We start from the raw sequence: 49,434 nt of genomic DNA on the forward strand, positions 1-49,434 counted from the left end.
CTTAATATACTTATTAGTATATAGTTGACGGTTCTTATGCTTGCAAGTTTGAATAACCACCAAATCAAACCCGATACATTTCAGATAATATGGCAGTAAATAGTATGTGTAATGGAATGGAACTAATACCAATACAATAAAAAACGCTTGCGTGAAATTGACCGTCGCGTCCGCTTTCTACGTAAACGCTTAGATGTATTAAAGGTGATTGATTACTCCCCGCAACAAGATGGCAAAGTCTTCTTTGGTGCTTGGGTGGAAATTGAAAATGAAGCGGGAGAAACAAAGACCTTTCGCATCGTTGGTCCTGACGAAATTTATGGCAGAAACGACTATATCTCAATTGATTCTCCCATGGCACGGGCGCTACTCAGCAAAGAAGTCGATGATGATATTGTCGTTACCACTCCGCTTGGCAAGAAAGAATGGTTTATCAATGAAATCCGCTACGACACCGACATTGAGTAATTAAATCATCATTACTGCATACGATAGAAGCCGTTCGTTATGTACACGGCTTCTTTTCCGATCTTTTTTCTGCTCACTGACACACTCTTAACATCGGTAAACTTGCCACTCTCATCGGGAGACGTAGAATGTAAGCTTAACGATAAACAAGAGATACCTACGGATGAGCAACTCTATCAATCAGCTGATTGCCAGCGAACTGAATGTTCGAAATGAACAAATCAATGCAGCAGTCACACTGCTCGATGATGGTAACACCGTGCCTTTTATTGCCCGTTACCGTAAAGAAGTCACTGGCGGCTTGGATGATACCCAACTTCGTAATTTAGAATCACGTTTAGGCTACTTACGTGAGCTCGATGATCGTCGTCAGGTCATTTTAAAATCGATTACTGAGCAAGGTAAATTGACCCCTGCGCTAGAGGCTGAAATCAAGACAGCAGACAGTAAGACCCGTCTTGAAGATCTTTACTTGCCTTACAAGCCTAAGCGCCGCACTAAAGGTCAAATTGCCATTGAAGCCGGTATTGAGCCTTTAGCTGATCTGCTTTGGAGCCAACCAGACAACACTCCTGAGCAAGCAGCTGAACAATTTTTGAATCCAGAGCAAGGCTTTGCTGATACCAAAACAGTACTGGATGGCGCTCGCGCAATCTTAATGGAGCGCTTTGCTGAAGATGCAACCTTGCTTGATAAGATCCGTCGCCAGTTAAACGGTCAAGCAGAACTGACTTCTCGTCTTGTCGATGGCAAAGAGCACGATGGTGCGAAATTTAAAGATTACTTTGAATATAACGAGCCATTAAAAACCATTCCATCTCACCGCGCACTCGCGCTATTTCGTGGGCGTAATGAAGGCTTCCTACAATTAGCATTGAATGCTGATCCCAACCAAGATGAAGGCGTGCGAGGCTCTTACTGTGAAGTGATTATTGCCGATCACTACGGCGTAAAACTGGGCTCGGCACCAGCTGATGCATGGCGTAAGCAAGTGATAAGTTGGGCATGGCGCATTAAGATTTTAATGCACATGGAAACCGAACTGATGAGCGCACTGCGTGAAAAAGCCGAAGATGGCGCGATGCAAGTGTTCGCTGATAACCTGAAAGATTTGCTAATGGCTGCCCCTGCCGGTCCTCGCGTCACACTAGCACTCGATCCTGGTTTACGAACAGGGAGTAAGATTGCAGTGGTTGATGAAACCGGCAAGTTACTCGATACTGCCACCATCTACCCGCACCAACCCCACAACAAAATTGCAGAATCAAGCAAAGTTGTTTTAGCCTTAATCAACAAGCATAACGTTAACTTAATTGCGATTGGTAATGGTACTGCTTCACGTGAAACAGATGCGTTTGTTGCCAAACTACTTAAAGATAATAATCTAAAAGTACAGAGCGTAATGGTGAGTGAAGCCGGTGCATCGGTATACTCTGCATCAGAGCTTGCTGCAAATGAATTCCCAAACCTAGATGTTTCTATCCGTGGCGCGGTGTCTATTGGTCGTCGCCTGCAAGACCCATTAGCAGAGTTAGTAAAAATTGATCCGAAATCTATCGGTGTAGGTCAATACCAACACGATGTTAGCCAAAGCATGTTAGCGAAACGCCTCGATGCTGTCGTAGAAGACTGTGTAAACGCCGTGGGTGTGGATGTCAATACTGCATCTGCTGCACTACTGACACGCGTGGCAGGTTTGAACGCCACCATCGCACAAAACATCGTGAACTACCGTGATGAAAATGGTCGCTTTGATGCGCGTACAGCCCTGAAAAAAGTCGGCCGTTTAGGGCCAAAAGCCTTTGAGCAGTGCGCTGGATTCTTACGGATAATGAACGGTAAAAACCCACTTGATAGCTCTGCAGTTCACCCAGAATCTTATGCGGTAGTTAAAGCTATTTCGGCTGCTAATAATAAACCGGTTGATGCGATCATAGGTAACACCGATTTCCTACGTAGCTTAAAAGCCGCTGACTACACCGATGCTGATTTCGGCTTACCAACGGTAACCGACATCATTAGCGAGCTGGATAAACCTGGTCGAGATCCTCGTCCTGAGTTTAAAACAGCCACCTTTGCCGAAGGCGTTAATGAAGTAAAAGATCTGATCCCTGGCATGGTATTAGAAGGCGTGATCACTAACGTGACTAACTTCGGTGCTTTTGTTGATGTCGGCGTACACCAAGATGGTTTAGTCCATATCTCCGCCCTGTCTGATAAGTTCGTTTCAGATCCGCGCGAAGTGGTAAAAGCCGGTGATATCGTCAAAGTGAAAGTGATGGAAGTGGATTTACAGCGTAAGCGTATTGGTATGTCGATGCGTCTGTCTGATGAGCCAGGACAAGAGAAGCCGACTCGTCAACCTCGCGATAATTCAGCACGTCCTGCACGAAGTCAACCACAAAGCCAACCTCGTCAACGTGATAACGGTAATGCCGCAATGGGTGGTGCGTTTGCAGCAGCCTTTGCTAATGCCAAGAAAAAATAAGCTAACGTCTTATTAAGTTAAACAAAAAGCCAGACGAGATGTCTGGCTTTCTTTTATCTACTAGAAATCAAATCACTTGTAGATATTCTGTTGGCGGGTTGGGCACACTGGCTTGTGCATACTTAAATGCCACCACCCCTTTAGTCCGCTCGTTTTGATTAATTTTATCTAATTGCTCAAGTAATTCTCGCGGTAATTTAATGTGCATGCTGTAACCCAGTGCACTGTCTTTCTCAAGATAATTACTGGCAGATAGCAGATCAATAAGACGGGCAATATCCTCTTGATAACCTTTTAAAATTTCATCATCTTGCTTATCATAATCCGGATGTTCACTCGGATCCCAACTTGGTTTTTTTAGCTGTTTCTCTTCACTGGTTATTGGCTTTTCATCTGCCGCCGCACTACTTGCAGTTAACGGGACAATTATTTCTCGCACTCGGTTATCTCGCGCAACTTGATCGGTTGGCGGATTGACCGTTGTGGCTAATGGCACACCACCAGCTTGTAGAGGAGAAATATTCATACCGAAAACAAATTCACCATGTGCAAAGTAAACAAACCCAAGTGGTTACTATTTAATCATAACGGTAATTTTTAAGATACAACAGCATCTTCAGCAATAAACTGCCGCACTGCAGCGATAAATTCATCAGGATGTGAAATAAACGGTGCATGAGATGCAGACTGAAAAACATAACTCAATGACTGTGGGCAGAGCTTGGTAATCGCGGCTTCTGTTTTAACGGGTACCAAGCCATCTAAGCGACCATACATTCGCAGCCAAGGTTGAGTGAGTAATGACAGTTCTGCCCGCTGATCAACGGTTTCAAGTAACGTTAAACCCAGTGCCAAGGCTGAAGGTTGTGGCGTCGGTCGTTCAAGAACGGCTTGCTTTAAATTCTTAATATCCTGTCGTGCTGTCGGGCTGCCCATCGCTTGTAACGCTAAGAATCGCTCTACCGTTAAGTTAAAATCAGAGGCGAGCTGTGATTGAAAATTCCTGAGTACATCTGGTTTGATCCCTCGCCATTCTTCTCGCGCCATAAAACTTGGCGAACTGGCTAAAGTCATTAATTGTGTTACACGCTCAGGTGCAAGTAATGCCGCTTGCGTTGCCACTAGACCACCCAGTGACCAGCCTAACCACGCTGCTTTCTGAGGGGCGCGCGCTAATACCGCTTGCGTGATCTCGACCAAGGACTCCGCAGTAACATCACCGCTATAACCGTAACCCGGTAAATCACACCAATGCACAGTAAAATGCTCAGCGAGGGCTGGGATCACATCTTGCCATACCGCACCATTCATTCCCCAGCCATGAATGAGAACCAGATCCGAGCCTTGACCTTTACTGTGCCAATCAAGCATTACCGCCATTACACTTCCTTATTCGGTTTTTTGAGGTTTTGTTTATGATGCCAAAAAACACAACGGCTTGGCTATCTCACACCTGCCGTAAACTATTATTTCGCCACTGTAGCTTATGTCAGTTACCACTCGAACCCAATGATGATTATTGGTGTCATTATTGTCTTTCTCAATTTCCATCCCCGCCTTACTGTCAACGATGTGGTACAACGACTTTAAACGCTGAACAATATTGTGGGCAGTGTTTGACGACTCCGCCACCTTGGCAACGATTGTATCGTTTAGGTGAGTACCAACCGCCTCTACAGCAATTAGTTAGCCAATTTAAATTTGGGAAAAAGTTCTGGCTTGCAAAACCATTAGCCAAACAATTAGCAAAACAAATTACCGACCCCGCCCCTTTATTGCTTCCTGTTCCGTTGCACCGCTGGCGTTATTGGCAACGAGGATTTAACCAAAGTCATTACTTAGCGTTAGCCTTAGCTCGTGAACTTAGTACCCAAGTTGATCACAATGTATTGGTGAGGACTCGCCATACTCAAGCACAAAAATCCCTGACAAAAAAACAACGTAAAACTAATTTAGCCAATGCCTTTGCTATTAAAGACTGTGCGCTTCCGCAGCATGTGGCCTTGGTTGATGATGTCGTTACAACTGGAACAACCGTGGCATTATTAACCAAAAGACTCCACCAGCAAGGCGTAAAGCGCGTTGATATAATTACGATTTGTCATACCGAAAAACCCGTATAGTCATCACTTATAACAAAAAAGTCGCGCATTATGATGTAAAACGTGGTGAAATTAAAAATGCTAATATTAGGGATGATAGAACGTCTCTCTAAGAGTAGAATAGAGAAAACTCACTAAATAGGTCAGGTATTACGTCGTGTCAATGATCACTATTACTGAAAGCGCTCAGCAGCACTTCGGCAAGCTTCTTGCCCAGCAGCCTGAGGGTACTAATATCCGTGTTTTTGTTGTTAACCCAGGCACTCAAAGTGCTGAGTGTGGTGTATCCTACTGCCCACCTGAAGCGGTTGAAGCAAGCGACACCGAAATCAAACTAGAGCTATTTTCTGCTTTTCTTGATGAGCTAAGCCTGCCATTTTTAGAAGATGCTGAAATTGATTTTGTTACTGACAAAATGGGCTCACAACTTACACTTAAAGCACCGAATGCAAAAGTGCGTAAAGTGTCTGATGATGCACCATTGATGGAGCGTGTTGATTACGTTATCCAAACCCAAGTTAACCCACAACTTGCCGGTCATGGTGGTCACGTTTCTTTATCAGAAATCACTGAAGATGGCGTTGCTATCTTACAATTCGGTGGTGGCTGTAATGGTTGTTCAATGGTTGATGTCACACTGAAAGAAGGCATCGAAAAAGAGCTACTCGCACAGTTTGAAGGTGAGCTAACTGGCGTTCGTGATATTACCGATCACGCACGTGGTGAGCATTCATACTACTAATTTTTAGTATGAACGGAAAATCAAAAAGCCGCATATAAGATGCGGCTTTTTCGTTTTGAAACCAAGATGCTCGTTATAATACGGTGAGAGTGACTCTCTTTCGTCCCCAGCGTTTTGCGGCACGAATGTCTTTCCCCATGTAAATATCAATCTTATTACGCCAACGGGGATTCATTTTATCCAGCACAACATATTCACCGGGCAAACCTGATATTTTAACCTTTACACCTCGTTTTAATCCTTTTTTCAACAAATCCCGTGAAACGGCAATTACTTTCATCCCTGGTTTTAACCTATCTCCCCATGCAGCAATGTTAGGGTGTGAGCTTGTCTGCGCCCTAACAGAATTATACGCTGTCGCTGTCACATGCATTTTTTTATGGGTAGTAGCAAAGCTATTTACGCTAAACACCAATGCAATAGTCAGTAAGAAATAAGCAAGAATATTCTTTTTCATATCCAACACCCGGCTAAAAAGTGCTCGCATTTTAACCAAAAGACCATCAGGTTTGATAGCTTTTTTTGCTCAAAATTAATACAAAATGTATATTTTAAATCTAACTTACTGTTTTAATGCAGGAGATAAGAAAATATTTTTTTTCCACTGGTAACCGAAAATAACCGCTAATGTCACACCACGTAATGCCATAAAACCTAACATCGCCGCCCATAATGCATGGTTGCCATAGCTATCCATTAACCACCAAATGGCAAAAAAACCACTGGTTGCAACAAACATACTGTTGCGCATAACTCGCCCTTGCGTCGCGCCAACAAAGACGCCATCCAGTAAAAAACACCACATAGCGACTAATGGTACTGCAGCAAGCCAAGGCAAATAAATATCAGCTTCAGCTTGAACCGCGGGAAGATCGGAGATCAAACTGACTATGCGCTCACCACCTAAAGAAAATGCCAATGTAAGCGCAACAGATATTATAAAGCTCCAAAATGTAGTGTTAATTAAATAACGTCCTAACTGATCACGATTGTTCGCACCAACGGCTTTTCCTACTAATGCTTCCATCGCATAAGCAAAACCGTCCATGGCATAAGACACCAACATTAAAAAGCTCATTAACACAGCGTTTGCCGCGACTACATTATCGCCTAGTGTTGCACCTTGGAAAGTCATAAAGGTAAACGTCGCTTGTAAGCACAAGCTCCGTAAAAAGATATCTCGGTTTAATTTAAGTAGTCGCCCCATACCATGTCGCGCAGCCATAATTTTTTCTTTTAACGGCGGCAAACCTAACGCTAACCATTGACGAGAAACAAACCATAACCCTAATAACATACCACTATAATCAGCTAGTACCGACGCAGAAGCAGCACCTTGAACTTTCCAGCCAAAGCCTAATACAAACAGAACATCCAAAAGAATATTAACAAGGTTAGTGATGATCAAAAGCCACATTGGCAACTTGGCATTTTGCGCCCCAAGTAACCAGCCCATGATGACAAAGTTTGCTAAAGCGGCAGGCGCTCCCCAAATACGGATTGAAAAGTATTGCTCTGCGTAAACTTTCACTTCATTACTAGCATCACTGAAATGGAAAATAGCACTGCTGACAGGTTGGTGTAAGGCAATAAGAATAAACGCGAGTAACCATGCCAACGCGATACCTTGAACAAAAATAGCCGCTTGCCCATGTTTATCTTCTCGGCCAAAAGCTTGCGCCGTAATCCCTGTGGTTGCCATGCGTAAGAAACCCAACAACCAGAATGTAACGTTGATCATGGTACCGCCAACCGCGACGCCACCGAGATACCACGACTTATCAAGGTGTCCGATCACAGCAGCATCCACCAGCCCGAGTAACGGTACTGTAATGTTTGAAAGTACCATTGGCAGGGCTAATGCAAACACCTGATAATGTAATGATTTGTCTTTTAATGCTGCTAGCACGTACTACCTCTGCCGCGATAATTATTGTTATATAGCAGAGCAGTTTAACCAGTTGATTATGGCGACAAAAGTCTTATTGATTAAAGCGTATAAGATCTGTTGTTCATCGGAGAGACTAACCATACCAAGGTAGTCACCAATGATAGGTAAGAAGTACTACAAATAAAGCCAATAAATGCCCACTAATGCGGTCAGTAATAACATGGCGACGACTTTTGGTTTCGTCATCGTAAGGTAATCACGCCAAACCGCTATCGCTGGCGAACGAACTCGACTGGAATGAAGCCGTTGTGATTTATCCATGCGTAGCGCTTTCCGATGCAAAAGACTCTACCTCTAATGGGGAGCGGCAATTGCATATCAGGCGATAACAGGTGGTGACAACGGTAAGTAGTAAGATTAATCCAACTACATTGTGCGCAACGGCAATCAGTAACGGCAAGTTAGCAAGCACATTGGTAATGCCTAATATTATTTGTATCGCTAATCCCCCTATCATCGCAATGCTATAGCGACGTAAGGGCGGTTTAAGCCACAGCAACCCAGCCAACACCAACACCAAAACCGCTGTGATAATTGCACCAATACGATGAGTAACATGAATAGAGACCCTTTGGGCATAATCTAAAACGCCATATTCATAGCTACTGTGTTGAGGTTGAATCAATTCAAACGCGCGAGGATCAAATATTCCCTGCCAATCCCCTTCGCATATCGGTAATTGTGTGCATACAACGGCGGCATAATTAGCCGCTGTCCAGCCTCCTAATGCAATTTGGCTTATCACAACAACTAAAACTGCAATTGCTGCGCTTTTGAGTACCGTTAAATATCGATGTGATAATGATAAATGGGGTTTAAAACCCTCTTGATAGAAAAGGGGGTTAGGTTGAATCCGTAAACGTAGTAGCCACAATAACGATACAATAGTAAAACCGCCTAACAAATGCGCCATCACCACAACAGGCATAAGTTGCATGGTAACCGTCCACATTCCAAGTAACGCTTGAAAAGAAACCACACCCAATAACACACTGGGTAACAATTTAGGCCGTCCACTTCGGCTCCATGCCATCACAGCAATCATTACCACCAAAAGACCTAGCGAGCCTGCAATATAGCGATGTACCATTTCATTCCATGCTTTTACCGGTTCAACAGGCGAATCAGGGTAAATCGCTTGTGCTGCTTGTAATTGTGATTCCGTTTGCGGTACTGACATGAACCCATAACAGCCAGGCCAATCGGGACACCCTAAACCCGCATCCGTTAACCGCGTATAAGCCCCCATCCCAACCACAATCAAAGAGAGAAAAAAGGCAGCGGTGACTAAAAAGTAGAACGGTTTATCTTTTTGCGTTTTATGCATAATCAATCCCACTATTTATGACATTTAGCCAATTTTTGATACTTTTAGCAGCCTTTTTAAATCACGTAAGATGTCTTTACCTTGTGCTAAAATGGCCTGTGGTTCAGCCTCTAGCGGATAGGCCATCATCACATTGCCATGAGGATCGGCTAGGTATACTGCATTGAGTCCATATTGAGATGGCGCAAATTGCTCATATTCTGCTGTGTTGCTGCGATAGCGTTGCAGATTTTCAACATCAACGGGAACGACGGTTGTTGGTTCAACGGGGGCGAGCAGCAAAACACTTCTCACCCGATCTTGATAAGCCCCAACAGCAAGAGGCATTTGCTTTAAGTGAAATAATGCACCTTCACAACGGCTATCACATTGTTGAGGCAACCAATAAATAAGTTGCCACTTTCCAGACGCAAGCCAATTTGCCGTCAACGGTGGAGTTAATAATTGACCTTTATTGGTGACACCACCGCTATACCACTGTTGGGTTAAGATTAATTTCGCTAGGATGATAGGCAGTAAAAACATCACACCTAATAACATTAAAACCTGATATTTTTTCATTCCTTATTCCCTCTTATATAGCCACCACCCAGCCATCCCTAATACCGCAAAGGCTAAAACAAACCACTGCGTGGCGTAGCCATAATGCTTATCTGCTTTCATCACGATAGGGGTCCAATTTTGTTTAAGCGCGAGAGGATTCGTAGCTGCAATTTGAACCACCCATTGCGGTAGAGCGCGATTTAATTGTTGTGACAGCCATGCCGGTTCAATATTTTGTACCCGTAACGGCCAACTCACGGCAGATGATTCTGGTTTGAGTTGTAATAATGAGGTGGTTGGTGCAATTAGACCGGTAATGACTTTTTCGCCACTAAATTGTGGTAACACGGGATATAACTCACGATAAGGAGGCGCGGCAATCCAGCCCAGATTGACCAATATCCATTGACCTTGGCTAAGGAAAGGGAGATAAAAATGGTAGCCTGCTTGACCATTATTTAGTTGGTTATCAAGTAAGATCGGATGCTGATTATCAAACACGCCAGTAAGCGCCACATTATGCCAAACGGGCGTACTGGGTAATTGCGTAATATCAGAGATAGGTTCGGTCTGAATCGTTTCTTCGACTCGCTGCTGTAATTGAAGCTTTTCAGCTGCTCGGCTTAATTGCCAAAAGCCTAATCGCCCTAACATACACACCACGATGAAAGTAAAAATAACAAAAGCAACTTTTCGCATCGATGTTTCCTCCATCCCTATTGGTTGAAAACAGCTATCCTTAAATAAGCGCTTAATGTGTTATCACTCCTATTCAATCAGAGGCTTTCGATGTTGATAAAAATACTGCTTATCGGCTTATTACTGGTGATCATCGTCAATCTTTTTAAAGCCCTCCCAATCATGTTAAAAGGTCAATCATCACGCCCAATGTCGCATTACTTAGGCTGGCGTATTGGCTTATCTGTCGTTGTTTTTAGCCTGATTGTGATTGCTTTATTAACTGGGGTTATCACCCCCAACCCTCGCCCGTATTAATCTTGTATCTTCAAAATAAACACTAAAGAATATAAACAAACAGAAATAAACCTAACCACACCACATCAACAAAGTGCCAATACCAAGCGCCTGCTTGAAATGCAAAATGATGTTCAGGCGTAAAGTGCCCTTTTAAAATTCGACACCACACAATAAACAAGATAATCGCACCAAGCGTGACATGAACGCCATGAAACCCAGTTAACATAAAGAAGGTATTACCATAAATCCCTGCATCTAATCGTAGGTTCATGTCTTCATAAGCATGGACATATTCAACACCTTGTAAGTACACAAACACCGCGCCTAGTAATACTGTAAGCAACAGTAGCAACTTCAATCGAGGACGATTATTTTGCTCTAATGCAGTATGAGCAAAATGTAATGTCACCGATGATGTCAGTAATAAAATGGTGTTATAAAGCGGCAAACCTATTGGCCCCATCGCTTGGGTTTCGGTGCCATCTGGCGTTTTTTCCAATGGCCACATGGCGACAAAGTCCGGCCACAACACCGCATTGGTCATGACATTATTACTTGCACCACCCAGCCATGGCACAGCAATCATTCGGGCATAAAATAGCGCGCCAAAGAAAGCAGCGAAGAACATCACTTCTGAGAAAATAAACCAGCTCATTCCCTGACGAAACGAGCGATCCATCTGCGCACTATAAAGCCCCGCCATAGATTCTCGGATCACATCACGGAACCAACCCACTAGCATTAATAAAATTAGCCCCACACCTACCAATAAGATCCAAGGACCTTGACCGCCAAACAGATCTCCGACAGTCGCGCCAGCACCTAACGCTATAAGAAATAAAGCAATTGCCCCCACTATGGGCCATGCACTTTCATCGGGGACATAATATTTCGTTGTTGGCGGTAAGTTATCGGTTTCACTATAGGGCTTTGACATTATCCACCTCACTGTGTTGCTCAATCACAGGGTTATCCTTGTCCGTTGCAACGTTGAATAGGGTGTAAGCTAAAGTCAGTGTTTCTATCTCTTTCGGCAAGTCAGGGTCGATATAGAACACCAACGGCAATTCTGCATTTTCACCACCCTCTAAAGGCTGATGATTAAAACAAAAACATTCGATTTTATTGAAATACTTCGCCGCTACGCCCGGTGTTACCGAGGGCACAGCTTGTCCGATAGTGGCGACTTTATTTAAGTTTTTCGCATCGTATTTAATGATTTTTGTTTCACCAGGATGCACCGTGATTTGCTTTACCTGAGGCGTAAATTGCCACCTCACTCCTGGATTAATGTAGGCAACAAATTCAACCGTCACTTCTCGGCTGGTATCCACTCGATCACTGGTTTCTGTGGGTGTTGTGGCTGTTTTTCCATTGATCCCCGTGATATCGCAAAACACGTCATAAAGGGGAACCAACGCAAAAGCAAAGCCAAACATCCCAACTGCTGCGGCAATTAACCCCCACAATGATCGCTGTTTTTTCGGCTCATCCATCACGCCTCCTAAGGATCAATCTTGGGCGGTGTTGAAAAGGTGTGATATGGCGCAGGTGATGCGACTGTCCACTCCAACCCTTCAGCACCTTCCCATGGTTTGGCAGGTGCTTTTTCTCCCCCTCGAATACATTTCACCAAGACCGCGATAAATATCAATTGAGAGACCCCAAACAAGAAACCACCAATACTGACCACGGCATTAATATCTGCAAATTGCAGGGCATAGTCAGGAATACGACGTGGCATACCCGCCAATCCTAAAAAATGCATTGGGAAAAATAAGATGTTGACCGAGATCAGCGAACACCAGAAGTGCCATTGCGCCAAACGCTCATCAAACATGTGTCCCGTCCACTTTGGTAACCAATAATAGGCAGCAGCCATGATCGAAAAGATAGCGCCAGTGACTAACACATAATGGAAATGGGCAACTACAAAATAGGTATCATGATATTGAAAATCAGCAGGCGTAATAGCGAGCATCAATCCAGAAAAACCGCCAATGGTAAAGAGCACAATAAACGCAATAGCAAACAACATTGGCACTTCAAAAGTTAATGATCCTCGCCACATCGTTGCCACCCAGTTAAAGACTTTCACCCCCGTAGGGACTGAAATCAACATGGTGCAATACATGAAAAATAGCTCTGCTGCGACAGGCATCCCCGTGGTGAACATGTGGTGTGCCCAGACGATAAAGCTTAACCCAGCAATGGATGCCGTGGCGTACACCATAGAGCTATAACCAAAGAGTTTCTTGCGCGAAAAAGCAGGGATAATGGCAGAAATAATACCGAAACTCGGCAAAATCATAATATAAACTTCAGGGTGACCAAAGAACCAGAAAATATGCTGGAACATCACCGGATCGCCACCACCCGCCGCATCAAAAAAGCTCGTACCAAAATATTTATCGGTTAATACCATGGTCACTGCGCCTGCTAAAACAGGCATAACCGCGATAAGTAAAAATGCGGTGATCAACCATGTCCAAACAAAGAGTGGCATTTTCATATACGTCATGCCTGGTGCGCGCATATTCACGATGGTCACGACAACGTTAATCGCTCCCATGATTGAGCTAATTCCCATGATATGAATGGCAAACACAAACAATCCCGTACTCGGTGGGCTATATGTTGTTGAAAGTGGCGCATAGAATGTCCAACCAAAATTAGGCCCGCCCCCTTCCATAAAAAGAGAGGCTAACAACAAGCTAAATGCAAAAGGCAGGATCCAAAAGCTCCAGTTATTCATCCTTGGCAAAGCCATATCTGGTGCCCCAATCATCATTGGGATCATCCAGTTCGCTAATCCCGTAAAAGCGGGCATCACGGCGCCAAACACCATAATCAAACCATGAACTGTGGTCATCTGATTAAAAAAGTTGGGCTCCACTAACTGTAAGCCCGGTTGAAATAATTCAGCCCGAATAACCATCGCCATTGCGCCGCCAACAAAAAACATGGTTAAACTAAACAGCAAATATAGGGTGCCGATATCTTTATGATTGGTGGTAAATAACCAACGCTTTAGCCCTTTCGCAGGATGCGAATGATGGTCGTGTTCTGTGTCAGTACAGCCAGCAGTATCAATTTCAGCTTCTTGGCGCATCATATCCGTCATGCTTACTCTCCTTTATAGTTGCTGACCGTTTTTAATCGCTTGTACTTCCGCTGCTTGCACAGACTCTCCAGTATTATTCCCCCACGCATTACGCTCATAGGTAATAACAGCGGCTAATTCTTTCAAACTCAGTTGTGGACCAAACGCTTGCATCGCGGTACCGGCCTTACCGTGAACAACAACGCTGATGTGCTCTAACTTACGTTTAGGATCAACTGAAACCCCTTCACCAGCCAGTGCTGGAAATGCTCCTGGAATACCTTGCCCATTAGCTTGATGACACATGGCACAACGCGCGGTATAGGTCTTTTCACCCAGCGTCATAAGCTCATCTAATGACATTTGCATGTCCAACAAACGCTGCTCTTCTTCACGCGCTTTACGTTGCGTGATCTTGGTTTTCTGTAGCCAATCATCGTATTCTGCTTGTGGTTTGGCTATCACCACAATCGGCATAAAGCCATGATCTTTACCGCATAATTCGGCACATTGACCTCGGTAAATACCGGGCTTATCAATTTGTGTCCACGCTTCATTAATAAAGCCAGGATTAGCATCTTTTTTCACCGCAAAAGCGGGCACCCACCATGAGTGGATCACATCTTGTGAGGTGATCAAAAAGCGTACTTTTTGCCCGACAGGAAGAACTAAGGGGTAATCAACTTCTAATAAATAGTTGTCACGCTTTTGCCGTTGATTACTGATTTGTTCAGCACTTGTAGCAAGGTGGGAGTAATATTCAACATCTTGGTTGAAATAGTTGTAATGCCACTTCCATTGCGAGCCTGTCACAAGGATAGTTACATCCGATTTTGAGGTGTCTTCCATTGCAATCAATGTTTTAGTTGCAGGAATAGCCATGCCTATTAAGATAATGAACGGGATCAGCGTCCAAATAATTTCTACTTTAGTACTTTCATGGAATGAAGCAGGCTTTGCGCCTTTTGACTTGCGGTGGTGAAAGATAGCCCAAAACATAACTCCGAATACCGCCACACCAATCGCGATACAAATGTAGAGAATGGTCATATGAAGACTGTATACATTCTGACTTACCGCCGTTACACCCGGTGTCATATTAAGCTGTATGGTGTCAGCCATCAGCGGCATTGAGAAAAGTACACTCGCTATTCCTGCGATCAATGAACGAACCATCGCTCTGACCTCCCCTGTCATTCAAATATGCAATTGAACGAATTTTATGTGGCAGAATGCTTCTATGACTAACGATGCAGCTGAGCTATCAAATCGGCATTATTTATTTTTTATTATTTAAAGCATTTATTGAGCAGCACATACCAACACATAAAAATGTCTCGATATATTTAACGTAGGCAGGAATCGCAGAATACGCAAAGAATCATGGATATAAAATAACTAACAAAAAAGTAGATAACACTTTGATATATAGATACAAATAAACTACTCGCTATCATGTATCACAATATCAATAAGTTACAACAAGTACGAGAATCGTTATTTATATTAACGATAGTAATATTCATACCTCGCTATAATTTCAAATGAACAACAACAGGCGTTAAGCGATATTTCATACTGGGCATTTTAGCAATCCAACGTTGCCATGTTCGCCATCTCGGACAGGGATTATCAAATGGGCTAAAACAATCAATCAACTCAGCCCACGGTAACCAATTAATCATTTGTTGCGCAGGATCACGATAGCCATGATGATACTCACCGCAGCCCATTTTTTTCGCAATAGGGACATGGCATAGATCGCCCGCAACCACGATACACATTTCCATGCGGCTAAAACTACACCCCATACGCTGGATAAATGTCGCTAATTGCGCTGAATTACAGGCTAATAGTGCTTGATCGCAAATTAAAAGTATCGGTGTTTGAGCACTTTTCGGTAGACGCTTTAACCAACTGAGATCAGTAACTGAACCCGTTTTCAGCATATAACGATCACTGCGATGAAATAGTTTCTCTCGCCAAAGTAAATTTTCATCAGTATCTAACTCAAACCAACGACAACGTCCGTTATCTACGCGGTAAAAGCGGGTATCAAGCCCTGCACCAAGATTAACAACCTGCCCATAAGGATAGCGAGTTAAGAAGTCTTTCACTTGTTTATCGCACTGCAAAGTTAAAGTGGCATGTAAAAGTTGACGCTGAGGAACTTGTTGCCCGACACAATCAGGTTCGAGATAACATTGACGACACGCTACGGCAGCCACCGGATCATAAATAAGACCATCATCGGCTAAGCTTTCTCGGCTGCGATACCAAAGCGGTTGAAGTAAGTCAGAGGGAATGGTGTAGCGCTTTATTTTCGTCATCATTATCTCCTTATGAATTAAGGATGATAATAATTATCAGTTAGATTTGCAAAGCTTACTCGTCATTTTCTTAAGACAATAAAAAAGCGCAGCTTTAACTGCGCTTTTTTGGCTTCACTCAATCCGTCGTTCAGTAACCATCACATCCAATCAGCGTTTCGGATCACGCCAACAGCAATGCCTTCAATGGTTAAACTTTGATGCTCAAGATCAACTTCAATGGGTGAAAACTCTTCGTTTTCAGCATGGAGTAATACTTTGGCTCCCTGCTTATCAAGACGCTTAACCGTTACATCGTCATCAACACGTGCAACCACAACTTGACCGTTATGAACATCTTGGGTTTTATGTACAGCTAACAAGTCGCCATCCATAATCCCGATATTTTTCATACTCATCCCATTTACACGTAGTAAAAAATCGGCACGAGGTTTAAATAACATAGGATCGACTTCATAATGCGCTTCAACATGTTCTTGCGCTAAAATCGGTTCGCCAGCAGCGACACGACCAATCAGTGGTAGTCCCTGCTCTTCTGGCTCTTCTTGATTGACAAGTAAGCGAATACCACGCGATGCGCCTGGAATAATTTCCAACACTTCTTTACGTGCTAATGCTTTTAAATGTTCTTCTGCCGCATTCGCAGAGCGAAAACCTAATTCACGTGCAATTTCAGCACGTGTCGGTGGCATACCTGTTTCGTCTATTTTTGCTTTGATTAAATCAAAGACTTCTTGTTGGCGTAATGTCAACGGCTTCATGAGTCACCTGTCTTTTTATACAGTTCACTGTGAGTATATCCAGTGTTAAGCCACATTAAAAGGCAATTGTTTACGAAAACACCAATTTGATCAGTTAATCAAACCTATCAGAGCTTAGGTACTAAAATAATGACAGCCGTCTCGCAAAGATAATAATTTCAGTAGAATCAATTAGATTTAACTCACTGGTCATGCCAGATTGTTTTTTAAACCACTCATCGGTCAAAAAGAAACAATAAAAGACCATAAAAAATGATAATTTAACCGCTATCAACTGTATTTTAGCTGCATGAAATCAATCATTTTCTGCTATCCTTGCGGCGCATTAAGATTCTGAGGCTCGTTATAAATATGTCACGTTGGCAAAAATTTTATCAACAATTATTAAAGTTGCCGCTTTCTTTATTAGTTAAACCAGCAACCATTCCATCTGATCCTGTTGCTGATTTAGAGTTAGATTTAGAGCGGCCAATCGCCTACATTTTACCGTATTGCTCTAATACTGATTTATTAACACTGCGTAGCAGCGCTAAAGCATTAGGGCTACCTGATCCATTAACTAAGTTAGAAATTAATGGCCGTAGCTTTCCACGTTTTGTCTTTGTTGCTGAAGGCCCGAGTGTATTCGGCACTAATAATGCTCTACCTCAAGATTCGATTGAACTCTTTACCGAGTTACTTGAGCAACACAAACAAGATCCAGCATTAAACATTCAGTTAGTGCCCTCTTCTATTTTATGGGGACGAGCACCGGGTAAAGAATCCCAACGCAAAGCAACCTTACGTCCGTTAAATGGTCCAGCAAAATTCTGGGCAATTTTAACGCATGGCCGTGACTGTTTAGTGCGTTTAAGTACGCCAGTATCGCTGCGTTATATGGCCGATCATCATGGTACCGATGATGCGATTGCACAAAAATTAGCTCGCGTGGCAAAAATCCATTTTTCACGCCAGCAAATTGCGACATCTGGCCCACGCCTGCCTGATCGTCAGCTGTTGTTTAAGCGTCTACTTGCCTCTAAAGCCATCGATAAAGTGGTACAAGAAGAAGCGATCAGCCGCCAAGTACCGGTTGAAAAAGTACGTAAAGAAGCCATCGGTATGATGGAAGAAATTGCGGCAGATTTCTCTTACCCACTGATCAAGAACGGTGAGCGTTTCCTACGCTGGCTATGGACCAAACTTTACCAAGGTTTGAATATCAAAAATGCCCAACGTGTGCGCCGTTTAGCACAAGATGGTCATGAAATAGTCTATGTGCCCTGTCACCGAAGTCACATGGATTACTTATTGCTTTCTTACGTGCTTTATAACGAAGGCTTAGTACCGCCACACATTGCCGCTGGTATTAACTTAAACTTCTTCCCTGCCGGTCCTATTTTCCGTCGTGGTGGTGCATTCTTTATTCGCCGAAGTTTCCGTGGTGATCGTCTGTACTCAACAGTATTCCGTGAATACTTATCTGAGTTATTTACTAAAGGGTATTCAGTTGAATACTTCAGTGAAGGTGGTCGTTCGCGTACCGGTCGCTTATTACCGGCAAAAACCGGTATGCTTTCAATGACAATCCAAGCTATGCTGCGTGGTTTAAATCGCCCCGTTACATTAGTACCAGTGTACATCGGCTATGAGCATGTAATGGAAGTGGGCACTTACGCAAAAGAGCTACAAGGTAAGCGTAAAGAGAAAGAAAATGTCGGCCAAGTTATCCGAACATTACGTAAGTTGCGTAATTTAGGCGAAGGTTATGTCAACTTTGGTGAGCCTATTCCGCTTAACCAATATTTAAATGACAATGTACCTGAGTGGCACAAAGACATTAACCCAATCGAGCCGCAGAAACCAAGCTGGTTAACGCCTGTCGTGAACGATTTAGCCGTTAAGATGATGACACATATTAACGACGCTGCAGCAACCAATGCAATGACGTTATGCGCCCTTGCATTACTGGCATCACGACAACGCGCATTAAGCCGTGAAGTACTAGAGCAGCAAATTGAATGCTACCTTGAACTATTGCGTAATACGCCATATTCAAGCCAGTGTACAACGCCAAAAGAAAATGCTGAGCAAATGATTGAGCATGCGGTTGCAATGGATAAGTTCGTGGTTGAGCATGACACCTTAGGCGATATTATTTCGCTTGATCGTCAACAATCGATCTTGATGACTTACTACCGTAATAACATCATTCACTTATTCGCATTACCGTCGTTGATTGCGCATATTGTGGTACAGCAGCAAAGCTTAACCAATGATGAAATTCATGAACAAGTTGAATTACTGTATCCATTCTTAAAAGCGGAATTGTTCTTACGTTTTGATAATGAACAGCTAAATACTGAAATTGATAAGATCATTGATGAGCTTGTACGCCAACGTCTATTACTTAACGATGGGATTAACATTTCTATCAATAATGCCCGTATTGGCCCTCTTCAGCTACTGGCTCGCACGATATCTGAAACATTACAACGTTATGCGATTGCACTAACTTTACTCCGTGCAGAGCCTGAAATGGCGAAAAATGATTTAGAGCATCACAGCCAAGTGCTTGCTCAACGTCTAAGTCGTTTACACGGGATCAATGCACCAGAGTTTTTCGATAAGGGTGTATTTAGTATTTTGGTGAAAACATTGCGTAGCGAAGGTTATCTCAATGACGAGTGCCACGCGGTAGCACGTCCAGTAGAAAACTTAGCGAATCTACTCACCTCGTTAGTCTCACCGGAAGTGAACCTCACCATCCAAGCGGTGATGCACTTAGATGACGCTAAAGACAAACAAGAATAAAAATACGTAACGAAAAAAAGCGCCATAACGGCGCTTTTTTTATATCTTTAACACTCAACAATTAAACTCACGAAATACAGCGTTAAGTCATGTTTCTAGAAGCAGACACTTAATACAATACCGACACAGACAATCATGCCGAAGTAGTTATTATTTAAAAACGCACGAAAGCAGCTTTCACGTAGGCGCTCTTTAAGCAACATCTGTTGATAAACAAATAAGCCTGACGCTAGTAACAATGACCAGTAATACACTTGGTCTAATTGCAGCACCATACCGACAGCAATCAATAAGCTCAACGTGGCAAGCTGAAGTAAGCCAATAATTAACTTATCAAAACGTCCAAATAGGATGGCAGTCGACTTAATCCCAACCTTTAAATCATCATCCCGATCTACCATCGCATATTGGGTGTCATACGCAATCGTCCACAAAATATTAGCAGTAAATAATAACCATGCACTCAGCGATAAATCACCTGCTTGTGCTGCATATGCCATTGGAATAGACCAGCCAAATGCAACGCCTAAAACCAACTGAGGTAAATGAGTATAACGCTTCATAAACGGATAACATGCCGCTAATAGTACTCCCACCACAGATAACATAATAGTTAAGCTATTCATGGTTAAAACCAGTAAAAACGACACCAGCACTAACAAGAAAAATAAGCCTAACGCTTCGCGCTCAGACACCTTACCCGACGGCATTGGACGATCTTTAGTACGTTTAACATGGCCATCAAAATTACGATCAGCAAAGTCATTAATCACGCATCCTGCTGCACGCATGAATATGACACCTAAGACAAAAACAATTAATACATTTATATTTGGCATGCCATCTGCGGCAAGAAAAAGTGCCCACAAGGTTGGCCATAATAATAATAAGCTACCAATGGGACGATCAAAACGCGCTAATTGCCAAAACGCTCTCGCCTTAGTCATTTCTAACATTTGTTATTCCTTGCATACACAGGTGAGCGAGGTAAAAACAACTCTGCCACCAGCATAGCTTTTTCATTAATCCATAATCTTGAACGACGAGCCCAAATCGATTGTTCTGGCATGCCTATTCTTGCCACTTCCAGAGCATCACGACGGGAATTGTTGCCATTAAAAATACGATACCCTAAAGGATTTGCGCCTAATTCGGCTAAATCACTTTCGTCCCCACATAATATAGTGGTCGGCATTAGTGTTCGAGCATAGACCCAAGGCTGTTGATCACCATTGAGCATAACAATGCGTTCAAGGCAATCGCTGTGTCCTAATAACGCACGTTCTGATAGTGATAACTCACTATTTTTTATTACGTTTTGTGCTAATACTGTGACTGAAAAAACACGACAATGCGCGGCTAAACGGCGCGATAAAGAGTCAGACTCGAGTAACCAAGAACCAACGGAACCTCCTTCTAATGCCCATTCAGAGGCTGGATACCATACAGCACCTTCAAGTAACGGACTATATAACTGCTTGAATTCCGACATTTTCTCACTACTTAATCAACAAACTCGTGATCGATAACACTTGGTTGTATTCAGTTAATTTATTACCATAATGATCTGCTATTGTAGCAAGCTGTAACCAGTACGAATATCGTTACCGTGCAAAGATTACACCTGTTTCTCACAAACTAAGTGGACAACATAAGTATAATGATAAAATTATCTGTTTTTGTGGCAGCGCTAACGCTTGTCAGCATGCTTCAAAGCCCAGTGGCGATAGCATCTAATGAAGATGTGGCAGCTCCCCCTCAAATCACTTACTACACGTTAGAGCCTGACATCACAACCAACTATGTTACCCAAGGTAAACGGCTGGGTTATATTCGTCTCCAAGTGGATTTGATGATAAACAATCAAACCAACCTCACCAATATTGAGCACCACACCCCGCTTATCCGTGATGCCATTATTGATATTGTGAGTAAACAACCAGAAGCAAAAATCAAATCGCTTGCTGGCCGTGAAGAGATCCGCCGAGCTTGCCAAGATCAAGTCAATCGACTCCTGCTAGCAGAAACGCGCCAACAGCCCGTTGCTGAACTGCTCTTTACTAAGTTTCTTTATCAATAAAAGAAAAAGCGGTGAAATATCGTTAAAGCAAACTGTCCCTTTAACGATATTTTCTCTTAATTATTTAGCTTGCTTTAGTGGATTCACTTTAGCGTCAAATAACGCAATCACACAGCCTGAAATTAAGCCAAATAAGTGCGCCATATTGGCAATCGACATTCCCATCGGCTCTGCAAATCCGATCACTAGCCATACCAACATAAACACAACGTAAGAGCGGGCAATCACTAAACCTCGTTGTGGTGCCAGCCATCCCATCCACCAGATGTAGCCCAATAGCGCATATACCACACCAGATAAGCCACCAAAATTAGGCCCATCAAGCCAGAACTGACCAAAACCTGAAACTAATGAGGACAGTAAAAAAATCTGCACTAATTTAGCAGAACCACTATGACGTTCAATTTGCCCGCCCAGTAACCACCACCATAGGCAGTTAAAAATTACATGAAGAGGAGAAAAATGCAGTAACGCATGAGAGAAATAACGCCATAACTCCCATTGATCGCCATTCATAAACGGGAAATGTAGCCATTCAAATAAGATCTGTTCAAACCCGAGTAACCATAAGCCATAAATCACTAATGATGCGACCATGACCAATAAGGTAAAAGGCCCAGCTTGAGCTTTAACCATGTTGATCAAACTTGGATTACTGTAGTTAAACTTTGCGGTTCGGCTTTCAGCGACTTGCCAAGATGCCGCTTGATATTTGTTATTATTTGGATCGAGTAAAAATGCATTAAGCTCAGCTTCTGCTTCAACGAGGTATTGCTCATCTGCCAACCATAATGCAAATTTACCTTCAGGCTCTGGCGCCATCGATATTTCGATACCTCGATAGGCCATATAATCGATAAAAGCTTGTGCCTGTCGTGGGTTATAAAATCCCGCTAAGCGATACATAATGATGACCTTTCTGTTCAAAAATAGAATCTGACTTAAGATCTATCATTATCGCGCGCTCGATACCACTGTAAAGCCTTTATGCTTCAATCACAGGTAATGCCGCACGACGCCAACCTTCAAAGCCACCATCTAAGCTATACACATTTTCATAACCTTGATTGATCAAATACTGTGCAGCGCCTTGACTACTGATACCGTGGTAGCACATCACAATCACCGGCTGCTCAAAGTCCACCTGATCCATCCAACTAACCATGGTGTCATTGGTTAAATGAAACGCTTGCTCTGGGTGCGCTAGGGCAAATGACTGAGGATCGCGAATATCGACTAAAACTGCCTGGCTATCCGTTTGTTGTAATAACTGATAAGCCTGCTCGACTGAGATATGTTGAAACTGTTCCATGATTTTCCTTTACCTGACTTGTTATTTTTATCATCGCATCGTGATCTACATATGCTAAATAATATGATCCGCCAAACCCAGACAAGATCCTTTTCACATGATCCTGACGTTTTACTGCGATATCTCATTATTAAGCACAGTATACCTCAGCTTTTAGGGATATATTCCATGCCAAAATCAGGGTTTATCCACACCTAAGTATCTTCTTGGCTAATGAAGTTTCAAATGAAGACAAGGGCTTGTCGATGATCATAACCACAACATGAACACAAAGTAATCGCCTGTGGAAAAAACTGTGAATTGCGTTGATAATGTGTTTTAAAAACAAAGGATCCACTACATATAGTTAGGATCCGATCATAAGCTGTGGATAACATGCTATTTAGTACACAATCACACCCACAATTGTGATGTATATCTCATTAAATTCAAGACGATACTCAGCTCCGTCAACTAAGTTAGATCACTCTGTTTCTCAGCGTCATTACGGATCCTCAGGCACAAAAAAGCCGACACTTAGGTCGGCTTCTCATCTTCACGAGGCAAAGGATCAATAAAAATCGCCCACTGCATCTTTTAACTTTTTCATCGCATTTTTTTCTAACTGGCGAATACGCTCGGCAGAAACACCGTAATTATCGGCTAAATCTTGCAATGTTGATTTTTCATCATCTAACCAACGTGAACGTACGATATGCTGACTACGTTCATCAAGGCTCGCTAACGCCTGAGATAATCGATTGTTAGCATGATTTTCCCAGTTGTTTTCTTCATAGGTTAATGCGACATCAGAGCTTTTATCTTCTAAATAGTAAGCTGGAGCAACCGGTGTGGTATCACGCTCATCATCGTCATTTTGCATTTCAAACGTAGGATCTTGCGCTGCGAGGCGTGATTCCATTTCACGTACATCGGAAGGCTCAACCCCAAGCTGCTCTGCGACCATATTGACTTCATCATTATTAAACCAACCCAAGCGCTTTTTCGACTTACGTAGGTTAAAGAATAATTTACGTTGTGCCTTGGTCGTTGCAACTTTCACAATTCGCCAATTACGCAGTACATATTCGTGGATCTCTGCTTTAATCCAATGCACAGCAAACGACACGAGTCGTACCCCAACTTCGGGATTAAATCGTTTCACCGCCTTCATTAAACCAATATTGCCCTCTTGAATAAGATCGGCAATTGGTAGGCCATAACCAGAGTAACCACGAGCAATATGAACAACGAAGCGCAGATGCGACATTACTAAAGCTTTCGCAGAATTAATATCATCATCGTAATGCAGACGTTCAGCTAACTCTTTCTCACGCTCAGGCGTAAGCATTGGATAACGATTAACAGTTTGGATATAACTATCTAAACTTTCCGTTGATACCAGAGCCATTGCAGACATCTCTTGTGACATTCAAAGACCTCGTATGTTTGTGCTATTTTTGTTCTATCGTAACGATAAATAAACGACAACGAACGTTACGTGAACATGCAATAATGCCTGTAAACATAGTTCAATTGCAAGCTCAAGTACAAATGAATATGAATTACAGGCATCAATAATAAATAAAATGATGTCAGGGCTGAGAAACAATACGTTACACAGGCTCGATCTCTTTTAGATGTCGACCAGCAGAAAGTCGTGCTGCCAACAAGCCTAAAAACGTAGCAAGCATAACCATAATTAAGCTTTCATCCCAGCTCAATCCTATCATTCTAAAATTGCTTCCATAGAGGTTAGCAAGTTTCGCCACAGCTTCATCAAGCAGTAATGTCACAATCGCCACTAAGATCCAAGCAATCACGGCCGCAATTAAACCATACCAAGCACCAACATAGAGATAAGGGCGCAAAATATAACTGTCGGTTGCCCCCACCATTTTCATCACTTGGATTTCATCTTTATGGCTCAACACTTGTAAACGTAATGTATTGCCAACAATTAAAAACACGGCAAAGAGCATTAAGCCTGACATCAATGCCGCTAACGTTATAGCAAGATCTTGAATAGCAGCTAAACGTTGTAACCAATCACTATCTAAACGCACTTCATTAACTTGTGGCTCTTTACCTAATTTATCGGCTAGCGCACGGGCTTGCACATCGCCCTGCCAATCAGGTGCAGGCTTAACAATCACCACCGCTGGCAATGGATTATCTTTACTATCAAACAAACTGAGTGCTTTTTCAAAGCCACCGTGTTGACGGAATTCTTCTAATCCTTTGGCCGCCGAAATATATTGAACACTTTCTGCTTCAGGCCAAGTTTTAACAGTATCAGCAAAAGCTTGACCGTCACTGTCACTGACATCGTTATTCAAATACAACGTAATTTGGCTAGGGTTTTGCCAAGAATCTGCCACTACCGTGATATTTTTAGCCATTAGGTAGAAGGTGCACGGTAGCGTTAACGCAAATGCGAGTACAGCTAAGGTTAAAAAGTTACCTAGTGGGCGACGAAACATATCCTTTAATGCGGCACTTCCTTGCTGACGATGGATCGCAAAAAAGCCCGTAGATTTACGCGCCATGAGTAAGCTCCCTTAGATTTCCTTTTTGTAAATCAAAGCGACGATAATTTCGACTCGCTAATAATGATGTATCGTGGGTTGCCATTAAAACGCTGACTCCAACACGATTAAATTCTTCAAACAAGCGTAGTACTTGTTGTGATAAATCCGCATCTAGGTTGCCGGTAGGCTCATCAGCTAGCAGTAACATAGGTTTGTTAACAACAGCGCGGGCAATACCCACACGCTGTTGTTCACCGCCAGATAATTGGATCGGCAAACATTTTGCTTTATCCAATAATCCAACTTTATCAAGTGCCGCACAAACACGACGCTTAATCTCATTTTCCGAGACTTGTTCCACTCGCAGTGGTAACGCGACGTTGTCGTACACACTGCGATCCATTAACAATTTATGATCTTGGAAAATAATACCGATATTTCGGCGCAGAAAAGGGATCTGCTTATTTGGCAATCGCGTGATGTCATGACCGTTAAACCAGATCTGGCCATCACTTGGTCGTTCTAAAGCACAAATTAATTTCAGCAGGGTACTTTTACCTGCACCAGAGTGACCAGTTAAAAAAGCCATGTCTGCTGGACGTAGATGAAAATCTACTTTCTGTAGGGCTTGCCTACCGCCACGATAAGCTTTACTTACCTGCTGAAATCGAATCACACTTTATTCCTCATCACTAAATAATGCTTCAATAAATTCTTCTGCAGCAAATGGACGGAGATCGTCAATACCTTCACCGACACCTATGTATCGAATCGGAATATTAAACTGATCTGCCACCGCAAAGATCACACCACCTTTCGCTGTACCATCTAACTTAGTGATCGTAATTCCTGATACAGGAGCAACATCACTGAACAATTTAGCTTGGCTAATGGCATTTTGACCGGTGCCCGCATCGACAGTTAGCATAATTTCATGAGGGGCATCAACGTCCACCTTTTTCATTACACGTACAATCTTACGCAGCTCTTCCATTAAGTTGCCTTTGTTTTGCAAACGGCCAGCAGTATCAGCAATAACCACATCAACATTTTTTGCTTTTGCCGATTCAATGGCATCAAAGATCACTGATGCGCTATCAGCCCCCGTATGCTGGGCAACAACAGGAACGTGGTTTCGTTCACCCCAAACTTGCAGCTGTTCAACGGCAGCAGCACGGAATGTATCACCTGCTGCTAACATCACAGATTTACCTTCCGCTTGGAATTGCTTCGCTAACTTGCCGATAGTGGTCGTTTTACCCACCCCATTTACGCCGACCATTAAGATGACATAAGGCTTTTTGCTAGTATCGATAACCAAAGGTTGTTCGACTTTAGCTAACATGCCAGCGAGTTCATCTTTTAGTAAACCATAGAGGGCTTCACCGTCTTTAAGTTCCTTTTTTGATGCTTTATCGGTCAGATTTTCGATAATTTTCAGCGTGGTATCCATGCCGACATCTGCAATGAGCAGCTGCTCTTCCAGCTCTTCAAACAGTTCATCATCGATTTTCTTACCGCTAAATAAGCCAAAGAAACCCGCACCAAAGTTGGTTTTAGTTTTCTTTAAACCACGCATTAAGCGGGCAAAGAAGCCTTCCGATTTTGGTTTTTCTTGTTCGACGGGTTTTGCTATCTCTTCTTCCGTCGCTGATTCAGTTTCACCTGTTTCAACGCTTGTTGAAGTGATAGATTCGACAATCTCAGCGTTATCTATTGCATTAGAAGGCTCAAGAACATTTGAAGCTTCAGGCTCTGTCGTTACAGTTTCTTCAATAACACTGCTTTTTTCAGTGTCATCTACTTGCAACGTCTTTGCCAATTCGACATCATCGGTCTTAGCAATCTTTTCTTGCTCTGCCGCAGCGCTTTCGTCAGTTTGAACATCATTATTATGCTCAACTTTCGTCTTCGCCTCGTCAGAGGAATGTGTTGATTCAGGGCTATCAATAGCCCCATCCACTACTGATTGTTCAGTAGTTTGTTCCTTTTGAGCATCGTTATCTTCAGAGCCAAATCCGAGCCATGAAAATAAACCGCGTTTCTTTTTTTCTGCCATTGGCGAATCCTAGCGCTTGATTGGTACAATTTGCAGCCTAAAAACAGGTGTATACTATCATTTTCTTAACGGTCAAAAAAATCTATGACGCAGCGTAGACAACAAACAACTCGCAAACCACAAAATAATCGTCCTGGCGGGTTCGTTCGCATCATTAGCGGACAATGGCGTGGACGCAAATTACCCGTTCATGATGTCGAAGGACTACGTCCGACCACTGACCGTGTAAAAGAAACACTTTTCAACTGGTTAGCGCAAGACATTTATCAATCTAAATGCCTTGATCTGTTCGCTGGTAGCGGCGGTTTAAGTTTTGAAGCTCTTTCTCGTGGTGCTGAAAGCGTAACGATGCTTGAACTCGACAAAAAAGCCGCGAATCAATTAGAGCAAAACTTAAAAACCGTTGGGGCAAAAAATGCCACTGTGGTTAATGGTGACAGCTTAACGTTTTTGTCACAACAAGGACGTGCACATGATTTAGTCTTTATTGATCCCCCATTTAGAAAAGATCTTATTCAAGACGTAATCGCCGCATTAGAAAACAACGGCTGGCTTGCTCCCCATGCAATGATTTATATTGAAGCAGAAAAGGAATTGGGCAACCTGATAACGCCAAGCCATTGGCACCTACACCGTGAAAAAACGGCAGGACAGGTTTGCTACCGCTTATTTGCAAGAGAGGAACCATGAAGGCGCTAATACTTATCGCAAAACTTGCCATTGCCTTTGTTTGGCTGGTACTACTGATTAATATCGTTCACCCATTCCCTGGCGTTGCTGCTATGGCGTTATATATCATGACAGCGTTCTTGTTTATGATGCATGGCTTACAAATGCTGATATTTATTGGTGCATTTGGCGACAAAATTAACATGTCCGGTTGGGAAAAATGGTCCATTTTAATTTTTGGTATCTTCGCCCTACTTGATATCCGCCGTAAGCATATGATGTAACCAAATTAAAGATAATAAAAAAGCGAACCCTAGGGTTCGCTTTTTTTGTTGCATCACCTCATTACCGATAATCAGGGTAATTACATGCGTGCTTTAAAGATCGCTACGATTTCTTCTAGGCTCGCTTTGCGTGGGTTCGTTAAAGAACATGCATCGTTTAGGGCGTTTTGCGCCATGAACGCTAGCTTGTCTTCAGTTACACCTAAATCAGCTAGGCGTTGCTTAGTACCCACTTTTTCAGAGAGTGCATCAATCGCTTCAAGGGCTGCATTTACTGCTTGCTCTTGGGACATTGCTGCTGTGTCGATACCCATTGCTTTAGCAATATCAACAAAACGCTCAGGTACTTGTTTGGCATTAAAGCGTGAAACTTCTGCCAATAGGATCGCGTTACATAGGCCGTGTGCCAGGTCGTAAACACCACCTAATTGGTGCGCCATTGAGTGAACGTAACCTAAAGATGCATTTGAAAATGCCATACCAGCAAGGTACTCGCCGTATTGCATTGCATCACGTGCTTCGCGGTTTTGGCCGTCGTTAACAGCAGTTTCTAGGTTGTTTACAATCAGCTCAATCGCTTTAATGGCAGATGCATCAGTAATGGGTGTTGCAGCTGTTGAAACATAGGCTTCAACGGCGTGTGTTAATGCATCCATACCAGTTGCAGCAGTTAGGAACTTAGGCATTGCGACCATTAGCTCTGAATCGTTTACTGCAATAATCGGCGTGAAGTGCTTATCAACCACTGGGTATTTGGTTTCATCTTCTTGGTTAGTGATGATTGCAAATACGGTCATTTCTGAAGCAGTACCTGCTGTTGTGTTCACGGTTACCAATGGAAGCTGTGGCTTTTTAGAAAGGTGTACACCTTTCGAGTAATCACGAATATGACCACCGTTCGCTGCCACAAGTGCGATACCTTTAGCAGTATCGTGTGAAGAACCACCACCGAATGAAATCACAAAATCAGAATGGCTGCTTGCTAGTAGCGCTAGGCCATCTTCAATGTTTTTCTCAGTTGGGTTAGGTTGCACACCATCGTAAATAGTGTAATCAAGGCCGTGCGCAGTTAGCTCGTCAGTTAGTTTGCTCACTAAACCCACTTCAACTAATACACTGTCTGTCACGATTAGGGCTTTTTTCAGCTCTTTTGAGGCAAGTTCAGCACCTAAAGATTGAATAGCGTTAGGACCCATTAATGTTACAGGTGGCATGTAGAATACATTGCTCATAATGAAGCTCCGTTAATATTTAAGAATTTATGTTGGCTTATCGCATGTGCCATAAGCCGGAATTTTTTACAGAGTGTGAATAGCAAAGTGAGTGTTACCGGCACCGAATCGTTATGGTTGTTGTTGGTGTCGATGCCGACATCTTCTCATTTACTGAAATATAAACAATAGAGTTAAAAGTAAATTACTATTACGTGCGGGTAACAATAGAAATGGGCGTATTGTTTACAGCGCTCAGCGGCTTATTTATCAGCAGCAGACAGTAGCTTTTCAGCAAAAGTAAGTTGTGATGCTGATTGTGTGAATACCACACCTGAGTGTGAACGCTCTGCAGTACCTTGTTTTTGGTAGTGGCCTGCATTCATAGTGCTAGCCGCTGCTTTTTGAAATTGAACATTACCTGTGAACGCACCATCTTTAGCTGAAGCGTTGTAAGACATAGCGATGATAGCGGCTGCGATAGTTGCTTTAATAACTGTTTTCATGAGTAATAAAACCTTGTGTCTTTATGTTTTTGAACGCCTTGTGCGTTTCGATGGATGCATTATCAATAATTACACTAAAAACAACAATACGATAAAATAACAAAAGATTATTACCAAAAAGTAATAATTAAAGAGAATATCGTGAAGTACTTAATAGCGGAATAGGTAAGACGAGGAAATTAGACAGCAAAAAGATGATTCGGAATAACCATCTATCAAGAAGGGATACGCATTAAAGAATGGGGTTAAAGACGGTTGGGTTTTCTTATCATTTGCACGTTGATTTGATACTTACTTTTCACCTAGATTAAGGCTCTTGATCGCGGTCGCATTGGCAATTCCAACACAGTTCAAATTGCCCTTGATTCACTTCACCGCACTGCGAACAATGCCAATCATGGTAATCAGTGCGTTTATAATCACTGACAATCCCTTGTGCGCGTTGCCATTGCCATTGCTCAACCCATACTTTCACTTCAACAACATTCGCTGGAAGCTCTCCCATCGCAGCACCTAACGCCTCACCCGTTAACCGTGCATTCACTCCCTCACTTTCTAATAACCCTTTCACGCTGTGCGCTTCCAAGCTATTACAAGCGCTATAGATACACTGCCATTGCTCTGACATAGATAACTCCTCAAATGACAGGCTATAAAACGAGTACCGAGCCAACAAATAAACCTTGGGCAATAAAGTACGTCGACATAATGATCGCCGTTGCGGCACTGAACTCACCCTTAAAACGATTAACAGCCAAGGTCAGATCTGATAGCACAAATAAAATAGCGCCAACGATGGTAAATAGTGCGGCTTGGCTATGGGACAACAACCAATACTGCCCAGCAGCAAAGGTCATCGCCATAATAATGAGTATATAGAAAGCAACTGGCGTTTGTAGTGGTGCTAGAGAGGGTAACAACAGTAAAAAAACGACAATACCGATGGCAAGACAAAGCGCAAGTAGCCACCAGCTTATTGTTCCTTGCCATTGACTGGCAAATGCGACGGTAAAAGCAATATGAGCAAGAAAAAAGCTCATCAGGCCAGTAAGAAACCGATCTGCTGGTAACATTAAGTAAATATCACCAATGATTGAAAAGCAAAGCCCTATAACAATTGCCCAGTAATAAAAACTAGGGGCACCGCTCCATACACATAGTATTACCATCAACATAACCGTTAACGGTTTACTGACATAGTAAAGCCAGCGTGGTCCTCGATAAGCAGCAGTAATGTGCAATACCGCTAAAAATATAATACATAACCACATAATCAGACATTCACTACGCTGTTAAATACACTCTTTGTAAAGGTGAGCAAATATCATGGTGTTTGCCATCTCAATAATCAGAAATGGTGTACAACCACCTTATAACAGCCCTCAATGCACCTTTGATAGATTGTAAAAGCAACCGTTTATCTCTCGTAAAAAGCTATTTTATTAATTTTTTACCACTTTATATCCACCAAAAACATCGCAGCCTCAAGAACACTATAAACCAAATTAAAAAAAACCAATAAGAACATTAAGATAAGAAAAAAAATCATGCTATCACTGTAAGTTTTTACACATATTACCTTGGTGAATAAACCACCAAAAAAAATAAAAACACAATTCAAATAGGCGTTTTGGTAATAAAAACACAAAAAACGACTGATTTAGTTATAAAAAAACAAACATCACCACAGAAAAGTTAGAATAAATAAAAGTACAAAAGACTAGATAACATAAACACTTATTTTGATAACTAAGCAATTCTCACTCACATCGAAAAATAAATAAAAACAATAAAATCAAAAAGATAAAATAAAAACAAACCAGAAAACATAAAAAACACCATAGTAAAAAAACAATAAACTTCTCTTTTTCTGCCATTTAAAAGCTTTATCTTGATTTTAAAATGTTTTTATCTAAGTTTTTCACCAACCTCAATTGCCAAACCAGCTAAAAAAATGTTATTCTTTTTGTCAAGAAAAAAATAACCACTAAAAAAGGATGAAAGAATAATGACACCTTCACAAAAACAAGGACTTATGATGATTGCAGTTGTTGTAGGCCTAATGACATTGCCCGTTCTTTACTAAAAGAATTATCAATTTCAAAAAATAGCGCCTATTGGCGCCATTTTTTTATCTACGTCACAAAATGTTAATATTCGTATTAAATTCCTACAATTTTTGATCTTTAAATAAAAGAAAACCCGACGCATTACTGCACCGGGCTAAATAAGAAAATCTAATATTTAACGCTTACAACTTAATATGATGCCAATTCACGCTATAAAACCATATTGCCGCAAGTGTAAAGCCACACAATAATGTAATAGCCACTCCCCATACCAAGCGACTACTTCGCGGGGCTAGCTCTTTTTCACACCAATTACATAACTTGATAAATTCATCACTCGAATCAACTAATGTATCTGATGAAGTGAAGTGTTTATTTAATTCAGCAATCTTATCCAGCTTAATTAGCACATCATGTGGTAGGCGATCTTCACAACTGATAATTAATTGCTGAAGCTCAGAACCTTTCGCGTGATAATGCTGACGTAATAAATCTTCAATACGGCGAGAACGATCAATCACTTGCTCAATATCAATCATGAGCCCACTCCTTGTTGATGCTATATCTTTACCTTACAACTAAAGTGCCAATATGCAATATAACTAACATAAAATTTGCTTCATTTTGTCACGTATAGATCACGCTTTTCTATCCATTGATTAGTGATATTTCACTGATTGTGAATAATAGCCATGAAACTGTCTTTCATCGTTCAAGGAGTTAGTGTTATGCCAACAGGGATCATCGTGGCAATTTGCATTCTATTTATCTTCTCATTTGGCTATTTTATTTTTAGCTATCGTCGACATACGCTGGGGCTTGGCGCGCCAGAGAAAAAACTCGACGTAATGATCCTCGATAAACAGAGCAATAAAATCATCGGTGCTCAAGCGGGCGAAGAAGATGAAGAATATTGGATTTATGTTGAGCCGATATCAGGAGGACCAAAGCGTGAATTTATGGTGGGCATCCACTATTACCATGCTTTAAACCCAGGAGATAAAGGCACTATGACCTATCGTGGACAGCAGTTTATTCACTTTGCCTTACAGCGTGATTAACGCTATTTAAACCGCCAATAGGACGCAATAAAAAAGCCTGACGTTGTCAGGCTTTTTTATTTTATGGTACTAACCAAGCAGTTTTCGGACTACGGCTTAATAACCAACTAGCTCCTAACGCTAGCCCCCCCGCTATCACTGTCCAAACAGGGATAGCAATCAGAGGGTTCGCAAAATACCAATCATAATTTCGCAATGGCCATAAGAAAATAGGATGGAGCAAATACACGCCTAAACTATAGCGGCTCAGCATTGCTAATCGAGAACGCGCACTCTCACTAAATTTATCAAACATGTAACGACACAAAACAAAGACACCTGCGGCCGCTATTGCTGTATTCAGGGTTTTGTATGATAACCAGCGACCAATTTTATATTCGCCAGCCACTAAACTATGGCTCACCACCATATAATCTGTCACCAACAAGGCCACAATTGCTAAAGGAATAAGCCACTTCATCGCAGGCCAATGATATTTGTACAGACAGTAGCCTAAGACTAAATAGCCACTGTATAGCAGGTAAGTTTCACTCCATAGGCCATCAATGTGATACAAATACGATCCTGTGATCACCAGCCATACCATCACCACCCCTTTTACTTGTCCAGGCTCCATACGTTGTACCGCCCATTGATAAAAAGGGACTATGACATACAAAGGAATAAAGTAGTAAAAGAAACCTAGGTGGTAGTAAGTTTCATGAAAAGGCATGTCTGTCAGTAGCTTCCAACTGGTCGAAAAGTCTGTACCTGAGGCAGAAAACGCCGAGAAGAAAGCGTAGAAAGCAGACCAAACAACAAATGGGATCAACACTTTACCGACACGACGCTTGAAATAATAGCGCCCTTCAAATGGGCGTTCATCACTGAGCATTAATGCCCCTGTGATCATAATGAATACAGGTACAGCCCAACGACTAAAACTGTTAAAAGTAATCGCGGTGATCCATTCCCAGTTAGGTATTTGCCCTAATTGTTCTCGATACGGCCCTAAAACATGGATCACGACTACCGCAATGGCCGCAACCACCCGCAGAAGATCAAAATACCCAACCTTTTCTCTCATCACCTATCCCTCTGCTACAAAAAAGAGATGTTATTAATATCACTGATACCAATAACATCTCTTTAAATATAACAGGGGATCAATAACATGTATTGAATAAGCGCGTCTTTATTCACATTACTCACGACACGCTGACATTCCTTCCTTCAACACCAACGCATTATGGTTGTTGGCGCGTTGCAGCAAGCACAATTTCACGAATACATAAATTCTGCGGTTGGTTGTAAGCGTAGCTAATCGCATTCGCAATATCTTGTGGTGCAATCACCCCACCCATACCTTCTTTCCACTCTTCATAGCCTGCTTTAATCGCGTCACTACTGGTATGGCTCAATAATTCTGTTTCAACAGCACCTGGTGCAATGGTAATAAAGCGAACATTATCGTCAGCGACTTCTTCACGGATATTTTCAGTGATCGCGTGAACCGCAAATTTAGTTCCGCAATACGCCGCATGATTAGGGAAGGTTTTACGTCCTGCAATAGAGCTAATGTTGATCACTGTACCGTGTTTACGTGCTTTCATGCCTGCCAATACAACGTGAATACCGTTTAGCATACCCATCACATTAACATTAAACATCGTCTGCCATTCTGCTGGATCTTGTTCATCAGCTAAACCAAGTAACATCATGCCAGCATTGTTAATTAAACAATCAACAGGACCAAACTTTTCTTCCGCTTCAGTAACGGCCGCTTGGATGGCTTGCGCATCAGTCACATCGACTGCTCGACATAGTGTATTAGGTAGGTTCATTGCTTCCATACGATCTACACGACGCGCAAGTAATAATAATGGATAACCTTCTGCAGACAATTGACGCGCTGTTGCTTCACCAATACCCGAACTTGCACCCGTAATAACAACTAAAGATTTAGACATAAGACTTTCCTACTCTGGTAATTCGAAAAATATTCAACAGGCCGACATGTTGTTGATGCATTCACTATAGGTCGGATTGAGAGAAGTGAAAAATATCAATTTCTTAGGTTTATCATCAAAAAAAATTATGGATAAGAGATTTTTTTATTCGCTTTTCTTATCTAACTGAAACTTTTTATGCAACAAGAAACACAACAATAAAAGCAGTTTAAAATTCTACCTAAAGACAAATTTTAAAGTCTTATTCATTACCTATTTACAATTAGAAACAATTTAACATTGATTTTACAACATTTTGCGAGATAACATCTCATTCACAAAAGCAGTACCCATTGATGGGATTAAAACTATATTGGAGGTAGTGATGCATTCATCAGCTTCACAACAACAACCACATCCTAAGAAAACACTTTTTACCCGTTTTCTTGATACCGTCGAATGGTTAGGTAACTTATTACCTCACCCAATCACACTCTTCGCTATCTTCTGTGTCGCGATTTTAGTTGCCTCTGGCATCGCAGGCTATTTCGGTGTTTCTGTTGCCGATCCTCGACCAGAAGGCGCACCAGGTCGTGCTGCAGACGGCATGATCCACGTGGTCAGCCTATTAAATGCTGAAGGCTTGCAACTTATCGTGGCAAACCTGGTGAAAAACTTCACTGGCTTTGCACCACTAGGTACCGTACTGGTTGCCATGTTAGGTGTCGCGATTGCTGAACACTCAGGCCTACTTTCTTCGGCGATGCGTGGTTTAGTGATGGGCGCATCTCGTCGCATGGTAACTCTGGTTGTGGTATTTGCCGGTATTATCTCTAACACCGCCTCAGAGCTTGGCTACGTGGTACTTATTCCACTTGCGGCAATGCTATTCCACTCGCTAGGTCGTCACCCATTAGCAGGTCTTGCAGCCGCTTTTGCTGGTGTATCTGGTGGCTACAGTGCGAACTTACTACTAGGTACGGTTGATCCCCTGCTATCGGGTATTACCCAGACTGCAGCACAAATGATCGATCCTAATTATACTGTTGGCCCAGAAGTGAACTGGTACTTCATGTTTGCTTCAACCTTTGCTATCACCATCATGGGTGCGTTCGTTACAGAGAAAATCGTTGAGCCGAAACTAGGCAAATACGATGCCTCTGAAGCCAGTGATGATTTAAGCCAAGATAAAATGGGCAAACTGACTGCGCTTGAGAAGAGAGGTTTGAAAGCAGCGGGTCTTGCAGCGCTAGCTGTTGCAGCACTACTCGCACTGACAATTGTGCCTGCTGACGGTATTTTACGTAACCCACAAACAGGTTTAGTGGCAGGCTCTCCGTTCCTTAAAGGTATCGTGGCATTTATCTTCGTGTTCTTCGCCATCCCGGGTTTTGTCTACGGTAAAGTAGTAGGCACAATGAAGAACGACCGTGATGTGATCAACGCGATGTCTGTGTCAATGTCATCAATGGGTATGTACATTGTACTGGTGTTCTTCGCAGCTCAATTCGTGGCGTTCTTTAAGTGGACTAACTTCGGTCAAGTGTTCGCGGTTGGTGGTGCAGATTTCCTACAGTCTATTGGTCTAACAGGCCCAGCGCTGTTCTTCGCCTTCATCCTAATGTGTGGTTTTATCAACCTCATGATTGGTTCGGCATCAGCGCAGTGGGCGGTAACCGCACCTATCTTTATTCCAATGTTAATGCTGGTAGGTTATGCGCCTGAAACCATTCAAGCGGCATACCGTATCGGTGATTCTGTTACCAACATCATCACCCCTATGATGAGCTACTTCGGTATGATCCTAGCAGTAGCCACTCGTTACCAGAAGAACCTTGGTTTAGGTACGCTAATAGCAACCATGCTGCCTTATTCGATTGTATTCGTGATTGGCTGGAGCATCATGTTCTATGTTTGGGTGTTCGTACTGGGTATCCCAGTCGGCCCAGGTGCGAATACTTACTACAACATCGCAGGTTAACCTGTAATCCTCCTTTAGCCGGGCACCATGTCCGGCTTTTTTGTGCCTGTTTTCCCGCTTATTCGATTCCTATGATAATCTGCTCACTTAGCATCATATGCAGGTAACTTACGATGGATTTACGACTACTACGCTTTTTCATTGCAGTTTATGAAGAAAAAAACATCACCCTTGCCGCAGAGCGCTGCTTTGTTTCTCAACCGTCGATCTCTAACGGTATTAAGCAACTAGAGCAAGAGCTGAATACTGTACTGTTTTTACGTCATAAAAAAGGGGTTGATGTCACCGATGAAGCTCACTACTTATATCCGTTAGCGATCCGTTTGCTTAATGATGTAAATACCCTACCGCAACTGTTCCAACAACGCACCGAGCGATTACCACTGACCTTGGCAAATTTTCCTGATTTAAGCCAAAGCCAACTGGCGAAAGTCTTTGCAACTTTACACCACAACATTGCCAATTTATCACTCGAACTGGTTGATCACGAAAAACCTGCCGATGCGCGCTTAACTCTTGATATGTTCAAAGCAGAAGATGAGATCTTTTTGCCGCTATGGGATGAAGATTACGTCCTCTGCATGTTGCCTGATCACCCGTTGGCAAACTTGCCGTCGGTCTCGCCTGAGCAATTGCACCAACATGATTTTATTGAGTGCCCGCCTTGCGAAGCCCATCAGCAGACTATTAGCTTACTCGCCTGTGATGGCCTATCCGTTAATCTCGTTGCAAAAGCTGAGCATAAAACTCAAGTCATGCACTTGGTTCAAGCTGGGCTTGGCATTTCGTTTCTCCCTACAGGGGTACTGGAAAGTGCCAATCAATTGGTGGCAGTACCGTTAGAAGGACCACGGATGTTCCGCCGTTTAGGGCTGTGCTATCCCGCCAGTAAAACCTTAAACCCGGCCCTTTCTGAGTGTATTAAGGTACTGAGCCAAAGCGTGACCGCAACACAGGCAGAAAAAGGTTAAGTTTTTCCTATCACCCCTTGCTATGGTGAAAACTGCCACGGTGATCTAATCTCAGCGTAAATAGTCATCACTCTCTTTAGAAAGCCACTCGATGTTTACCGAATCACATCGGGTGGCTTTCGCTTATCTAGCCAATAAAGATAGCTAAAACCTATTGGTACAATAGAACCTAACAGTTATATCTATCATGAGGTTCGCCCTATAATGAATACATCTTCTGAGAGGTCAGCACCTTTTAGCTAATTTATCGAATAAGTGAGGAAAGTAGCATGACTAGCGAAATGAATTTAATCGGTCTCAATACCCAAAAAGCGCAAGCTCTGGCTACAGACCTCAATAAATTATTAGCTGATTACCAAGTGTTATACATGAATACCCGTGGCTATCACTGGAACATTAAAGGACAAGAGTTTTTTGAACTTCATGTGAAGTTTGAAGAGATCTACACCGATCTTCAGCTAAAAATCGATGAACTTGCAGAGCGGATTTTAACCCTTGGTCATACGCCAGATCATAGCTTCAGCAGTTACCTCACCGTGAGTGATATCAAAGAACATCGCAATGCAACACAAGGTAAAGACTGTGTTGAAGGCTTAGTAAATGGTTTTAGTGTCTTACTACGTTTAGAACGTCAAATTTTAGCGCAAGCAGGTGATGCGGGTGATGAAGGTACGGCAGCATTGATGGGTGATTACATCCGTGAACAAGAAAAACTGCTATGGATGTTAAATGCATACCGCCAATAGAAAATAGATAAACAAGCAGATATGAATTTAGTTAGGCCATATTATATGTGCTGTATCAACGGCGCGGCCCGCTTTGGCTCTCCAACTGCAATATTATGATTCCCATTCGGGGGCGAGACTACATAGCCCCCATTTTTTCATCGTTTTAAATTCACCGCGGTACATTTATCTGCCCACTCAACCGCAGCTAAATAACTTTCATGCACCACTTTTTCTTTTATCCCCAACACCTGACAACAAATCTGTACCCGTGTCCAATCTGCAGTACTAAACGCATCAACCACATCCAACACTAAGCCCAATCGCCCATTACGTTGTAAAAGTGCGGATTTAATTTCAGGTTGAAGCTGGATCATATCCAGTAAGCTCTCTAATGAATTATCAAGCAAGGCATCCAATAACGAGAACATCCCGGCTAAAAAAGCTTGTTCTGAGCGCAGCACAATGCCGCCTTTTGTCACCAGTAACTCACACATTTTGGCGCGTAATAACGATAAAGCATAAAGCTCTTTCGGCTTATCAAGCGCAGCATGTGCGGTCGCCACCACACCAATAAATAAGCGTAAGTTATCTTCACCTAAATACACTAAAGCTTGGCGAAATGAGCTGATCGGTGAGCGTAAACGCTTGGTCACGGTATTGACGTAACGGAGTAATAAATAGGACAGAGAGACATCACTGCTAATAATGGTTTCGATACGCGAAAAATCGACCGGATCATGGGAGATTTCATGCAGTAGCTGTACCGTTGTAAGCTCTGATGGTGCCACTTTACGGCTTTTTAGCATTTCAGGTTTACTGAAAAAATAACCTTGGAATAAATGAAATCCCGCAGCTAATGCTTGCGAATAGTCATCATAGGTTTCGACTTTTTCCGCTAAAAACTTGGCTTTTAGGTGCTGGTTATCTTTGACATATTGGCAGGCTTGATCGAGACCTAGCGCCAGTAAATCTAACTTAATGACGGATATATACGGCAGGAAACGCTGCCATTCAGGATGACAATCAAAATCATCAAGCGCAAAGAGATAGCCTTTTTGGTGGAGATGTTTAACTGCCTGTAAAAGCTCATCACTTGGACGACAACTTTCAAGAATTTCAATAATAACTTTATCTTTAGGCAGTAATAATGGCATCAATTCAATCAAACAATGCTCAGGAAAATTAATAAAATTTCGCTGACCTTTGTATGAGCGGTTGTCACCAATCGCCATGTAATTTTCCATAACTAAGCGACATGTCGCTTCACTCGCATCGATATTCGGAAAAGCATTACTTTCTCCGTCACGAAATAATAATTCATAGCCAATCGTTTGTTGCTTACGATTAAAAATTGGCTGACGAGCAACATAGGAATACATCAAACCTTTCCTTTATCTATCATCAAAATTTACGCGCGAGCCAAAGCAAGTAAAGCACCACATCCGATAAACATAGATCCGAATAAACGGTTTAAACGAGACATCACCGTTGTTGAACGGATATAGCGGGTAAAGCGTGACGCTAACAGTACATAAAATAACATTACACAACCATCGACGACTAATGTCGTGATACCAAGTACCAATAACTGCGGTAATTGAGGTTCTACTGGATTGATAAACTGAGGGAATAACGCAACTAAGAACACAATCGTTTTGGGATTGGTTAAATTGACAAACACTGCTCGTTTAAACAATGTGGTAGCCGATATGGAGCTATCACGCTCATCTAAGGCTAATGCTGACTTCTCGCGCCATTTTTGGATCCCGAGCCACACTAAATACACCGCGCCTAGCCATTTAATAATGGTAAAAGCCAACTCAGAGCCAGCGACTATCGTTCCTAGCCCTACGCCAACAAGAATGATGTGTGCAGCCATACCACACTGCAAGCCGATAATAGAGGCTAATGACTTACGCCAGCCATAAACCATCCCATTACTGATTGAATTTACGGTCCCAGAGCCAGGTGCAAAACTAAAGATAACTGCAGCGAGAAAATATGCTAACCAAACATCAATACTCATGTGATCTCAATGAAATTTTTATGACATTTATAAAATGCGTTTATAACCTGAATAGAACAAATAAAGCAATATGGATACACTTATTCTGTCTTAGATAAATAAGGTATACTGTACTAAGTATGCCATTTTTGACTAATCCACAGTAATCGCCACGCCATAATTTGCTGTGATGATTTTTAAACAGATAAATTTCGGACGCGCTTTAATGACTTGTCAACCTTCGACTTTTCTCCCTTTTTCTCAAGAAGAACATTTCACAGACACAATGACGAGTGCGGTAAGTGAAATGTGGCAACAACGTCACGAAGGAAAATTCACGGGCGTTAAACAATGTGAATTAGGATGGGTCAGTTTAACCCCAAAGTGCAGTGATAAAGTCATTATCGTGGTTAATGGACGAGTAGAAACCTATTGGAAATACCAAGAGCTGTTCTATGATTTAGTCAAACAAGGCTACCATGTTTATTCCTTCGACCATCGTGGTCAGGGCGTGTCAGAACGCTTAGTGGACGATCATGAATTGGGGTATGTCGAAGACTTTGATGACTACGTTGAAGACCTGCATCTTTTTATGCAAAACATCGTCAAACCACAAGGTTATAAACAGCACTTCATCCTTGGTCATTCAATGGGAGGGGCAATCACCAGTTTAGCACTTGCTCGTTATCCCACTCTTTTTGATCGCGCCGTACTAAGTGCGCCAATGCATGGCATCTATGTTAAACCTCACTTAAAGCCCTTTGCCGAAGCCTTGATTGGCATCACCGAATTATTTCGTCGTCAACCTCACTATGCTATTGGTCAAAAGCCCTATTATGCAAAACCGTTCAATGGCAACTTGCTTACCCACAGCCAAACACGTTACCAATGGTTTCGCGAGCTTTATGATGTCCGCCCTGAATTACGCATTGGTGGCGCAAGTAATCACTGGGTATGGGAAAGTATTAAAGCAGCACGTCGAGCGATTCAACAAGCCAATACCATCACTATCCCTGTTCTTTTACTTCAAGGCAGTGAAGATAAAATTGTTGATAACGCCTGTCAGCAGCAATTTCATCAACAGCTAAACCAAGGCTCTGGACACTGTGATTTTCAGATCATTGAAGGTTCTCGCCATGAGATCTTATTTGAAAGTGATCCGCTCCGTAACCAAGCGATTACCGCACTCTTGGCGCATTTTGCTTAATCTTCACTAACAGACTTTCGTTTTTATCAAGCGAACGAAAAGCGGAAGTCTAATTATCCAACTTTAGCCTCTTTTTTCCTCTTTGACTTGTTCTAGAATTAATCTCTCATTGGCATGCTACATACCATTACCGCCCGTTTTACTATCGAGAGTTCACATGTTTAAAATTGTTGCTTCAGATCTAGATGGCACCTTGCTTACTCCTGAGCATAAGATCGCCCCGTTTACTCAAGATGTCTTACAACGTCTTTATCAACACAATAAGCATTTTGTATTTGCAACAGGTCGCCACCATATAGATGTCGCTGAAATGCGTGAAAAACTGGGTATTCCGGCTTACATGATCACATCAAATGGCGCCAGTGTGCACGATGCCGACGGTAATCTTGTGTTCCAACAAAGTTTAAGCCCTGAAGTGATCCGTGGCGTTATTGCACTCGCAAAGCACGATCCTGATTTACACATTCACTTGTACCAAGGCGACCATTGGCTACTCAATCATGAAAATGAAGCACTGCGTGATTTCCACGATAGCTTTAACTATCAGTTATTTGATGTTGAGAACCCGCCGACAGATAACGTATTAAAAGTTTTCTTCACCCGTGATGATCTTGACCATGAGAAAATGGTGAAGTGGGAGCAAGCCTTTAATCAAGAGTTTAAAGATAAAGCGAATATCGCATTTTCCACACCTTGGTGCTTAGAAGTAATGGATGCGGGTGTCTCTAAAGGCGATGCCTTAGCCGCTGTCGCCAAAGCGCTCGAGCTGACATTAGACGATTGTATTGCTTTTGGTGATGGGATGAATGATGTTGAAATGCTATCAATGGCAGGTAAAGGCTTAATCATGGGCACCTCTCATGACAAAGTGAAACAAGCACTGCCAGATAATGAGGTTATCGGTTCAAGTGCTGATGAAGCGGTAGCGCACTACTTAGAAAAGTATCTCCTTAATCACGCATAACCCCCCCTATAGAAAGGCTGTTAAACACAGCCTTTTTCTTTTCCCCTTGAAAAACAGTTTAGAACTGCCCTGTCATGGTTAAAATTTCCTGCCATTGCGCGTCAGTAACTGGCATCACACTTAAGCGACTGCCTTTTTTTACTAATGGCATCTCAGCCAAGGCTGGATTGGCTTTCATACGCTTTAAGCTAACTAACCGTAAGTGACGTTGGTATTCAATATCAACCATAAACCAGCGAGGATTCTCTGGATCTGATTTCGGATCAAAATACGGGCACTCGGGATCAAACTGGAAGTGATCGGGATACGAGGCTTTCACCACCGTTGCGATCCCAACTACACCGACATCTTTACACGATGAATGATAAATGAAGACTTGATCGCCTAATTTCACCTCGTCACGTAACATATTACGCGCCTGATAATTACGGACGCCTTCCCAAGGTGAAACTTTTTGTGATTTTAGGGTGTCTATAGAAAATGTATCTGGTTCGGTTTTAAATAACCAATAGGCCATATTGTTCTACCATTACTGCCAACTTCCTCATGAATTTGAGCCTACCATAGAGAGAATAAAATGACAGTTTCACGGTTACCCCTCGCCCTTATCTTTACCGCATCTACGCTAACTGGCTGTGCAAGTTGGTTACCAAGTAGCTTTGGTGGCGATGACAGTAATAGTAATTGGGTGGGTGAGTATAAAAGTCAGCCAGAAATGGGATTAACGACTCTACTGAGCCTTAAAAGCGATCACTCTGCAACAACCACATATCAATACACCAATGGCGATCCAAGTCTAAAAGAAAACGGGAATTGGCAAGCGATCAGCGACACTCAGCTGCAAGTAAAGATGACCTCACATCATGGGCTCAATAGCGAACGTATTTATACCTTTGATCCGAGTAAGAAGCAGCTCAGCGCAACAGAAGAAACCGTCAACGGTCAGAAATATCATATCGGCAATAATGGGTTAGTACTGACAAAACAAGACTAAACGCCATTATCACTGTCGTGACTTAAGACATCGATTTATGCCACACTGCAAGGGTATTTGAGGTTAGGAGAAATAACCATGTCATGCCCTCGCTGTGGCTTTCAGCACAATTGTATTTGCAACCTTGAGCCACACCTTCAGTGCCCCGCACACTTTGTGTTATTAACTCACCCTCGAGAGCTTAATAAAGATACCAACACAGGTAAGTTGCTGGTAAACAGTTTGCCTCATTGCCGCGTTGAGGTATGGCAACGTACCGAGCCGCCAGCACACTTGCTCGCGCAACTGCGTGATCCTCACTACCAAGCCTATCTGGTTTTCCCAAGCGATGAACAACATCCCCCTATTGAGCTACCTCAAGCCGATACTGACCAACCCATCCCCCTGTTTATTATTCTTGATGCGACCTGGCAAGAAGCAAAAAAAATGGTACGTAAAAGCCCTTGGCTTAGTGACTTACCGCGTTTAGCTTTAACGCCACAACAGACATCAAACTACGCCTTACGACGTAATCAGCAAGATGGTAATTTATGTACCTGTGAAGTGGGGATAGCGCTACTGACTCAACTTCAATTCACAACAGAAGCAGCACAATTACACCAATACTTCTCGGCATTTATTAACACTTTTCATGCTGATAAAAGTGGACATAAGAGAACGTATTAACAGATTCAATACCTTATATTTACTGTTTTAGTAAAATGAGTTTTCGTGCTTTCTTTTCTTATCGAATAAGCTCAAATTACACCCAATATTTAAACACTGTATTTTTATTGAAGAAACAACATGAAAACAAAGATACTTGTCTTAACCGTGATTTTATCGACGTTAGGTCTCGCAGGCTGTGCAACCAATCCTTATGGTAATGCTTACAATGTTAATGATGCACGCCAGATGCAAGAAGTATATTACGGCACCGTAACTCGTACCCAAGCGGTAACACTAAATGGTAACGGTAATGGTATTGGTACACTTGCTGGCGGTGCTATTGGTGGGATTTTAGGCTCAGGCGTAGGCGGTGGTACCGGCTCGCAAATTGCGGCAATTGGTGGTGCGCTATTAGGCGGTTACCTTGGTAACGAAGCAGGTAACGAAGTCACTAAGCGTAATGGTGTAAACCTAACAATAAAGCTAGATAGTGGTCGTACCGTTTCTATCGTGCAGCAGGTTAACCCTAACGTCATGTTCCACGCTGGTGAGCGCGTTCAAATTAACATCTCTGACGATGGCACTTCTCGCGTCACGCCAGCTTAAGTATTTCTTCTTAAAAAACATCCAAAAAGGCGCTAATTTAGCGCCTTTTTCTTTGATCGTGATAGATATTGCTTCAGCATTTATCATCAATGACTGTAATCATCGGGCATTTAACAAATTAGGCTCATTGTTATGAGCTGTATTGTCGTTGCTTGATAGCAGATCTTAAAATAGCGTTCTAAATGTATGACCAGCCCCTTCCGCTCCCTCTGCGAAATTAACGTACATGACATAATAATGCGTATCTAAAATCTATTATTGTCAGCATACTGTCAGCCCAACCACTCCAACAATGATCACTTAACGTGAGTGTTTTCATATCCATTCGATAATGATATCAAGTATTCGGTGAGGCTAGCGCTTGAACAATACCCCTCTTCGTTGCAGTGGGGTAATCATTTGCTATCGATATAGCATCAACGGTACTCAATAAAGCTGTTTCTTTCCCGCTAATCATCGCTTTGATATTGATGGTTACGAGGTTGGGGTATCGCAACAACAACTAAACTCTCTAAGCTAACAATAACGATGACTAACTCTAAAAGAGTAAAACCGAATTTACGCTTCATTAATCCACCGCCAACACCTAAATTATTTAAAGGCATAATAAATCAATGCGTATTATTGAAAATAATGACGGTCTTTTATTACAAAAAACGATTAAAAATATTATTAATATTCCATTTATTATTAATGAATCCTGAACGTATCATTTAAGTTTTTACTAAACCTCTCAAAGTGACGTCGATTTCTCACTAAAAAAGTACTTTTTACTGTCATTAAATAAAAATTAACCCTGAATAAGAAAAAAATAAACACCATACAAATAGCATCAAACCGCACAAAAAGTGAATAAATATATTTCAATTATTCATTTTTAAAGTCTATCTCACATGATAAATCTCACCTCAAGAAAATCACAACCCATTGTTATAAAGAGCTATTTTTAACAACCCCCTGACAACAACAACGTATGAGTTGACGTTATTCACGATAGTTACTGAACGAATAACGATACTGTTTACCATTATTAACACTAAAAATGGAACGTTTCATTCCGAAATTAACGTTTTTTTTTAAGCAAAACAGTCGCATTATACGCTTCATCGAAAGGACAACGAATTCACTCTCATATATAAGTCTTTATATCCAAGGTTTATATCTGAGTTATTTTTTAGTTAGTTTCCCCCCTACTAAAAAATAAAATAATGACTTTAATGTTATTAATGAATTCGCCATGGATTGGGTCTTATTAAATATAATGATAACTACTTTCTTATTATTGATAGTAGTTATTACCTTCTAATCATAGGTGAATATATGTCATCAGATACTGGCACTAAAAAAATGGGCCTTGTCGGTTTAACTGTACTTGTTGCAGTTAACATGATGGGTTCCGGTATTATTATGCTACCAGCGAGCTTGGCTCAAGTTGGTGCTATTTCAATGTTATCTTGGGTGGTTACAGCATTAGGTGCAATGTGTATTGCTTACACGTTTGCTAAATGTGGTGCTTTTTGTAAACGTTCAGGCGGTATGTCAGCTTACGCAGAAGAAGCACACGGCAAATCATCTTTCTTTATCTCTTCTTACACATACTATGTATGTCTAGTAATTAGTTGTGTAGCAATTGCCGTATCAGCTGTTGGTTACATTAAGCCATTCATGCCTTGGTTAGATACGCCAGTACACACTTTCTTCGGTGTATGTGCGATTCTTATCATTACTATGGTTGCTAACTTTGGTGGTCCTAAGATCACAGGTCAAATCTCAGCATTCACTGTTTGGGGTATTATTCTACCTGTACTTGGTCTATCTGTTATCGGTTGGTGGTGGTTCGATCCACAAACATTCATGAGCGCATGGAACCCACACCATGACACAACAATGCACTCTGTATCTTCAGGTATCGCACTGACTCTATGGGCGTTCCTAGGTATTGAATCTGCTGGTGCTAACTCTGATGCAGTTGAAAATCCAGAGCGTAACGTACCACTAGCAGTACTATTTGGTACAGGTTTCGCTGCTGTTATCTACATTGCGTCTACTGGTGTTATCCAGGGTATTATTCCTAACGCAGAACTAGCAGCATCTACTGCACCATTTGGCTTAGTATTCAGCCACATGTTTAACCCAACAGTAGGTAACATTGTTACACTAGCAGCGGTTATCGCATGTATCGGTTCACTATTAGGTTGGCAGTTCACTAACGCTCAAGTATCTAAAGCAGCGGCAGATGAAGGTCTATTCCCTAAAATCTTTGCTAAGACTAACAAAGCAGGTGCACCAATTGCCGGTATGCTTATCATGCTAGTTGCTGAGTTAATTCTAGCGGTGATGACTATCTCTCCAAACTTGATCAGTCAGTTCAACGCGCTATTGAACCTAGCCGTATTTATTAACATGGTACCTTACATCCTATCTATGACAGGTTTGGAAGTGCTACTTCGCAAAAACATGGTTACACCAAAACAATACCGCCTAGGCGCTGTTGTGGGTACATTAGCTGTTATCTACAGCATCTACGGTGTATACGCTTGTGGTGCGACAGCAGTATTCGGCGGTACCATCTTGACGCTATTCGGTTACATCTTCTACGGTTTCATCGCAGCACGTGATACTAAACCAGAAGTTAAAGCAAACTAATTAAGATTTAATAAATTCGATACTAAAGAAATTTATTAATAACCAGCTAGAAATGAAATGGGAATAAATAATAAATACACTGAAAATTAATATAAACATTAATAAGCAGTATTATTTATTCCCTTCTAAAAGTATTAGGCAAGGCGTTTAATTACTTCATATTAATTATGTCGTGGTAAAACACACCTGCCATCAATCATTCTATTCAGGCGTTATTATGAACAACAATAATAGTACTAATAAAATGCGTGCTCTCGTTATTGAGCACCAAAACATTACTCCAAACAGCTTTGCCGATCGTGCAACTAAATCATTAATCGCTGAATTAGAAAGCCGTACTATCGAAATCGTTACTGCCACTTCTTACGAAGATGCACGTGCGGTTATCATGGCATCTCAAATCGATAGCCTTGTATTGGCTCTTGAAAAAACTGAAGAGCAAATCGTTAACTCTCACGAAGAAGTTGATTTGTTAGCAGCACTACAAGCACGTCAACCTGAAGTGCCAGTATTTCTACTAGCAGAACGCGCTCGTACTTCTATTCTTAACAACCGCCAGTTAATGGAACGTGTTGATGAGTGTTACTCAGTACTAGAAGATACTGCAGATTTCGTTGCTGGCCGTATCGTTGCTGCTATGCGTCGTTACCGCTCACAAGTGCTACCGCCTTTCATGAAAGCGATGATGCACTACAACGACATCCATGAGTACTCATGGTCTGCGCCTGGTCACCAAGGTGGTATCGGTTTTACTAAGACCCCTGCTGGTAACCAATTCTTCGAATTCTTCGGCGAAAATCTATTCCGTACCGATATGGGTATCGAACGTGCAGCACTGGGTTCTCTACTTGACCACAGCGGCGCATTCAAAGATTCAGAAGTTGAAGCCGCTAAAGTATTTGGTGCTCACCAATCTTACTCTGGTATCGTAGGTACTTCTGGTTCAAACCGTACAATCATGCAAGCATGTTTGAAAGATGACGACATCGCTATTTGTGACCGTAACTGTCACAAATCAATCGAGCAAGGTCTGATCTTAACGGGTGCGCGCCCTATCTACATGGTACCTAGCCGTAACTGTTACGGTATTATCGGTCCAATCAGCCAAGTTCAAATGAGCAAAGAAGGCATCGCACTTAAAGCTAAAAATGCGGGCATTCCTTTCAACGCTGATGAGAAAAAAGCGAGCTACGCGGTTGTAACTAACTGTACTTACGACGGTTTATGTTACCACTCTGAAGTGACTGAAGCGCTACTAGGCGAAAGCTCTAGCCGTATTCATATGGATGAAGCATGGTTCGGTTACGCACGTTTTAACCCTATCTACAAGGGTCACTTCGCAATGCGTGGCGATGCTAAAGACCACAAAGGTCCAACAGTATTTGCAACTCACTCAACTCACAAGTTAT

General features: G+C 42.2%; 51 protein-coding genes and 2 pseudogenes. 20 read left to right on the plus strand and 33 right to left on the minus strand.

Features of this window, described 5'->3' with window-relative positions; translation table 11 throughout:
* Positions 1-126 precede the first annotated feature (126 nt).
* Positions 127-468, plus strand: a pseudogene (gene greB / locus C9J38_RS20155) (transcription elongation factor GreB); the annotation flags it as partial.
* Positions 469-631: 163 nt separating this feature from the next.
* The gene (locus tag C9J38_RS20160; RefSeq protein WP_107208646.1) at positions 632-2,956 is read left to right on the plus strand and encodes a Tex family protein; all 2,325 of its coding nucleotides are present in this window, start codon (positions 632-634) and stop codon (positions 2,954-2,956) included.
* Between the two features lie 67 nt (positions 2,957-3,023).
* Here the strand turns inward: C9J38_RS20160 and C9J38_RS20165 are convergent, their stop codons facing one another.
* Together C9J38_RS20165 and bioH are read right to left on the minus strand one after the other, a co-directional pair.
* A complete protein-coding gene (locus C9J38_RS20165) occupies positions 3,024-3,482 on the minus strand; it encodes an ATP-dependent Lon protease (protein ID WP_107208647.1) in 459 nt (152 codons plus the stop codon).
* A gap of 71 nt (positions 3,483-3,553) precedes the next feature.
* Positions 3,554-4,336 (minus strand): pimeloyl-ACP methyl ester esterase BioH, encoded by a 783-nt coding sequence (gene bioH / locus C9J38_RS20170; protein WP_107208648.1) that lies wholly within the window; start codon positions 4,334-4,336, stop codon positions 3,554-3,556.
* Positions 4,337-4,371: 35 nt separating this feature from the next.
* On the opposite strand from bioH, the gene C9J38_RS20175 reads away from it, so the two are divergent.
* Both C9J38_RS20175 and nfuA read left to right on the plus strand, forming a co-directional pair.
* On the plus strand, positions 4,372-5,079 hold the full coding sequence (locus tag C9J38_RS20175; RefSeq protein ID WP_107208649.1) for a ComF family protein: 708 nt from the start codon (positions 4,372-4,374) through the stop codon (positions 5,077-5,079).
* A 142-nt stretch (positions 5,080-5,221) separates the two neighbouring features.
* Positions 5,222-5,800: a Fe-S biogenesis protein NfuA gene (gene nfuA / locus C9J38_RS20180; RefSeq protein WP_005371977.1), complete on the plus strand. Its 579-nt coding sequence runs from the start codon at positions 5,222-5,224 to the stop codon at positions 5,798-5,800.
* Between the two features lie 73 nt (positions 5,801-5,873).
* Here the strand turns inward: nfuA and C9J38_RS20185 are convergent, their stop codons facing one another.
* The 6 genes and pseudogenes from C9J38_RS20185 to C9J38_RS20210 all read right to left on the minus strand — a co-directional run bounded on the left by C9J38_RS20185 (position 5,874) and on the right by C9J38_RS20210 (position 10,320).
* Entirely contained in the window at positions 5,874-6,257 is a 384-nt protein-coding gene (locus C9J38_RS20185; protein ID WP_107208650.1) for a 3D domain-containing protein, read from the minus strand.
* 105 nt (positions 6,258-6,362) lie between these two features.
* Entirely contained in the window at positions 6,363-7,709 is a 1,347-nt protein-coding gene (dinF, locus tag C9J38_RS20190; RefSeq protein WP_107208651.1) for an MATE family efflux transporter DinF, read from the minus strand.
* 174 nt (positions 7,710-7,883) lie between these two features.
* Positions 7,884-8,012, minus strand: a pseudogene (locus tag C9J38_RS20195) (protoheme IX farnesyltransferase); the annotation flags it as partial.
* The gene (locus tag C9J38_RS20200; RefSeq protein ID WP_107208652.1) at positions 8,005-9,078 is read right to left on the minus strand and encodes a heme A synthase; all 1,074 of its coding nucleotides are present in this window, start codon (positions 9,076-9,078) and stop codon (positions 8,005-8,007) included. The pseudogene C9J38_RS20195 and the gene C9J38_RS20200, both read right to left, overlap by 8 nt.
* A gap of 24 nt (positions 9,079-9,102) precedes the next feature.
* Positions 9,103-9,639: a cytochrome oxidase gene (locus C9J38_RS20205; protein ID WP_107208653.1), complete on the minus strand. Its 537-nt coding sequence runs from the start codon at positions 9,637-9,639 to the stop codon at positions 9,103-9,105.
* 3 nt (positions 9,640-9,642) lie between these two features.
* Positions 9,643-10,320 carry an SURF1 family protein gene (locus C9J38_RS20210; protein WP_107208654.1) on the minus strand — a complete coding sequence of 226 codons (678 nt, stop codon included), beginning with the start codon at positions 10,318-10,320 and terminating at the stop codon, positions 9,643-9,645.
* 90 nt (positions 10,321-10,410) lie between these two features.
* Here C9J38_RS20210 and C9J38_RS20215 point away from each other — a divergent pair, with 90 nt between their 5' ends.
* On the plus strand, positions 10,411-10,617 hold the full coding sequence (locus C9J38_RS20215; RefSeq protein WP_105061168.1) for a DUF2909 domain-containing protein: 207 nt from the start codon (positions 10,411-10,413) through the stop codon (positions 10,615-10,617).
* A gap of 22 nt (positions 10,618-10,639) precedes the next feature.
* Here C9J38_RS20215 and C9J38_RS20220 read toward each other — a convergent pair whose 3' ends face one another.
* From C9J38_RS20220 to lexA, 6 genes are all read right to left on the minus strand, one after another.
* Positions 10,640-11,536, minus strand: a complete 897-nt coding sequence (locus C9J38_RS20220) for a cytochrome c oxidase subunit 3 (RefSeq protein WP_107208655.1) — start codon at positions 11,534-11,536, stop codon at positions 10,640-10,642.
* Entirely contained in the window at positions 11,520-12,095 is a 576-nt protein-coding gene (locus C9J38_RS20225; protein ID WP_107208656.1) for a cytochrome c oxidase assembly protein, read from the minus strand. The genes C9J38_RS20220 and C9J38_RS20225 overlap by 17 nt, the downstream gene beginning before the upstream one ends.
* A gap of 8 nt (positions 12,096-12,103) precedes the next feature.
* Positions 12,104-13,723: a cytochrome c oxidase subunit I gene (gene ctaD / locus C9J38_RS20230; protein ID WP_107208657.1), complete on the minus strand. Its 1,620-nt coding sequence runs from the start codon at positions 13,721-13,723 to the stop codon at positions 12,104-12,106.
* A 12-nt stretch (positions 13,724-13,735) separates the two neighbouring features.
* Positions 13,736-14,878: a cytochrome c oxidase subunit II gene (coxB, locus tag C9J38_RS20235; RefSeq protein WP_107208658.1), complete on the minus strand. Its 1,143-nt coding sequence runs from the start codon at positions 14,876-14,878 to the stop codon at positions 13,736-13,738.
* Between the two features lie 356 nt (positions 14,879-15,234).
* Positions 15,235-16,032, minus strand: a complete 798-nt coding sequence (locus C9J38_RS20240; RefSeq protein WP_107208659.1) for a class I SAM-dependent methyltransferase — start codon at positions 16,030-16,032, stop codon at positions 15,235-15,237.
* Between the two features lie 140 nt (positions 16,033-16,172).
* Complete coding sequence (lexA, locus tag C9J38_RS20245) at positions 16,173-16,793, minus strand: transcriptional repressor LexA (protein WP_005372006.1); 621 nt, start codon at positions 16,791-16,793, stop codon at positions 16,173-16,175.
* Positions 16,794-17,144: 351 nt separating this feature from the next.
* On the opposite strand from lexA, the gene plsB reads away from it, so the two are divergent.
* Positions 17,145-19,586 carry a glycerol-3-phosphate 1-O-acyltransferase PlsB gene (plsB, locus tag C9J38_RS20255; protein WP_107208660.1) on the plus strand — a complete coding sequence of 814 codons (2,442 nt, stop codon included), beginning with the start codon at positions 17,145-17,147 and terminating at the stop codon, positions 19,584-19,586.
* A gap of 95 nt (positions 19,587-19,681) precedes the next feature.
* Here the strand turns inward: plsB and ubiA are convergent, their stop codons facing one another.
* The gene (gene ubiA, locus C9J38_RS20260) at positions 19,682-20,542 is read right to left on the minus strand and encodes a 4-hydroxybenzoate octaprenyltransferase (protein ID WP_107208661.1); all 861 of its coding nucleotides are present in this window, start codon (positions 20,540-20,542) and stop codon (positions 19,682-19,684) included.
* Entirely contained in the window at positions 20,536-21,078 is a 543-nt protein-coding gene (locus C9J38_RS20265) for a chorismate lyase (RefSeq protein ID WP_107208662.1), read from the minus strand. Before C9J38_RS20265 ends, ubiA begins: the two co-directional genes overlap by 7 nt.
* Positions 21,079-21,246: 168 nt before the next feature.
* On the opposite strand from C9J38_RS20265, the gene C9J38_RS20270 reads away from it, so the two are divergent.
* A complete protein-coding gene (locus C9J38_RS20270; protein WP_107208663.1) occupies positions 21,247-21,666 on the plus strand; it encodes a flagellar basal body-associated protein FliL in 420 nt (139 codons plus the stop codon).
* A 60-nt stretch (positions 21,667-21,726) separates the two neighbouring features.
* Here the strand turns inward: C9J38_RS20270 and glpG are convergent, their stop codons facing one another.
* From glpG to ftsY, 6 genes are all read right to left on the minus strand, one after another.
* Positions 21,727-22,572, minus strand: coding sequence for a rhomboid family intramembrane serine protease GlpG (gene glpG / locus C9J38_RS20275; RefSeq protein WP_107208664.1), 846 nt, complete (start codon positions 22,570-22,572; stop codon positions 21,727-21,729).
* Positions 22,573-22,651: 79 nt separating this feature from the next.
* Entirely contained in the window at positions 22,652-22,978 is a 327-nt protein-coding gene (gene glpE, locus C9J38_RS20280; RefSeq protein WP_105061178.1) for a thiosulfate sulfurtransferase GlpE, read from the minus strand.
* Between the two features lie 550 nt (positions 22,979-23,528).
* A complete protein-coding gene (gene rpoH, locus C9J38_RS20285; protein ID WP_105061179.1) occupies positions 23,529-24,389 on the minus strand; it encodes an RNA polymerase sigma factor RpoH in 861 nt (286 codons plus the stop codon).
* A gap of 184 nt (positions 24,390-24,573) precedes the next feature.
* Entirely contained in the window at positions 24,574-25,506 is a 933-nt protein-coding gene (gene ftsX / locus C9J38_RS20290) for a permease-like cell division protein FtsX (protein ID WP_107208665.1), read from the minus strand.
* On the minus strand, positions 25,496-26,164 hold the full coding sequence (gene ftsE / locus C9J38_RS20295; protein WP_006647648.1) for a cell division ATP-binding protein FtsE: 669 nt from the start codon (positions 26,162-26,164) through the stop codon (positions 25,496-25,498). The genes ftsX and ftsE overlap by 11 nt, the downstream gene beginning before the upstream one ends.
* A gap of 3 nt (positions 26,165-26,167) precedes the next feature.
* Positions 26,168-27,547 carry a signal recognition particle-docking protein FtsY gene (gene ftsY / locus C9J38_RS20300; RefSeq protein WP_107208666.1) on the minus strand — a complete coding sequence of 460 codons (1,380 nt, stop codon included), beginning with the start codon at positions 27,545-27,547 and terminating at the stop codon, positions 26,168-26,170.
* A gap of 84 nt (positions 27,548-27,631) precedes the next feature.
* On the opposite strand from ftsY, the gene rsmD reads away from it, so the two are divergent.
* Both rsmD and C9J38_RS20310 read left to right on the plus strand, forming a co-directional pair.
* Positions 27,632-28,237: a 16S rRNA (guanine(966)-N(2))-methyltransferase RsmD gene (gene rsmD, locus C9J38_RS20305; protein ID WP_005372034.1), complete on the plus strand. Its 606-nt coding sequence runs from the start codon at positions 27,632-27,634 to the stop codon at positions 28,235-28,237.
* The gene (locus C9J38_RS20310) at positions 28,234-28,500 is read left to right on the plus strand and encodes a DUF1145 domain-containing protein (RefSeq protein WP_005372036.1); all 267 of its coding nucleotides are present in this window, start codon (positions 28,234-28,236) and stop codon (positions 28,498-28,500) included. Before rsmD ends, C9J38_RS20310 begins: the two co-directional genes overlap by 4 nt.
* Positions 28,501-28,580: 80 nt before the next feature.
* Here C9J38_RS20310 and C9J38_RS20315 read toward each other — a convergent pair whose 3' ends face one another.
* The 5 genes from C9J38_RS20315 to C9J38_RS20340 form a co-directional block, all read right to left on the minus strand.
* Positions 28,581-29,732, minus strand: coding sequence for an iron-containing alcohol dehydrogenase (locus C9J38_RS20315; RefSeq protein WP_107208667.1), 1,152 nt, complete (start codon positions 29,730-29,732; stop codon positions 28,581-28,583).
* A gap of 242 nt (positions 29,733-29,974) precedes the next feature.
* Positions 29,975-30,217, minus strand: a complete 243-nt coding sequence (locus C9J38_RS20320; RefSeq protein ID WP_045154030.1) for a hypothetical protein — start codon at positions 30,215-30,217, stop codon at positions 29,975-29,977.
* A gap of 307 nt (positions 30,218-30,524) precedes the next feature.
* Positions 30,525-30,845, minus strand: a complete 321-nt coding sequence (locus C9J38_RS20325; protein WP_005372049.1) for a DUF2007 domain-containing protein — start codon at positions 30,843-30,845, stop codon at positions 30,525-30,527.
* A gap of 22 nt (positions 30,846-30,867) precedes the next feature.
* Positions 30,868-31,488, minus strand: a complete 621-nt coding sequence (locus tag C9J38_RS20330) for a lysoplasmalogenase (protein WP_107208668.1) — start codon at positions 31,486-31,488, stop codon at positions 30,868-30,870.
* A 980-nt stretch (positions 31,489-32,468) separates the two neighbouring features.
* Positions 32,469-32,825: a DUF4145 domain-containing protein gene (locus C9J38_RS20340; RefSeq protein WP_107208669.1), complete on the minus strand. Its 357-nt coding sequence runs from the start codon at positions 32,823-32,825 to the stop codon at positions 32,469-32,471.
* 189 nt (positions 32,826-33,014) lie between these two features.
* Between C9J38_RS20340 and C9J38_RS20345 the strand changes: the two genes are divergently transcribed.
* The gene (locus C9J38_RS20345; protein WP_005372057.1) at positions 33,015-33,347 is read left to right on the plus strand and encodes a DUF2500 domain-containing protein; all 333 of its coding nucleotides are present in this window, start codon (positions 33,015-33,017) and stop codon (positions 33,345-33,347) included.
* A gap of 61 nt (positions 33,348-33,408) precedes the next feature.
* Here C9J38_RS20345 and C9J38_RS20350 read toward each other — a convergent pair whose 3' ends face one another.
* Positions 33,409-34,413: an acyltransferase gene (locus C9J38_RS20350; protein ID WP_107208670.1), complete on the minus strand. Its 1,005-nt coding sequence runs from the start codon at positions 34,411-34,413 to the stop codon at positions 33,409-33,411.
* 160 nt (positions 34,414-34,573) lie between these two features.
* Entirely contained in the window at positions 34,574-35,296 is a 723-nt protein-coding gene (locus C9J38_RS20355) for an SDR family oxidoreductase (protein WP_107208671.1), read from the minus strand.
* A 364-nt stretch (positions 35,297-35,660) separates the two neighbouring features.
* On the opposite strand from C9J38_RS20355, the gene C9J38_RS20360 reads away from it, so the two are divergent.
* The 3 genes from C9J38_RS20360 (at position 35,661) to C9J38_RS20370 (ending at position 38,973) form a co-directional block, all read left to right on the plus strand.
* A complete protein-coding gene (locus C9J38_RS20360; protein WP_107208672.1) occupies positions 35,661-37,256 on the plus strand; it encodes an AbgT family transporter in 1,596 nt (531 codons plus the stop codon).
* 113 nt (positions 37,257-37,369) lie between these two features.
* Positions 37,370-38,227 carry a LysR family transcriptional regulator gene (locus C9J38_RS20365; protein ID WP_107208673.1) on the plus strand — a complete coding sequence of 286 codons (858 nt, stop codon included), beginning with the start codon at positions 37,370-37,372 and terminating at the stop codon, positions 38,225-38,227.
* A gap of 269 nt (positions 38,228-38,496) precedes the next feature.
* Positions 38,497-38,973, plus strand: coding sequence for a Dps family protein (locus C9J38_RS20370; RefSeq protein ID WP_107208674.1), 477 nt, complete (start codon positions 38,497-38,499; stop codon positions 38,971-38,973).
* A 137-nt stretch (positions 38,974-39,110) separates the two neighbouring features.
* Here C9J38_RS20370 and C9J38_RS20375 read toward each other — a convergent pair whose 3' ends face one another.
* Both C9J38_RS20375 and rhtB read right to left on the minus strand, forming a co-directional pair.
* A complete protein-coding gene (locus tag C9J38_RS20375; RefSeq protein WP_107208675.1) occupies positions 39,111-40,334 on the minus strand; it encodes an EAL and HDOD domain-containing protein in 1,224 nt (407 codons plus the stop codon).
* A 29-nt stretch (positions 40,335-40,363) separates the two neighbouring features.
* Complete coding sequence (rhtB, locus tag C9J38_RS20380) at positions 40,364-40,981, minus strand: homoserine/homoserine lactone efflux protein (RefSeq protein ID WP_107208676.1); 618 nt, start codon at positions 40,979-40,981, stop codon at positions 40,364-40,366.
* 265 nt (positions 40,982-41,246) lie between these two features.
* Here rhtB and C9J38_RS20385 point away from each other — a divergent pair, with 265 nt between their 5' ends.
* Both C9J38_RS20385 and C9J38_RS20390 read left to right on the plus strand, forming a co-directional pair.
* Entirely contained in the window at positions 41,247-42,167 is a 921-nt protein-coding gene (locus C9J38_RS20385) for an alpha/beta fold hydrolase (RefSeq protein ID WP_107208683.1), read from the plus strand.
* Positions 42,168-42,324: 157 nt separating this feature from the next.
* Positions 42,325-43,131, plus strand: coding sequence for a Cof-type HAD-IIB family hydrolase (locus C9J38_RS20390; RefSeq protein ID WP_107208677.1), 807 nt, complete (start codon positions 42,325-42,327; stop codon positions 43,129-43,131).
* A gap of 58 nt (positions 43,132-43,189) precedes the next feature.
* Here C9J38_RS20390 and C9J38_RS20395 read toward each other — a convergent pair whose 3' ends face one another.
* Positions 43,190-43,648 carry an EVE domain-containing protein gene (locus C9J38_RS20395; RefSeq protein WP_107208678.1) on the minus strand — a complete coding sequence of 153 codons (459 nt, stop codon included), beginning with the start codon at positions 43,646-43,648 and terminating at the stop codon, positions 43,190-43,192.
* Positions 43,649-43,708: 60 nt separating this feature from the next.
* On the opposite strand from C9J38_RS20395, the gene C9J38_RS20400 reads away from it, so the two are divergent.
* From C9J38_RS20400 to C9J38_RS20410, 3 genes are all read left to right on the plus strand, one after another.
* Positions 43,709-44,125 (plus strand): hypothetical protein, encoded by a 417-nt coding sequence (locus tag C9J38_RS20400; protein WP_107208679.1) that lies wholly within the window; start codon positions 43,709-43,711, stop codon positions 44,123-44,125.
* Positions 44,126-44,203: 78 nt separating this feature from the next.
* Positions 44,204-44,791 (plus strand): tRNA-uridine aminocarboxypropyltransferase, encoded by a 588-nt coding sequence (locus tag C9J38_RS20405; protein WP_107208680.1) that lies wholly within the window; start codon positions 44,204-44,206, stop codon positions 44,789-44,791.
* Positions 44,792-44,911: 120 nt separating this feature from the next.
* Positions 44,912-45,379: a glycine zipper 2TM domain-containing protein gene (locus tag C9J38_RS20410; RefSeq protein WP_107208681.1), complete on the plus strand. Its 468-nt coding sequence runs from the start codon at positions 44,912-44,914 to the stop codon at positions 45,377-45,379.
* Between the two features lie 449 nt (positions 45,380-45,828).
* On the opposite strand, the gene C9J38_RS22105 is transcribed toward C9J38_RS20410, so the two are convergent.
* Entirely contained in the window at positions 45,829-45,984 is a 156-nt protein-coding gene (locus C9J38_RS22105) for a prepilin-type N-terminal cleavage/methylation domain-containing protein (protein ID WP_146144321.1), read from the minus strand.
* 715 nt (positions 45,985-46,699) lie between these two features.
* Here C9J38_RS22105 and potE point away from each other — a divergent pair.
* Both potE and C9J38_RS20425 read left to right on the plus strand, forming a co-directional pair.
* Positions 46,700-48,025: a putrescine-ornithine antiporter gene (potE, locus tag C9J38_RS20420; RefSeq protein ID WP_107208682.1), complete on the plus strand. Its 1,326-nt coding sequence runs from the start codon at positions 46,700-46,702 to the stop codon at positions 48,023-48,025.
* Between the two features lie 217 nt (positions 48,026-48,242).
* Positions 48,243-49,434, plus strand: a 1,192-nt coding sequence (locus C9J38_RS20425) for an Orn/Lys/Arg decarboxylase N-terminal domain-containing protein (protein WP_304589598.1), incomplete at its 3' end; no start/stop codon positions are given.

Origin of the sequence: Photobacterium sp. GB-210 (assembly GCF_003026075.1) — a bacterium.
Classification (GTDB): Bacteria; Pseudomonadota; Gammaproteobacteria; order Enterobacterales; family Vibrionaceae; genus Photobacterium.

What these genes read in the sequence shown, in the direction of transcription:
- C9J38_RS20160 (WP_107208646.1), top strand. Translation starts at nt 632, where the DNA reads ATGAGCAACTCTATCAATCAGCTGATTGCCAGCGAACTGAATGTTCGA.
- C9J38_RS20165 (WP_107208647.1), bottom strand. Translation starts at nt 3,482, where the DNA reads ATGAATATTTCTCCTCTACAAGCTGGTGGTGTGCCATTAGCCACAACG.
- bioH (WP_107208648.1), bottom strand. Translation starts at nt 4,336, where the DNA reads ATGGCGGTAATGCTTGATTGGCACAGTAAAGGTCAAGGCTCGGATCTG.
- C9J38_RS20175 (WP_107208649.1), top strand. Translation starts at nt 4,372, where the DNA reads ATGATGCCAAAAAACACAACGGCTTGGCTATCTCACACCTGCCGTAAA.
- nfuA (WP_005371977.1), top strand. Translation starts at nt 5,222, where the DNA reads ATGATCACTATTACTGAAAGCGCTCAGCAGCACTTCGGCAAGCTTCTT.
- C9J38_RS20185 (WP_107208650.1), bottom strand. Translation starts at nt 6,257, where the DNA reads ATGAAAAAGAATATTCTTGCTTATTTCTTACTGACTATTGCATTGGTG.
- C9J38_RS20200 (WP_107208652.1), bottom strand. Translation starts at nt 9,078, where the DNA reads ATGCATAAAACGCAAAAAGATAAACCGTTCTACTTTTTAGTCACCGCT.
- C9J38_RS20205 (WP_107208653.1), bottom strand. Translation starts at nt 9,639, where the DNA reads ATGAAAAAATATCAGGTTTTAATGTTATTAGGTGTGATGTTTTTACTG.
- C9J38_RS20210 (WP_107208654.1), bottom strand. Translation starts at nt 10,320, where the DNA reads ATGCGAAAAGTTGCTTTTGTTATTTTTACTTTCATCGTGGTGTGTATG.
- C9J38_RS20215 (WP_105061168.1), top strand. Translation starts at nt 10,411, where the DNA reads ATGTTGATAAAAATACTGCTTATCGGCTTATTACTGGTGATCATCGTC.
- C9J38_RS20220 (WP_107208655.1), bottom strand. Translation starts at nt 11,536, where the DNA reads ATGTCAAAGCCCTATAGTGAAACCGATAACTTACCGCCAACAACGAAA.
- C9J38_RS20225 (WP_107208656.1), bottom strand. Translation starts at nt 12,095, where the DNA reads ATGGATGAGCCGAAAAAACAGCGATCATTGTGGGGGTTAATTGCCGCA.
- ctaD (WP_107208657.1), bottom strand. Translation starts at nt 13,723, where the DNA reads ATGACGGATATGATGCGCCAAGAAGCTGAAATTGATACTGCTGGCTGT.
- coxB (WP_107208658.1), bottom strand. Translation starts at nt 14,878, where the DNA reads ATGGTTCGTTCATTGATCGCAGGAATAGCGAGTGTACTTTTCTCAATG.
- C9J38_RS20240 (WP_107208659.1), bottom strand. Translation starts at nt 16,032, where the DNA reads ATGACGAAAATAAAGCGCTACACCATTCCCTCTGACTTACTTCAACCG.
- lexA (WP_005372006.1), bottom strand. Translation starts at nt 16,793, where the DNA reads ATGAAGCCGTTGACATTACGCCAACAAGAAGTCTTTGATTTAATCAAA.
- plsB (WP_107208660.1), top strand. Translation starts at nt 17,145, where the DNA reads ATGTCACGTTGGCAAAAATTTTATCAACAATTATTAAAGTTGCCGCTT.
- ubiA (WP_107208661.1), bottom strand. Translation starts at nt 20,542, where the DNA reads ATGTTAGAAATGACTAAGGCGAGAGCGTTTTGGCAATTAGCGCGTTTT.
- C9J38_RS20265 (WP_107208662.1), bottom strand. Translation starts at nt 21,078, where the DNA reads ATGTCGGAATTCAAGCAGTTATATAGTCCGTTACTTGAAGGTGCTGTA.
- C9J38_RS20270 (WP_107208663.1), top strand. Translation starts at nt 21,247, where the DNA reads ATGATAAAATTATCTGTTTTTGTGGCAGCGCTAACGCTTGTCAGCATG.
- glpG (WP_107208664.1), bottom strand. Translation starts at nt 22,572, where the DNA reads ATGTATCGCTTAGCGGGATTTTATAACCCACGACAGGCACAAGCTTTT.
- glpE (WP_105061178.1), bottom strand. Translation starts at nt 22,978, where the DNA reads ATGGAACAGTTTCAACATATCTCAGTCGAGCAGGCTTATCAGTTATTA.
- rpoH (WP_105061179.1), bottom strand. Translation starts at nt 24,389, where the DNA reads ATGTCACAAGAGATGTCTGCAATGGCTCTGGTATCAACGGAAAGTTTA.
- ftsX (WP_107208665.1), bottom strand. Translation starts at nt 25,506, where the DNA reads ATGGCGCGTAAATCTACGGGCTTTTTTGCGATCCATCGTCAGCAAGGA.
- ftsY (WP_107208666.1), bottom strand. Translation starts at nt 27,547, where the DNA reads ATGGCAGAAAAAAAGAAACGCGGTTTATTTTCATGGCTCGGATTTGGC.
- rsmD (WP_005372034.1), top strand. Translation starts at nt 27,632, where the DNA reads ATGACGCAGCGTAGACAACAAACAACTCGCAAACCACAAAATAATCGT.
- C9J38_RS20310 (WP_005372036.1), top strand. Translation starts at nt 28,234, where the DNA reads ATGAAGGCGCTAATACTTATCGCAAAACTTGCCATTGCCTTTGTTTGG.
- C9J38_RS20315 (WP_107208667.1), bottom strand. Translation starts at nt 29,732, where the DNA reads ATGAGCAATGTATTCTACATGCCACCTGTAACATTAATGGGTCCTAAC.
- C9J38_RS20320 (WP_045154030.1), bottom strand. Translation starts at nt 30,217, where the DNA reads ATGAAAACAGTTATTAAAGCAACTATCGCAGCCGCTATCATCGCTATG.
- C9J38_RS20325 (WP_005372049.1), bottom strand. Translation starts at nt 30,845, where the DNA reads ATGTCAGAGCAATGGCAGTGTATCTATAGCGCTTGTAATAGCTTGGAA.
- C9J38_RS20330 (WP_107208668.1), bottom strand. Translation starts at nt 31,488, where the DNA reads ATGTGGTTATGTATTATATTTTTAGCGGTATTGCACATTACTGCTGCT.
- C9J38_RS20340 (WP_107208669.1), bottom strand. Translation starts at nt 32,825, where the DNA reads ATGATTGATATTGAGCAAGTGATTGATCGTTCTCGCCGTATTGAAGAT.
- C9J38_RS20345 (WP_005372057.1), top strand. Translation starts at nt 33,015, where the DNA reads ATGCCAACAGGGATCATCGTGGCAATTTGCATTCTATTTATCTTCTCA.
- C9J38_RS20350 (WP_107208670.1), bottom strand. Translation starts at nt 34,413, where the DNA reads ATGAGAGAAAAGGTTGGGTATTTTGATCTTCTGCGGGTGGTTGCGGCC.
- C9J38_RS20355 (WP_107208671.1), bottom strand. Translation starts at nt 35,296, where the DNA reads ATGTCTAAATCTTTAGTTGTTATTACGGGTGCAAGTTCGGGTATTGGT.
- C9J38_RS20360 (WP_107208672.1), top strand. Translation starts at nt 35,661, where the DNA reads ATGCATTCATCAGCTTCACAACAACAACCACATCCTAAGAAAACACTT.
- C9J38_RS20365 (WP_107208673.1), top strand. Translation starts at nt 37,370, where the DNA reads ATGGATTTACGACTACTACGCTTTTTCATTGCAGTTTATGAAGAAAAA.
- C9J38_RS20370 (WP_107208674.1), top strand. Translation starts at nt 38,497, where the DNA reads ATGACTAGCGAAATGAATTTAATCGGTCTCAATACCCAAAAAGCGCAA.
- C9J38_RS20375 (WP_107208675.1), bottom strand. Translation starts at nt 40,334, where the DNA reads ATGTATTCCTATGTTGCTCGTCAGCCAATTTTTAATCGTAAGCAACAA.
- rhtB (WP_107208676.1), bottom strand. Translation starts at nt 40,981, where the DNA reads ATGAGTATTGATGTTTGGTTAGCATATTTTCTCGCTGCAGTTATCTTT.
- C9J38_RS20385 (WP_107208683.1), top strand. Translation starts at nt 41,247, where the DNA reads ATGACGAGTGCGGTAAGTGAAATGTGGCAACAACGTCACGAAGGAAAA.
- C9J38_RS20390 (WP_107208677.1), top strand. Translation starts at nt 42,325, where the DNA reads ATGTTTAAAATTGTTGCTTCAGATCTAGATGGCACCTTGCTTACTCCT.
- C9J38_RS20395 (WP_107208678.1), bottom strand. Translation starts at nt 43,648, where the DNA reads ATGGCCTATTGGTTATTTAAAACCGAACCAGATACATTTTCTATAGAC.
- C9J38_RS20400 (WP_107208679.1), top strand. Translation starts at nt 43,709, where the DNA reads ATGACAGTTTCACGGTTACCCCTCGCCCTTATCTTTACCGCATCTACG.
- C9J38_RS20405 (WP_107208680.1), top strand. Translation starts at nt 44,204, where the DNA reads ATGTCATGCCCTCGCTGTGGCTTTCAGCACAATTGTATTTGCAACCTT.
- C9J38_RS20410 (WP_107208681.1), top strand. Translation starts at nt 44,912, where the DNA reads ATGAAAACAAAGATACTTGTCTTAACCGTGATTTTATCGACGTTAGGT.
- C9J38_RS22105 (WP_146144321.1), bottom strand. Translation starts at nt 45,984, where the DNA reads ATGCCTTTAAATAATTTAGGTGTTGGCGGTGGATTAATGAAGCGTAAA.
- potE (WP_107208682.1), top strand. Translation starts at nt 46,700, where the DNA reads ATGTCATCAGATACTGGCACTAAAAAAATGGGCCTTGTCGGTTTAACT.